We start from the raw sequence: 49433 nt of genomic DNA on the forward strand, positions 1-49433 counted from the left end.
GGGACATTGTTCATCGTCACCTACGGTCGGTCCGGATCGACGCTGCTGCAGAGCCTTTTGCAAACCATTCCCGGCGCCCACATTCGCGGCGAAAACGGGGGGGCGCTGCAGGGGCTGTTCCAGTCCGCGACGGCCCTGCGCAAGGCCCATGGCGAGCATGGCGTGGAACGCCAGCCGCCCGACCACCCCTGGCACGGCATGGCCGAGGTGAATGTGGACGGCTACGAAAAGGGGCTGGCGCAGGTTTTCGTCAACCAGGTGCTGCGCCCGCCGCAGGAGGCCCGCTGGATCGGCTTCAAGGAGGTGCGGTATCTGCAGATGGGGCCGAACCTGCCGCAGCTGATGACCTTCTGCCGCCGGGTGTTTCACAATCCCTTCTTCGTGTTCAACTCGCGCAATGCCGAGGATGTCAGGCAGTCGAAGTGGTGGGCCGAGCATCCCGCCGATGTGGTGACGGCACAGCTGCGCCGGGCCGATGAGGCGTTCCAGCGCTATTCCGGCAACCATCCGCGTATTTCACACCATGTGCAGTACGAGGACCTGGTCGCGGATCCGTCGGTCCTGATCCCGCTGTTCGACAAGCTGGGCGAGCCCTTCGACGCCGCGCGCGTGGCGCAGGTCATGAGCAAGCGGCTGACCCACTGATCGGGGTCAGCGCAGCCGCTCCCGGACAAAGGCGCAGTCGGTCCAGGGCACCGACAGGTCCGGATGATGGATCACGCTGCGCCCTTCGGAGGCGAGGGCGAGATATTTGCGGTATTCCTCCGCATCGTTGAAGTGCTGGCGGCGGGTGACCTCGGTTTGGGCCTTCTCGCGGAAGGCGGCGTTGTATTTGAAATGGGCGAACAGCAGCTCGCGCCGGGCCAGCCGGGCGTCGCCGACGAAATGCAGCCCGTCCGACAGCCGCATGAACGGGTGATACTTCAGCAGCGCCAGTTTCTGCGCCACGAAGAGCGTCGCGCGCGATCCGGGGATCAGCCGGTGCCGCAGGGCGGAGGTCCATGTCGGCTGGTCCGAATAGGGGCCGCGCGCCGGGGTGTTGGTCAGGAAGGGCCGCGCATCGCAAAACCCCGCCTCGGCAAAGGGATCGCCGCTGGTGAAATCCACCGCTTCGAGCGGCCCTTCGGGATACATGTCGAGCATGAAGATCCGGGCGGCCTCGGCCTCTTTGAAATCATCGGTTTTGAGAAGATCCGGCAAGGTTTGGCTCTGTTTTTCCTGCCAGACGAGCAGCTCGTCCGCATCCGCGACGAGCGACCATTTGCCGGTGCGGAAGGCCGAGATCATCGCCTGCTGCCAGGCCACGCCGTAATGGGAGAGCTTGTAATCGGTATCGACGGAGAAGAGCGCCACGTCGTCCTGTTCGAGCAGGTATTCGCGGGTGCCGTCGTCCGAGGCATTGTCGGCGATCAGGAAGCTGGTGACGCCGAGCGCGCGGTAATGGGCGAGGAAATGCGGCAGCATGAACATCTCGTTGCGCATCACCGCGACCACGGCGACCTCTGCCTCCTTGGCGCGGTTGATGCTCTGCGGCGATGACAGCAATTCCAGCGCGTTGCTTTGGTAGCCCAGTTTCACCGGCTGATAGCTGGGCCAGATCTTTGGTGGGTAAAGGCCGGGGGTGTGCAGCCGTTCCAGGGCGAATTGCTGGTCCTTTTCGGTGTCGAGGTGGATCAGCTGCAGCGGCGCGGAAGGCCCCGGGAAGAAGGAATTGACCCAGGAGGCGACGGGGGTCGCGTTGCCGAAAGTGCGACGGCGGACGGAGACGCGATAGTCCTCGTCAATGACATGGATACCGCGCAGCGCCAGAAGATCGCCGAGCATCTTGTCTTCCATGAAGGACAGGCCGATGAGGCGCTGCCCCTCGGGGCTTTGGGCGGCGTCCAGCGCCTCGGCCATGGCGCGGCGGCTGAGTGCATAACCCGACCCGCCATCGGCGTAGAAAGACGGCTCCGGCGAGCGGTCCAGTTCGTGCCTGCCCCGCTCCGAGGCGGACTTGCCCTGATGCCAGACGCGGTCCATCTGTCCGACGCCACGGGTCAGTTTTCGGCCGTAATAGTCATGCTTTTTGTAGGTCAGCCCCTCGAAGAACAGCGGTGCGTTGAGAAAGCAATCGTCGTCGATCTTCAGCATATGGCCGAAGGCCGTGTTGTCATGCACCCAGCGGATCGCGGCGAGGGTCTTTTGCGGCAGCCCTTCGTAATCGTCGGGGGCATCGAGATGGACGATCGGGCCGTCGCGCCGCCCGTCGCCATTCCCGACCACGACGATATAGGGGATGTTCAGCGCCTCCAGCAGCGACAGCCAGCCGGATTGCAGCGCCGGGATGCGGGTATCGAGGTAGGGCTTGCAGGAGAAGACCACGACAAGCGTGTCAAAGAGCGGGCTGCCGCCGGTCAGATCGGGGCGGTCGGGCAGCGCCGGTTTGCCGCCAAGATGCCGCGCCAGCGGATCGTCCGCATCGAGACGCGCCAGCGCGGCCCGGACGGCGGGGGCGCGGGTCAGCGCGCGGCGCGCGTCTTCGCAATGGGCGGCGAGGCGTGCCAGGAGCCAGGAGTCGACCGCCTGTTTCACCCCAAGGGGGGCGATCCCGCGCAGCAGCATGGCAAGGCCAAACCCGAGGAACTGTGTGTCCGGACCGCAGAGCCGGGCGCAGCCGTGCAAAACAGTCTCTATTGTGGCGGAATCCGGCGGTTCCGATGCGCCGGACAGCAGGCCGCCGAGCCGCTGCGCGAGCGCACGCTGCAAGGCCGCGTAAGGCGCCTGGGCGGTCGGGGCATAGAGCGCGGGGAAGGCGCGCACCGCCATATCGGAGACCGCGTCCTCGACCGGCGCGCTGCCGGGGCAGGCCATGTGGCGCAGCGCGGCCTCTTCCGGGGCTTTGGCGGATTGCAGCAGGGCGGACGCGGCGGGGGCCTGTCCGGGTGTCAAAGGCAGGCCCGCCGGGCCGAGACGCTCGATCCGCAGGCGCGGCGCGTCCGGGCAGCCGAGGCGTTCGAAAAAGCGCAGGGCCTCCTCCACGGCCCCGGCGTCGGTTCCGTCTTCGATGACCGAAAACAGGCTCTGTGCCGTGGCAATTTGCGGTGGCAAGGCGTGCTCCGCGGGCCAGCGTTCGGCCAGAAGCCGCCAGAACTGGCGCGAGAGGCCATAGGTTTCGAGGCAGGTTTGCGCGATATCGCGGCTCAGGATATCGTCCCGGCCGAGGTCGCGCAGGAGCGTGACGGCGGCGGCGGTCAGTTCCCGGCACTGCGTCCGCTCCCAGTATTGGCGGCCGCGTTCGGTGAGGAACAGCAGGAAGGCGCGGATCAGCGCCTCGCGCGCGGCTTCGGGCATGACGGGATCCCGGGCCGCCTGGCGCAGGGTCCAGGCGATCGGCGGTGTCAGCACCCATCCCGGGGAGGGGTAGGCAATGGCGGTCAGGCAGGCGGCGGCCTCGTCATGGCGGCCCGCCTTGACCAGATAGGGCAGACGCGCGGACAGGCTCCAGACATCCTCCGGAGGGGGCAGATCGCCGAGGCCCGCCCCTTCGGCCAGCGCATGCAGCCCCTCGAAATCGCCGCCCTCACGGCAGAAGACATCGGTCAGCGCCATGTAGAGGCCGCGCTGCGGGGCGGGGGGCAGCGTAAGTTCGCGCACCACGTCAAGCGGGTCCGGGGCAGGGGTCGTCTGCTGGCTGAGGGTGAAGCGGGCCAGGGCGACATCAATGCGGCCCTCGTCGGTGCCTTGCATGGCGAGGGCGGTGGGCGGTGGCGCGTCGCCGCTGGCAGGGGCGATGTAATCGCTCAGGCCGTAGGGCTCGGCAAGGGTCTGCAGCGCGGCGCGCGTCTCGGGCTTCAGCAGCGGATGCAGGGCGGCATGACGGACATGGTCAAAGAGGTTCAGGACAAGCGTGCTGTCGGCGGGGCCGGGCGGCGCGGTCATCAGCCTGTCGATGCGTGTCGCAAGATCGGCGCGGGTGAGGGAAAAGCGCGTCTGTCCGGCACCATCAATCAAGCTGAGGGCGGCATCGGAGGCAAGGCCGTGCCAGTGGCGTCCGGGCAGATCGACGAGGACGCCCGCGCCATTCGGGCCGTTTTGGGCCGTAACAGAGACGGTTTCGCCGGAATGCGCGACGGTCAGGCTGCCGGGCAGGGCCGCCGTGCCGCGCAGTTGCAGGCGCGGGTCGAGGCTCAGCGCCTCGGTGGCGGGCGCGGGCAGAATGTCGAGAGCGGTGACGCCACCCTGCACCGCGAGCCAGGCGATACGCTCCAGCCCCGCCAGCCCGGCGCGGTTGCGGATGGAGCGCGGGCCGAGGGTCAGGATGGTCTCTTTGTCCACGGTGACGCGGACCTGTGGCGGTGTGATCTCGACACGCACATCCGCGCCGTTCGGGGGCAGGGCACAGGCGTACTGCCGTTCCGCCCGCCATGCGCCATCGGCCCGGCTGTCGTTGGCAACGATCAGGCCGTCCTTCTGGCGCAGGGAGAGGTGGAAGGGCACTTCGACGCCGTCTTCCGCGACAAAGGAGAGGTTGGCGAAGGGATCGCTGTGGAAATCGGCCCGAAAGCGGAAGAGGCCGCTGCCCTGCAGAGGGAAGGCATAGAGCAGATGATCGCCCCGGATCGCTTCGGCGTCTTGCGGCGCGTCGTTTGTGGTGGCGGCGGCGGACAGGCCCGAGACATGCGGCAGGAGCGGAGCGCCGCGCAGGAAGCCGGCGGGGTTCATCAGCCGCGCCAGTCCGGGACCAAAGGAGGGATCGAACCCGGCGGGATCGCGGTGCGCGCCGGTCAGGCCCCGGGTTGCGGCCCCGGCCATGACCCCGCCGAGCAGCAGCGCCCTGGCCGGTTTCGAGGCGGGCAGGGCGGCGCTCACCTGATCGCGCATCGCGCGGGCGTAGAGACGGCGCTCCCAGCCCTTGGGCAGGCGGTCTTTGATCGGGCCGGGCAGGGCGCGGATGAGCGCGTCATGGCCCCGGGCCAGCGCGCGGCTGCTTTTGGGGGTTTGCCGGGCCCGCGCGCCGGTCGGCGAGAGGTCCAGCGCCAATCCCGGCCAGGCGATATAGGCGCAGGGACCGCTCAAAGGCGCGGTGAGGCACAGGGCCCAATGCGGGCGCGGCCCCTTGGTAAAGCCGGGAAGCGTGGCGAGCGCGGCCCGGCGGAAGATCCGCGCCGAGAGGTCCGGCGTCATGCCCAGCACGGCGGCAGGCGTCAGGGCGAGCAGACCCGTGAGCGGCGTGCCGGCGGGCAGGGGACGCATGTCGTCAAAGCCGTTGTGCGGCAACGCATCGGCCTCGGTGCCTTGCCAGAACTGGCTCAGGCCGCTGTCCGCCCCGGTGCGCAGCATGATCTCGACCCAGTCGTGCAATGCCGCGGGCTTGAGACGATCGCCGGGACGCAGGAAGACGATGAAGGTGCCTTTTGCCGCCTCCGCCCCGGTCCGCAGCGCCGTGCCCAGATCCTTGCCCGACGCGGGCAGGAGGCGCACAGAGGGATGCGGCTTTGCAAGCGCTTTCGCTTGCGGCGCGGCACTGATCAGCAGCACTTCGTGGCCCGGTCCGGTTTGATCGGCCAGACTGGAGAGCGTCGCGTCAAGCGCGCCCGGATCTTCGCCATCCCAGGGCAGCACCACGCTCAGCGGCAGGTCCCCGGCCATTTCCAAAGCCCAGGCCCGCGCGATGCCGTCGTCCCAGTCGGGCGTGTAGATTAGACCCTGTTCTTGCAGAAACTGCCCGGCGGCCTGGGCAAACCGGGCGCGGCGACCGGGGTCTTTCAGCGCGCCGGAGCGCTCGAACAGCAGGCGCGAGGCGATCCGGGAAAAGGCCTGCGCGGCCCCGGTCTTGCGCGCATCCATGATCGTGCGCATGGCGCGCAGCACGTCGAGCTGTTCAAAAACCCGGTCATCGTCGCGCGTGGTGATCTGCCCGGCGCGGCCCCGGGTTTGCAGGTACAGAGGTTGCGGCAGGTGCAGGATGTGATCGGTGCGGGCGGCGGCGCGATAGAAGAAGGTGTGATCCTCGAACCAGGTGCCTTCGTCGAAGCGCAGCCCCTCGATCAGACTGCGGCGGTAAAGCTTGTTCCAGGCGGACGGGAAATGGCGGATGACGTCGGACCAATCCGTCAGGCCGTAGCGCCGGGTCACGGGATGGGCGGCGATGTCCGGGGCGTCGTGGATGGCGGAATGCACATGGCTTGGTTCATCGGTGAAGCACGAGCGCACGGCACAGGCGACCCAGTCGGCGCGGCTTGCGTCCAGCGTCTGCCACAGCTGCATCAGGTAATCGGGCGTGACGCGGTCGTCGCTGTCGACAAAGGCGATGAAGGTTCCGCGCGCCAGGTCCAGCCCGGTGTTCCGGGCCCCGGACAGACCGCGGTTCTCCTGTTGAATGAGGTGAAAGCGCGGATCGCCGGCCATGGCCGCGCGCGCCCGCGCCGCGCTGGCGTCGGTGGCGCCATCGTCGATCACCAGAACCTCGAAGTCCTCCAGCGTCTGGCGGCGCAGGCTGTCGAGGCAGGCGGCAACATGGTCTTCGACGTTGTAGACGGGCACGATGACCGAGATCAGGGGGCCGGGTGCCGGGGGCGCAGTCGTGGAGGGCGGGGCTTGGGTCATGCGGCCTGTTGTTCCGCATTGGCCAGACAAGGTAAAGACCTGCTGGCTGCAGCGCTTTGCGGGGGGATCGCGGGGGCCATCATCCGCCGCATCGGGCAGCGTGTTTTCGCGGTCTCATTACATAATCAACCTTATACCGGATCCGAGCCGTCCGACCTCCACCGGGCTGCAGGGGCAACGGGTGCAGAGCGCACGCGCGGCGTTTCCCATGGCAGGTCTGCATCGTGGAAAAAGCGCTATGCCCCGGTACTTTGTTGTATTACGTTGCGTCAATCGGCGCCCGGGGACACAATCTGGGTAAAGTTTATTGTGATACGTTCCACGCGCAGCATTCCGAAATGCATGATGACCGCTTTTTCATCTTGAGTGATCGCGTCCGATCGCGCCAGAACGGATCACAAGGGATAGCCGATCCAAGGGGAGGAGCCCCATTGATACAACAGGAGATTTATCATGGCCATTCGTAATTCCCGCCTGCGGACAGTGGCATTCGGGGCGACGGCCCTGGTTGCGCTGGCCGGAGCGGCATCCGCAGATCAGGTCATTACCGACGATCTTATCGTTGATGGGTCGATTTGTGTCGGTATGGACTGCGTCAACGGCGAGAGCTTCGGATTCGACACGCTGCGCCTGAAAGAGAACAACCTGCGGATCAGGGCGGTGGACACCTCGAACTCCGGCGCTTTCCCGACCCGCGACTGGCAGATCACCTTCAACGACAGCTCGAACGGCGGGCAGGATAAGTTCTCCATCGACGATATCGACGCGGGCCGCACGCCGTTCACCATCGAGGCCAACGCGCCGACCGCCTCGATTTATGTCGATGATGGCGGCCGGGTCGGTCTCGGGACCGGCTCGCCGGTGGTCGAACTGCACGTCGTGAATGGCGACAGCCCGACGATGCGTCTGGAACAAAGCGGCTCTTCGGGCTTTACTCCGCAAACCTGGGATGTGGCGGGCAACGAGACGAACTTCTTTGTGCGCGATGCCACCAATGGTTCGAACTTGCCGTTCCGAATTCGCCCCAGCGCGCCGCAGAACGCGCTCTACATCGATACAGATGGGGATATCGGCCTCGGGACGGCGTCTCCGAGCGCGCGGCTGGATGTCGTGGGGTCGGGTGAAATGCAGTCTCTCCTCCTCGCAGATACAACCGGCACGCCGGGCGTCCGCGGCCTGCTGACCATGACGAACGAAGGCGGCTCCTTCATCACCATGGAGAACACCGCGACCAGCAAAAGCTGGTTCTTTACCCATGAGAATGCCGCGGCCGGCCGGTTCATCATTTCCCGCAGTGACAGCGATGGCGATGATGCGATGTTTGTCGGCCACGATGGCACCTTCCGCGTGGGAGGCGACGGCTCTGCCGCGCAGGGCGGCATGTCGCTCGACGCGGTGGGCAACCTGACCATCGGCGGCACGCTCTCGCAAAGCTCCGACAAGAACGCCAAGATGGCCATCGTGCCGATTGATGGCTCCGAGGTTCTGGAAAAGGTCGCCGCGCTGCCGCTGAGCAGCTGGACCTACAAGCATGATGCGCAGGCCGGTGTGCGTCACATCGGTCCGATGGCGCAGGATTTCCATGCCGCCTTCGGGACGGGCCACAACGACACCACCATCTCGACGCTGGACACCTCCGGCGTGGCGCTGGCCGCTATTCAGGAGCTGAACGCACGCAACGCCGCGCAGCAGGCGCTGATTGCCGAGCTGTCCGCCCGTATCACCCAGCTTGAAGAGACGATCGCCGACTGATCCCGCCCCTGCGGGGGGACGAAAAGGGAAACGCCGCTCCATGGGGGGCGGCGTTTTCGTTTCGGGAGGGGCTCAGACGAACCAGAAATCCCCGGCGCTCATCTCGGACAGTTGCGTGTCGATCAGGGTGACGTCCCCGCCCGGCAGATGCAGCACCACATCCGCCCCGACCTGCTCCATGTCCAGCTGTGCGAAGCGGTTGAGCCCCGGGCTGCCGATCTTGATCAGGTCGACGCCATCCTCGAAATCCACGATCCTGTCATTGCCGTGTGTGCCGTAGAAGGCAAAGGTGTCCGCCCCGGCGCCGCCATAAAGCGTATCGTTGCCGCCATCGCCGCCCAGCGTATCGTTGCCGGCCCCGCCATAGAGCTTGTCATTGCCGGTACTGCCCCAGAGCGCATCGCGGCCATTGCCGCCATAGAGGGTGTCATGGCCCGTCCCCCCGGCGAGCGTGTCATTGTCGTCCTCGCCGTAGAGTTCGTCATTGCCGGCATCGCCCCAGAGCTTGTCATTGCCGGCACTGCCCCAGAGGGTGTCGTTGCCGCCGCCGCCGCCGAGCGTGTCGTTGCCCCAGCCGCCGCCGCCGAGGTCGTTGCCGTCGTCGCCCCAGAGCTTGTCGTCGCCGCCGCCGCCCCAGAGCGTGTCATCGCCCGCTCCGCCGCCCAGCGTGTCATACCCGGCGCCGCCGGAGAGCAGATCGTTCTGCGCGCCGGCCCAGATCACATCGGCCCCGATACCGCCATCGAGCGTGTCATTGTCGTCCCCACCAAGCAGCGTGTCGTTGCCATTGCCACCATCGAGGGAATCGTTGCCATGGCCGCCGTCGAGGGAATCGTTGCCATCGCCGCCGCCGAGGATGTCGTCGCCCGTCCCGCCCCAGCCGGAATCATTGCCGCCGTTGCCCCAGAGCCTGTCGTTGCCGTTCTCGCCGAACATGCGGTCATGGCCGGGGCCGCCGGCCATCGTGTCATCGCCGTCATGGCCGATCATCTGGTCCTGGCCTGCGCCGCCCCAGAGCTTGTCGTTGCCGTCCTCGCCGTAGAGGCTGTCGTCGCCCGTCCCGCCGCCGACCGTGTCGTCGCCCGTTCCGCCCCAGGCGACATCATCGCCGTCGTCGCCCCAGACCTTGTCCATGCCATCGTCGCCGTAGAGGGTGTCATTGTCCGCGCCGCCGCCCAGCACATCGTTGCCGAAGCCGCCCCAGATGCGATCGCGCCCAGCGTCGCCCCAAAGCTCATCATTGCCGCCCTCGCCCCAGATCATGTCATTCCCGGTGCCCGCGCCGACGGTGTCATCGTCGTCACCGCCACGCACCGTGTCATTGCCGTTGCCGGACCAGATCTGGTCCGCCCCGCCCTCCCCGCACAGGCTGTCGTCGCCGGCGTCGCCGATGATCGTATCGCCAAGGAAGGTGCCGTTCAGGACATCGTTGGCGCCGCTCCCGGAGAGCATCATGCCCTGTGGCGCGGGCGAGGGCATGATGTGATCGGCCCAGGTGAAGCCATCGGGGAACACCTGCTGTTCGGTGAGCGGGCCGCCATTGGCAGAGCGCAGTTCGATGGTGGTGTCCCGGATCGTGATCAGGGCCCCCCAGCCGGTTGTGGTGAAGGTCAGCTGCGCGGTCGAGCGCAGCATGCCGATGCCGGACAGATCGAGACTGTCCACGCCCGGGGTGAAATCCATGACCCGCACACGCTGCGGGGCGTCGTCCTCGGAGATCACGAAGATATCCGCGCCGCCGCCGCCGTGGAGGGTCGCGCCCCCGGCCCCGGCCACGAGGATATCCTTGCCGCCATAGCCATAGAGCGTGTCGTGCCCGGTCTCTCCGGCGACCAGAAGATCATCGCCGCCGGTGCCGTTGAGCCGTGTGCTGCCGGCGCCGGTGTCGCGGACCACCGCGCCCAGGTTCGACAGCGGAACCGACAGTTGGGTGATGCCGTCATCGGTGCCGCTGGTGACAAAGATCTGAAGTTCGTTGCCGACGACCTCCGCAGCGATGGCCGTGACGTTCATCAGGCCAAGGCCAAGATCATGTTCGATTGTTTCGAGGTGCAGCAGGCGTCCGTCCGGCAGCAACGTGAAGAGGCTCAGCCCGTCATCGGCGCCGCCCGCGATCACGAAGACCTGCCCGTCCGCCTCGGCCACGGCCAGGGCCTGCACCCCGCCAAAGCGGGTGTTCAGCCCGTCGATCACGTGATCGGTGGGGACAAGCCCGCCGCCCGGAGTGACGCGCAGCACGCTCAGCGAAGCGCTGTCGGCGGCCGCGAGAATGGCCCAGGTCGCCCCGAAGGCCTGCACGGTTTCCAGCGCCGTGGGGGTGGCGATGCCCATGCCCTTTTCCGCGCCCTCGTAATCGACCGGGGTCAGCCGCCCGGTGATGCTGTCGATGGCATAGCTGAGCAGGCCGCCGCGCGAGAGATCTGTGGCCAGCAGGATTTCCTGCCCCCCGACCGTTGCGATCTCAAGGGTGACCCCGACCCCGAGGTCATGGGCCGCGCCATTCGGGGTCAGCGTGCCGCTGGCGTTCGGCACGTAGCTGCGCAGCTGACCGGTGGCCGCATCCACCACGTAGAGCGCGCCCCAGGCGCTGCTCGACAGCGCCACATCCGAGATGTTCCAGGTGCCGGAGGTGAGCCCGGCGATCTGGTCGAGCCCGTTGATCTGACCATTGGAGCCGAGCTGATAGCCGCGCAGGTATCCAATGCCGCTGGGCGCGCCGCCGCCAATCAGCAGCTGCACCTGGCCATCGACAACGCCGTATTCGAGAATATCGCCCGCCGTACCGCCCAGCCACGAGGGGAAATAGAGCCGGTCATGCTCTGTTGCGAGACTGCCGGAGGGGCTGAGCGTGTAGCCGGTGATGCCGCCGCCCTGCCCGGTTCCGGCATAAAGGTAGGTGCCCGAAGGCCCGCTCACGATTTCCAGAGAGTTCAGATTGTTGTCGAGGAACGGATCCCCGGCACCGATACGGCCATCCCAATGCAAATACATCCCAAGCCCCCCACGGCTGTTATGACGGGGCAGAAATGCCGGGAGAAAGCGGATGCAGGGCGCCGGAAATCTGGCGAAACAGGGCAGTTTGCTTAGGGTTTGTTTCAACTCCGCCGGGGTTTGCCCGCGAGATCACGGTTCAGACCCGTGCGGGGCTTTCGGTCATCCACCCGGTGCCACGCCGTGCAGGATCGTCCGCGACGCGCGGCAACCTGTGCTTTCGCTGCAAAGGCGAAAGGTCCGATCCCTGGAGCGCCTCAACGATACCAAGGCCCGGTCGCGACCTTTCGCTACGATTTACGCCGAGGGTCGCTATTGGTGCGCGGGGCCAAGGGGCGCTCTTTCTCCCGTCGGGAGAGGGGCGGCGCGCCTTTGGCCGGCTGGCCTGCTTTCGCCGATTGATCCCTTATCCATACAAGAAGATCCATCACCGCACTCTGCACCGCAAGGGCTTGGCCGCCTTGACACAGAACCTGTCCCGGCTCTTTTCGGGATAAGCGAAAGCGATCCGGCGGACAGGGTCCAAGACATCGGCATCATGATTGAGCGAGCCTTGAGCCATCAGCCGCAAAGCATTCACCGGAAGCTGGCGAAAACGCAGCGGAGTTTGGTGACGTTTCGCAGGTCCGATGGAAAGGGGGGCGACGGTCCGCACGGGCACACGCTCCAGCGCGTCAGACAGACATTGGCAAGACAGGGGCGGTCTGAAAATGACAGCGCCCTAACCTACATCAGTCGGAAGTGGATGATCGGCGACTAACAGCAGAGGGACGGTGTGTTTTGCACCTCTCCTTTGTAAGGACATATCATGCACAAAATTGCATTATTCACGCTCGCAGCGATCATCGCACCGCTCGGCGTCTCTGCTGCAACAATTGCAGCCGAAGGCGGTGGCCCCTACGATGTGACGAGCGATACCCTGTTTACCGGGATTGTCACGTCCAGCGGTGACGGCGCCGGAAGTTATATTCTGGATTTCTTCACCTCCGGTGCCACGCAGGAAGCCGTCGCCAACGCAGCCGTGACGGAAGCGACCATAAACAGCAGTTTCACCGATCTCAGCATGAGTTGGATCGATGGTCTGGCACTCAACACGATTGTTTCTGCAGCAGGCGTAGATCAGTTGACCACCGTCTTCAATGGCATGTACCCGGTGCAGCAACTGCGGTTTGACTGGACGGACTCCGTGAATGGCGCAGGGTTCCGGTTTGACGTTACAACGACCATCGCCGCCGTGCCGCTACCCGCATCGGCGCTGCTTTTGCTGACCGCGTTCGCCGGAGCAGGGTTCGCAGGCCGCAAGCGCAAAACCCAGACCGCGTGATCGGAGCAGGGCAGGCTTTTCTGCAGTCGGTAAAGCGGCACTGAGCCGACCTTCCCTTGCGCCGCCTGCGCGCGGATGACGGCCCCCCTGTCTTTCGCGCCAGGTTTCGTCCGCCGCCTTGCGCGCCCTGCGGGAGCGCAAGACGAAAACCGGTTTCCCCTTGTCGTCTCCCGCTCTAGGGTGCCCCGAACTTTGGACAGCCGGGCAGGACCACATGCAGATCACCATCGTCGGAGCGGGGCTTTCGGGGGCTGTCGCAGGCCGGACACTGGCCGAGGCGGGGCATCATGTGACGATCCACGACAGCCGGGCCCATGTCGCCGGGAACTGCCACACCGAGCGCTGCCCCGAGACCGGTGTCATGGTGCATGTCTACGGGCCGCACATCTTTCACACCGGCGATGCGGAGGTTTGGGAGTACGTCAATCGCTTCACCCGCTTCCGCCCCTACCGCCACCAGGTCAAGACCACGGTGCAGGGCGCGGTCTATGCCATGCCCATCGGGCTGCACACCATCAACCAGTTCTTCGGCAAGACCTTCCGCCCCGAGGAGGCGCGGAAGTTCATCGAGGAACACGAGGCGGATCGGAGCATCACGGACCCGCAGAGTTTCGAGGAGCAGGCGCTGCGCTTTGTCGGGCCGCGGCTCTACGAGGCCTTCTTCAAGGGCTATACGGAAAAGCAGTGGGGCCTGAGCCCAAGTGCCCTGCCCGCCGCCATCCTCAAACGCCTGCCGCTGCGCTTCGATTACAACGACAACTATTTCGCACACCCGTTTCAGGGCATGCCGGAGGACGGCTATACGCCGCTGGTGGAGGGCATTCTCGACCATCCGAACATCGATGTGCACCTTGGCTCGGCGATGGATGCGGACACGGCGGGGCGCGGCGATCACCTGATCTGGACCGGGCCACTGGATGCCTATTACGGCGGCCGGTTCGGCGCGCTTGGCTATCGCACGCTGGATTTCGAGCGCTTCACCGGCACGGGCGACTGGCAGGGCTGCGCGGTGATGAACTATGGCGATCCGGACGTGCCCTTCACCCGCATCACCGAACACAAGCATTTCGCCCCGTGGGAGACACACGACGGCACGGTTTTGTACCGCGAATTCTCCCGCGCCTGCGAGGCGGGCGACATCCCCTACTACCCCATCCGCCTGACCGGCGAGATGGCCATGCTGGAGCGCTACGAGCGTCTGGCCCAGGCGGAGGAGAGCGTCACCTTCCTCGGCCGGCTCGGGCGCTATGCCTACATGGACATGGACGTGACGATCCGGGCCGCTTTGGATGCGTCACGGGGGTTGGTGGAACGGTTTGGGTGAGGGATGGGGCAAAAACGCCTGAGGTTTGGCATATCCTGCGGTGCGGAGAAGGTCTGTAGAGAGCCCAAAGTAACTAGTGCCGCAACGCCAAAGAATGGCTGCTTTGTTCGAGAGCCGGATTTACTTTGGGCGCCTCTTTCTAAGTCTTTTTGCTGGCTTCCAAATGCGTGGCAACAGCAACCATGCCACGCCCCCACGCCACATGTGACCAGGCTATTTCGTGCACAAAATATGCGACGAACCCTGTGAAGGTTCCGGCCAAAGCAATGCCACCACTTGCTGTTACTGAACCTGTAAAAAGGAACCCAATCAGCATCATTGAGAAGAACCCTGCGACTTGCCATGTGACAGCCTTGGCGAAAAGTCTGATTTTGCTGTCCATTGGGTCTATCTCCACGCGAGGCAAGGTTCCCATTGGCCTATCTGGTAAATGCTTGCGTGGACATTATGTAAATTTGCTGCTTGAATGCTGCTTTGGTGATTTTAATCTACAGAGTGGACCTTAATGGACAAACGTGTTCGGGCTGACTTGTTTCGAAATCGTCTACAAGAAGCAATGTCGCACGCTGGCATGACCAGAAGTGCGCTATCCAGAGTAACAAATGTGGACCGGTCAACCATTGGTCAGCTTCTTAAGGACGACCATCCCCGACTGCCAAATGCGCAATTGGCCGCCGATGTCGCAGTGGCCTTGGGGGTCAGCACTGACTGGCTCCTTGGCTTGACGAATAGACCAGAAACACCCGGCGATATTGTGGCAGCGGCACTCTCACTTAGTCCTGCGGAGCGCACCTCGGCGGACGCGCAACTGCTTGCATGGCACCATGAGGCGGCAGGTTACAAGGTGCGCCATGTGCCAGCGACATTACCGGATATTCTCAAGACAAGCCGCATGTTGGAATGGGAATATGCGCCTGTGCCTGAGCGCCGCTTGCCAGAAGCATTTAACGCGATGCGGGATCAGCTTGCGTGGTTGTCGTCGGGTGTTTCCGACTATGAAATTGCCATACCCATTCACGAAATGGAAGCATGTGCAGCAGGAACGTCCTACTACAAGGGTGTGAGTGAAGGTATCCGATACGAACAACTGGAATTTATCGCCGATCAATGCGATCAGATGTTTCCGAGATTGCGCATATTCCTATTTGACGCGCATCAGGTATTTAGCGCGCCCATCACTATTTTTGGCCCAAATCTGGCAGTGATTTATGTCGGGCAATGCTATCTTGCCTTTCGTGAGATCGAGCGCGTCAAGTCTCTCTCGGGCCACTTTGACTGGCTTGTTCGTGAGGCCGTCGTGGATGCCCGAAATGTCGCGTCATGCATACGCTCAATGATAGCATAGTAACGAAACCGGTCATTCAAAGCGACTTGGCTGACGGCAGCTCCGTCCCGCACTCCGGACATAAACCGCCTGCCAGACCTCTGCGCCGAAACGGTCGCATTTGTCCCTTCGTGCCTTTCCGCTGTCTCATCAGGACAAGTCAGGGACAAATGCCCCCGGCAAAACGTCCTCTCCGCCCTTTACGGGATCTTGGCGCCCCCGGGGGCTATGCAGATGAGCTGTATCACAACGGCGCGTAGCGCACGGCAATGTCGTAGTAGCCATGCGGGGCGATGGCGAGGCCGAGGACGGGGTAGCCTTCGTTCACCAAGGCGTTGACCACCGGCATCACCCCGTAGGGCATGACCTCGGCCACCGACCACGGGGTATAATCGTTGAAGATCAGCACGCCGCCGGGTTTGATCTTCTGGCGGGCGACATCGGTGTCCTTTTGCACCCCGGTCATGCGGTGATCGCCATCGACATAGATCCAGTCGAGGCTCTGGTCGGGCAGGGTCGCGAGGTTGCTGGAGCTGTCGCCGATCAGCGCCTTGGTGCGTGGATCGTCCATCACGTCGGGGCGGAAATCCTTGGCGGTCATGTCGAGCAGGTACAGCGTTTCGGGCCCGATCTCGTCGAGCAGAAACCGCGAGAAGATCGCCTGTTGCACGCCGACCTCGGCGCCGACACCGCCCGAGACCAGCGCCTTGATCATGGCAAAGCGGTCCGGATAGAGCGCCGCGCCAGTGAGCGCATCGGCCCGCAGGCGCTCCGGAATGCCGTCCTTCAGGAAGGTGGGCGGGCTTTTGGCCAGTTGCCTGTAGGCTTTCACCTCCTGTCGCACCGCATCAAGCGCCGTCATAACGCGTTGTTTCTGTTCTTCGATCGTGGTGTTCGTTCGTGCGTTCATTGCCCGGCTCCCGGATACTGTCTCATGCGGTCGCCGCCCGCTTCAAAAGGCGCCCCTGCCACTGCAAAGAGCCAGCGATCCTACCCGGTGTCAATGCAGGCCGACCGGGACATCGGAGGCGGCGCGGCGCCCGGCCACCGCGAAGACCGGACGCTTTGCGGTTGTGGCGGCCTGCCAAGGGGGGCACCGCACGGTGGGTTTGGACCCTGTCAAGAAATCACGACAATTCTGTGCGCGACCCTGATCAGGAGCTGTATATCATGGACATTTCCGCACGACTTTCCCTGCCCTACCTGCTGCCCGCACAGGCGCAGAAGCATGTCACCCACAATGCCGCGCTGGAGCGGCTCGATATTGTGGTGCAACTGGCAATTGAAGAATTCGATGCCAGCACCCCGCCGGTCACACCGATTTCCGGCGGCGTCTGGGCGCTTGGCCCGGCCCCGTCCGGCGCATGGGACGGCCATGCGGGCGCGCTGGCGGCCTGGGTGGATGACACCTGGAGTTTCGTCACCCCGGCCGATGGCTGGCTCGCCACGGACAAGGCCGCAGGCGGATTGCGGCTCTATTCCGCCGGAACATGGTCCGCGCTGAGCACCGGCACAGGCGGTGGCGGTGGCACCCCGTCGTTCGACAATCTCGACGGCATCGGGATCGGCACGACCCATGATAGCAGCAACCGCCTTGCCGTGGCCTCCGACGCCAGCCTGCTGAGCCATGCGGGCATGGGCCATCAGCTCAAGGTCAACAAGGCCACAGACGCCGACACTGCCAGCCTGCTGTTCCAGACCGGCTGGTCGGGGCGGGCCGAGATGGGCACCGCCGGATCGGACGATTTCTCGGTGAAGGTTTCCGCCGATGGCACCGCCTGGACCGAGGCCATGGTGATCGACGGGACCACCGGCTTTCTCGGCTTCGGCACGAACGCCCCCAATTATCCGCTGCACATCCACCGTCCCGGCAGCACGGGCGCAGCGCTCCAGATGACCAATGACACCAGCGGCGCCGGCGCCACTGACGGCTTCTGGTTCGGCTTTTCGAACATGGCCTATTTCTGGAATTACGAGGCGTCGGACATCCAATTCGCCACGGGCAACGCGGCCCGGGTGACGATAAAGGCCGACGGCAAGGTCGGCATCGGCACCACGAACCCCGGCTCCATGCTGGATGTGGCCGGGCCCGTGCGCTGTGGCGCCTATGACACCGCGTCGCGGCCCAGTGCCGCCGCTGCCGGTGCCGGGGCCATGATCTATGACAGCACATTGCAAAAACCGCTGTGGAGCGACGGGACGGATTGGCGCCTCTCCGGTGGCGGCATCGGTTGAGCCACACGGTCCTTGCCTGCACACAGACCGGCGTCATCCTTGTGGATGGCGCCGGTTCTTTTGTAGCGGTGGGCTTGATCGGGTTTTCCGCCGCACATCGGGGGATGCTGCGTATTGTGACCCGGGGGTGTTTGCGGTAGAGACACAACTGTCGGGCGACAGGCCCCGGCACCCGATCCTCCGAAGACCAAGAGCCGAGTATGCCCTCAGCGATCCATGCGGTTATCATAAGCTGGGAAGGCCAATACGAGCAGGCTCTCGACATTGCCCGGCAGCTTGAGGGCGCCGTGGACAGGATGACGGTCATCTACTCCAATATCGCGGGCACCCCCGAGACCGGCCCCGGCACCTGGGTGCCCGTCCCGCAAAGCTGGTTCTTCGGGCGCAAGTTCCGGGCCGCGCTGAACATCGTGGCGCCCGGCGAGATCCAGCTGCAGATCCAGGCGGATGTGTCCTATGACGATTGGCCGGGGCTGGTGCGCGATTGTGCCGCCGCCTTCGAGGCCCACCCCGGTGTCGGCGTCTGGGCGCCGGACCTGACCTGGACCCCCTACCCCACGAAGGACGTCGCCGAAGGCCCGCTTTCCGGCAGCGATCTGATGCGCGTGGCGCAGACCGACGGCGTGGTCTGGGCCTTTGGACCGCGGATCGCCGAACGCATGCGCGCGCTCGACTACGAGCGCAACAACCTCGGCTGGGGCATCGACTGGGTCGCGATCGCCTATGCCCGGCAGGGCGGACAGCATGCGGTGCGTGACACGAAACACTGTGTGACGCATCCCGAAAGCCGGGGCTATCATGGCGGCGTGGCCGCGCAGCACATGAAATCCTTTCTTGCGCAGCTTCCGGAGGCGATGCAGGCGGATATCCTGACTTTGCATGCCCGGCTGCAGGATCGTAAGAAGACCTCCTTTGTATCGGCAGAGCCCGCCGACAGCACCAAACCATCAACTAAGTTTCTCATGGATACCCCCCAGATGTTTAAAACGAAGTCTGCCAAGACCAACCTGTGCGAAATCTCCTTTGCAGGGGGTACGGTTTTCGCCAAGGCGGGTCCGGATTTCCTGTCTTCCGGGCCCCATCTTGTCAGTGGCCGCACCGAGGTGTCCTTTGCTCCGGCCGATCCGGTGCCGACGCTCGAAGACATGAGCCGCAGCTTTCCGCTCGCCGCCGCGCCGGAGGCGGCAGGCGATCAGAAATTCAACGATCTCGACGAATGGCAGGTGACCGGCTGGAACACCCTGCGCGTGGTGCTCGACCCGCAACTGGGATCACAGGCGGTGGCGCTCGGGGGCGAGATGTCGCTGAGCCCGGCGGATGGCGACGTGGTTTTCATGGCCGAGCTGGCCTGTCATCGGGCGCGCGGCGCGCTGGTGCTGTGGCTCGAGGACGCGGATGGCAACAGCGTCTGGTCGGGCCGGGTCAATTTCGACCGCAGCGCGCATGGCGGGGCCATTGCCGCAGGTTACCAGTCGGTGCAGATGCGCCTGCCCGCCCGCCGCACCGAACAGACCCTGAAACTGGAAATCGACTATACCGGCGGCGACAGCACCGTCAGTGGCGACCCGCACGTTTTCTTCGTGGCGCGTCCCTGCCTGACCCGCGCCGGAGCCTCCGGCCTCAAGGCCCCGATCAGCCTGCATCTGGACAATGACACCACCGGCACGGCCCAATGGTATCGCGCCGATCTCGATATCGCCAAACTGGACCCCGGCGACGATATCGTGCTGCGGGTGGACGGCGCGCAGATCGTGCTGTTGCCCGGCCACGTGGTGGGGGTGCACATCCACAAGGATTGGGGCCATGTCCTGGAGTTCCATTCCAACGGCCCGGTCAAGGCCGTGGCCTGGGTCAATGGCACGCCCGCCTTCCCGATCCGGCTCGAGGATGGCAACAACATGGTGCGCATCCCGCAAACCTGGCTCACCGGTCAGCACAGCTGGCTGGAGCTGCGCGACCCGTCGGGCAACCGCATCTACTGGGCCAACTGGTTCCTGCCGCCGCGGCAGCTGACCCCGGTGGCGGTGCTGCAGCACGAGGGTGCCAAGGCCATCGGCAGCGATCTCTTCCCGCAGTCGCCGCTGCGCTTCAAGGCGCTGCGCGCCCATATGAAGGCGGGCACACCGAACGATCAGATGGCCCAGCTGTCCATGGCGCTCGAAGCGCTCGAAGCGGGGCACGAAAAGCTCAAGCTCAAGCCCCTGAGCTTCCCCGAGGTGAAAAACCCGGACGTCAGCATCGTCATCCCCGCGCACAACAAGGTAAAGGTCACCTATGCCGGGCTCTGCGCGCTGCTGCTGGCCTGGAACAAGGCCAGCTTCGAGGTGATCCTCGTCGATGACGCCTCCACCGACGAGACCGCCACCCTCGAAGAGCTGGTCAGCGGCATCACCGTGATCCACAACGAAGAGCCGATGCGCTTCATCCGCGCCTGCAACGCCGGGGTGGCGCAGGCCAGGGGCAAATATGTCGTGCTGCTCAACAACGACACCGAGCCGACCACCGGCTGGCTCGATGCGTTGATCGACGGGTTTGACCGCTTCCCGAACGTCGGCCTCGTCGGCTCCAAGCTGCTCTACCCGGACGGCACCCTGCAGGACGCGGGCGGCATCATCTGGGGGTCAGGCGATCCGTGGAACTACGGCAACCGCCAGAACCCGAACGAGCCGCGTTTCAGCTATGCGCGCCAGGCCGATTACCTCTCGGGCGCCGCTGTCATGACCACCCGCGAGATCTGGGAGGAGGTCGGCGGGCTGTCCTCCTACCTCGAGCCGATGTATTTCGAGGACACGGACCTGTCGTTCAAGGTGCGCGATGCGGGTTACACCACCTGGTTCATCCCCTCGTCGATCGTCTATCACTACGAAGGCATGACCAGCGGCACCAGCACCGCCTCCGGCTTCAAACGCTTCCAGGAGGTCAACCGGCCGAAGTTCAAGCGCCGCTGGGCCGCGGCCTATGCCAATTTCTCCAAGGTCGGCACCGCGCCGGATCTGGAGAAGGACCGCGGCATCGCGGGCCGTGTCCTCTTTGTCGATTACACCACGCCGACCCCCGACCAGAGCGCCGGCAGCTATGCCGCGCTGCAGGAAATCCGGCTGGTGCAATCGCTGGGCTACAAGGTGACTTTCCTGCCCGAGAACCTCGCGCACCTGGGCAACTACACCGAAGCGCTGCAGAACATGGGCGTCGAGGTCATCCTCTCGCCCTTCTACCGCTCGATCGACGAGTTCCTCGCCGAGCGCGGCGCGGAGTTCGACGCCTTCTACATCACCCGCTATCACGTGGTGAACTCGGTGGTGCCGCAGATCCGCGCCGCCAATCCGCAGGCGCCGGTTCTGATGAACAACGCCGATCTGCATTACCTGCGCCTGCTGCGCAAGGCCGTGGCCGAGGGCGACGAAAACCAGAAGGAGGCGGCGCGGGCCGTGCAATCCGAGGAATTCGCCGCCATGCGCAGCGTCGATGCGGTGCTCTCCTACAACGAGATGGAGCATTCGGTGATCGAGGCGCAGTCCGAAGGCGCGATCAAGGTTCTCCCCTGCCCCTGGGTTCTGGACCTGCCGGAGACGACCCCGCCGCGCAAGGGCCGCGTCGGGCTGTCCTTCCTTGGCGGCTTTCAGCACCACCCGAACGTCGAGGGCGTCGAGTGGTTCACCAAATCGGTGATGTCGCGGCTGGCCAATTCGCGCCCGGAAATCGAGCTTGCGATCTACGGCTCGCGGATGAACGACAAGGTCAAGGCGCTGGCCGCGCCGAACGTCGATCCCATCGGCTTCGTCGAAGAGATCGAGGACGCCTACAACCGGCATATGGTCTTTGTCGCGCCGCTGCTCTCGGGCGCCGGGATCAAGGGCAAGGTGCTGAGCGCGCTGGCCCATGGCATTCCCTGCGTGCTCAGCCCGCTGGCCGCCGAGGGCATCGGCCTGCTGCATGGCCGTGACTGCCTGATCGCCAAGACCCCCGACGAGTGGGAAGAGGCGATCGTGCAGCTCTATGACGACGCCGCGCTGTGGGACAAGCTGGTGAGCAATGCCCGCGATCTCGCGGCGCTGCGCTTCTCCTTCGAGGTGGGTCAGGAGCAGATGCGCGACGCTCTTGAGACCATCGGCCTTTTCTCCAGTGTCGGCCCCTGGGCCAAATAACGAGGCAGGCGCGTCATGCCCATTGTTCGCATCGCTGACAAGCTGGTCTATTTCGCCCATGTCCCCCGCGCCGGGGGGACATCGGTCGAGCGCTATCTGAGCGCCCGCTTCGGTCCGCTGGCTTTTGCCGATTCAGAGTTCCTCTCGGTGCCGGACTCCCTGCGCTGGACGCGCTCCTCGCCGCAGCACCTGGACCGGGCCGCGCTGTCCCGGCTGTTTCCGCGCGGGTTCTTCGATGCCAGCTTTGCCATGGTCCGGCACCCGCACGAGCGCCTGCGCAGTGTCTTTCTGCGCAATCGCGACATCGCGAAGACGATCCCGGAGAACACCGAGTTCCACGACTGGCTGAACACCCTGCCCTTGCCCAGCTACGAGCTCGACAACCACGCGCGTCCGATGCTCGATTTCCTCCCGCCCGGAACGCGGATCTTCCGCCTCGAAGAGGGGATGGATCAGGTGGTGGACTGGCTGGACGATCTGGCCGGCGACCGCGACGGGCCGCGACAGATCGGCGTCTTCAACAGCCAGAAGGATCGCCTGGCCCTGCTCGGGCAGGACCCGAGGGCGCGGATGGTGCGGCTCGACGAGCGGCTGCGCCACCAGATCTCACGGCTCTATGCGGCCGATATGTACTGGTGCGGCTACAGCCCGACCCCGTCCGGCGGCCTGCTCACCTGAGCCAGCCGCCGCCCCCCGCGCGCGGGCTCAGGAATCCAGCGCCTCGCCTTCGCAGACCAAGTTGTCGAGCGCGGTCAACTCGCTGGTGAACTGCTCGGCAAGCTGCGCGTCCATCTCTTTGCTGGATGCGATGACATTCGTCATCTCCTGCATGAAATTCTGCATGACGTGGCGCACGCCGCGCATGGCGACATTGCGCATGTCCTCTTCGAAATAGAGCCCGCCGTTATAGTGCCCGGTGATGATCTCGTAGGAGGGGAAATAGGTGACCCAATCGTGCGCGCGGGCGGTCTCTTCGACCACGGCGCGCAGCACCGACTTCGAATAGGTCGTGGCGGTCAGCACATGGCGGTCCTCATAGGTCGCCACCAGCGGCACCGGCGAGACCGTGAGCAGGACGCGGATGGTCGGATTATGCTTGCGGAAGATCGCCAGCGACGCCTCAAGCGCCTCCTGCACCTCGCGGAAAGTCATGTTGAAGAATTCGTGTTTGTCCGGATCGAACGCCCCGGCGATGGAGCCCGGCACCACCGGATAGGCCCAGCCATCCGCCGTGTTGCGCCAGCCTTCGGTCAGGCCCAGCGTGAAGACGAAGATATCGCTGTCCTCGACGATGCGCCGCACCGCCGCCAGCATGGTCTCGCGCGCTTCCAGCACCGCCGCTTCGCTCTCGAAACCGCCGGGCTGGATCGCCGGACGATAGGGATCGTAGAACCGCCCGTCCTTGCCCTGCCAGACCCGATCCTGCGGCACGGCCTCGCCGTAGGCCTCAAGCAGGGTCTGATGCAGTTGCAGCGTGGTGTAGATGTTGCCGTAGCGGGCGGAGAACACGCCGTAGTTCTCCTTGGCCCGCTGCTCCGGGGTCAGCTCCGCGCCATCCTCGGGCACGAAATACCGAAAGCCGGCCTGTTCGAGCCCCTTGGCAAGGTGCTGGGCAAAGCAACTCCCGGCCGTGGCGACCTTGTCCTCCGGCGCAATCTTGAAGCTGCTGTTGACCGGCAGCATGACATCGTGGCGCGGTACGTCGGCAATGGCCTTGCGCCAGAAATGCTTGGCCGGCAGATCCTTGTACGGATGCGACATCGGATGTGATCCTTCTCTTTGTCTGCATGTCTTAGTGTCTTGGGGCGGACGCCGTGCCGTCTGTCGTCAGGCGGCGACCTTTTCGAACTTTTCCAGTTCAAGCCGGACAAAGGCCTCCAAGGTCAAAACCTTGTTTTCCCGAGGAAAGCGGAACAGCGTGCTGCCCTCGAAACCGACCTCTTCGGCCAGCTCCGGATAGACCGGCCAGACCATATCGTTGATCAGGAAATCCTCGGCCAGCGGACGCCAGAAGCGGATGAGGTCCTCATCCACCTTCCAGCCTTCCCGGCGGCAGAGCGCCACCGCCAGATCGAAGATGACATAGGATTTGGGATGGTTCGTCGTGTGCATGAAAGGGCCGCGCAACATCCAGTCCCGAAAGGCCGGCGTCAGATCGAGGCCATTGGCCTTGAACCTTTCGAGAAAACGCGTCTGCTCGGTGTGAAAGAAATCGTAATAGCCCAGTTCGCGATAAGTTATTTCACTGAAATCACCGATGATGTCTTCGGCAGAGCGTCCCTGTTTGAACCCGCGGTGCGCAATCCGCGAGTGCATACCTTCAAGCACGCGGGTGCCAGACTCGTCCTTGCGAATGGGGACCGCATCCGGGTGAAAGCCACGAAAGACGATCGGATCGATGTTCACGGGCCGCACATCGGGGAGCAGGGCCTTGGCCGGATGGTCCCCGATGATATCCAACCCATTCGTCAGAAAGATGAAGCTGTCCGCTTCGACAGCCTCACCGATACGTTTCCGATCCACCTCGCGGCAAAACACCGACGTGCTCATCCCCTCGACGACCGTGTCCGGAAGTAGACGGTCCAATGCCTGAATCAGCGTCTGGTTCTGGCAGTTGAAGAGGACAAAGATTTTCTTTGGGGCTGCGGAAATGATGGGGGCCGATGCTTGTTTCATAACCTTACTCTTGGACGTGCTTGCCCATGTGAGGATTCGATCTACTCCAAAGAGAAACCCACGAACACAGTATCTGTTCCCTGCGCGAACGCGGCGATTTCAATCAGCAGCCGCTTCACGCCCTCGTATTGGGACAAATCCGGGAAATCGCCAGTCTCGGCGGCAATTTCGAAACGCTCGGTGCCACAGTCGACGTGCCATTTTATCCGCACCCGGGTGCCCTCGTCGTGGTTGATCTTCAGCCCCTTATGGGTGCCATCCGCAAAGGCCGTCAGATCAAGGAAGATGCCGCGCCCGTTGAAGACCTCGACCCGCTGGCCAAACAGCGCCTCGGCGCGGGCCTTCTGATCGGCGAGCATGTCGGCATAGGCCTCTTCGACGACCGCCTTGTGCTCGGGGTTTTCGATGTCGATGGTCACCAGGTCCTGGTTGTCCTTCTTCTGCGGAAAGCCCGCCGCAAGCCGGTGGAAGTTGAACATGTTGTCCAGCGCCACGCGGTTCGACTGTTTCACCAGCTCGGTGAACTCCGCATCGGAGGAGAAATCCTGATTGATGTCGAGCCCGATGCGCTTGCCCACCCGCATCGACAGCAGGTTGTAGAAACGCGACCGGCGGTAGGGATTGTTCTGCGTCCGGAACATGCTCAGGTGATAGAAGATGCCCAGCGGTTTGCGTTCGATCAGGCTGCGATCGACGATCTTGCCCTTCTCGCTGTCGGGCAGCAGCAGCCAGAGCGAGGCGACGACGGTTTCCACATCCTGCCCGGCCATGTTGAGGAACACCGGCTTGAGCGGATAGGCCTGCGCCGCCTTGTGCCAGGTCACCACGTTGTCATGCAAAAACAGCGGCGCCTCAAGCGAGCCCATGACCTTGCCCGACTCCCAGAACGCCTGCAGCGTGGCATCCTCGACATTATAGATCTCGTCGCTGTCGATCAGCATGACCCGGTCGGTCTCGACGAACTCCAGCGAGGCCTGCCGCTTGTGCGTCTCGTTCTGCCAGACCCCGGTGTGATAGGTATAGGGCATGCCGAAATCGTCGAGGATCTTCAAAAGATCGTCCGAGGAGCGGTCCTCCTCCTCGCCGTTCATCTTGCAGAAGGGCGCGACCCACTCATAGGCGCCGTCGACAACAACGAGGCGGTCAACGAGCTTGCGGGCGCTGCTGAGAGTCTTGGCAAGAAGCGAGCTGTCATTGTGAATGATCAGGACGCCGGTCGTTTCCGTCTTTTGTGTCATCTAGAAGAAATCTCCTGAAATCCCCTCGAATACCTCGATATCCAAGGGCTGTGCGCCTCGTTCGATACGGGAACGAAGCTGTGTAATGCAATCGGCAATGTCGGGAAAGTTGAGCCCCTGCAGCTCGGAGGGATGCAGGGTCCACCACTTGATCTCCAGCAGCGCCGCGATGGTGTCCTCGTCAAAGCGCATCCGCAGCACGCGGGCCGGATTGCCGCCGACGATGGCATAGGGCGGCACGTCCTTCGTCACCACGCTGCCCGCCCCGACGATGCAGCCGTCCCCCAGCGTGATACCGTTCAGCAGCGTCACGTTGGACCCGATCCAGACGTCATTGCCGATCGTCACCATATTGTCGGTGGCGGGCGGACGCGGACAGGGGGTGAACTCATTGAAATAGTCGCTCTGCGCCCCGAGGAAGCTCTGCGGCTGATACTGGAACGGGCTTGTCGAGAGCCAGTCGACCGGATGGTTCGGCTGCAGCGCAACAAGCTGCCGGCCGATCGAACAATAGCGCCCGATGCGCAGGCCAAAGGCCTGGCCATCGTGCATGTAGGAAAACGCCCCGATCTCGAAGCGCCGGGCGACGTGGAACATCCCGATGCGCACCGGCCCTTCAAGCCTGATGCGAGACTTTGGCGCGGCCACCTTGGGAAAGAACGGCCAATGGATCTGCTTGTCGGAGAACGCGGTGCTCCAACTCATTCAGCGACCCTTTTTACCAACCTCTGGTACGCTGCAAAGTCCGCCATCGTGCAGATCTCCTTGACCTCGAGCGCCGTCAGCGCGCGCGGGCGCGAGCTTTCGAGCTGATCGGAGCGGGCCCGGATATGGCGGAAGACCGTGGCGATCTCCTCGGTCACTTCAAGATCGAGGTATGCGTAGATCCGCTCAAGCCCCTGCCCTTCCATGAACAGCCGCTCGTAATCCACCAGAAGCATGTCGCCGTCATACGCCTCCGCGCGCTTGAGGGAGGTGTTCCATTCGTCGATCGCCTCGGTGACGCCCGAGTTCCAGTTGTCGTTCTCATCGAGCTGGCGCACCTTGTAGGAGGCCGCCACGTCAAAGATGTTGCGGAAGATGAAGATGGTCTTCGCGCCGTCGAAGTTCTCCTGCACCCGGTCGAGGTAGTCATAGAGCTTCGGGATCTTGTCCCCGAAATAGGTCGCCTCGTCGTAGCCTTCCTGGGAGTCCTCGTAATAGCGGTTGAAGGCCTTGAGGTCGGAATAGAACGTGTCGCCCGGCTGGTTGTCGTAGAAGCGTTCCTTGTCGAACAGATCCGGGGTCAGAAAGTCGCGCGAGAAGAACCGGTTGCCGTATCTCTCCACACCGAGGCGGATATTCTGGTCACTGGACAGCAGCCGCCAGAGGGCCGTCGTGCCCGAGCGCGGGCAACCACAAACGAACAGGAAATTCTTCGTCATATCTGCACCTCAAGGAGGCCAAAGGCCGGTTTCCCAAAAGCGGCGATGTACATGGTGTGGAACTCCAGACTTTCTATGCCCCTCGGGCGACGGTAGGTGCGCCGGTCGGCAGACGCGTTCGGCCCCCGGCGTTTGGTTCGGGAGCCTTTCTAGCTGGTATACCCTAGGTAGTGAAGTGGTCGTTTCCCCTCGGGAGCCGGATGCCGCGCGGCGGCAATCCGCCCGCCCTGCCAGGCCCCTGCGGGGCGCGCCCGCCGCCCGCCGCCGCACAGATGAAACGGCCTTGCGCAGCGGGTCTGCGCAAGGCCGTCAGATCACGGAACGCACGGACAGGCCACGGGGCGCGACACTGCCGCCCCCCCTCTGCCGGGATCAGAAAAGTTCGAGTCCCGCTTCAAGACCCGTCGAAGAGGTCACCCCGGTCAGGGTGATCGCATTGCCGCCGCCGAAATCCAGCACCAGGTTGCCGCTGGCATCGTAGCTGCCGAATTCGGCGATCATCTCCGCCTCGCTCAGCGTGCCATGGGTGCCGGTCCACAGCGCGTCGTCGATGCGTATCACGTCCCCTTCGCCGAGGCTGAAGTCGGACAGCACGTCGGTGCCGAACCCGTCGGCAAAGACAAACACATCCGCCCCGTCGCCGCCGGAGATCGCATCGTCGCCCGCCCCGCCATAGATCGTGTCGTCGCCATCCAGGCCAAGCAGCCGGTCATTGCCGTCGCCGCCATAGAGCGCATCGTTGCCCGCCCCGCCAAAGAGCGTGTCATTGCCCGCCGCACCGCCGAGGGCATCCGCCCCGGCGCCGCCATAGAGCGCATCATCGCCGGTGCCGCCAAAGACACTGTCGTTGCCATTCACCCCGCCCAGGGTGTCATTGCCCGAGCCGCCAAAGAGCGAGTCATTGCCATCGGCCCCGAACAGGCTGTCATTGCCGTTCACACCACCAAGCATGTCGTTGCCGCTGCCGGCATAGATTGAATCGTTGCCATCGGCGCCGAACAGGCTGTCGTTGCCCGCCGCGCCGCCCATCAGATCGTTGCCCGCGCCGCCGTAAAGCGTATCGTTGCCCGCCCCCCCGAAGAGACGGTCGTCACCGGCCCCGCTCCAGATCTCGTCATTGCCGTCACCGCCGATGATGTCATCGGCGCCGCCGTTGCTGCGGATCACGTTGTCGGCGCTGTTGCCGGTGATCGTATCGTTGCCCTCGCCGGTGATCAGGTTTTCGATCACCGTGTCCCGCGCGATGATCAGGTTGCCGATGAGGCCGCCGACATTGGAGATCCCGGCGCCATTCATGTTGATCCGGCCCGCCGCGTCGGTATAGCTCAGATCCAGCAGATCAAGGCCATCGCGATCATAGATGGTGAAGGTCACCGGCCCGCCGTTGTAGACCGTGGTATTGCCGCCCCCGGGCAGGGAGTTGAAGAAGCTGCCCATGTAACCGCCAAGGGTGCTGTTCACGCCCCAGACCGTATTGCCCGCGCTCGGGCTGGTGGCGTCGGGGGCGCCGTAGAGCGACTGGATCGCGATGACGTCGACGATCATCGGTGTCAGCACATCGGCATAGGAGGCCTGGATCTGCGTGTTGTCGCGCTGATCGAAGTAGGACATCAACGACATCTGCCAGCTGTCATTGGCAAAGACGTTGTCCTGGCCATAGACCGCGTTGCCGTCGTAATCGCCCTGATGCCCCAGCCCGAGCGCATGGCCGATTTCGTGCATGTAGGTCGAGAAGGCGTAGGAATCGATCTCCGCCCCGTTGGTGATCCAGCTGGAATGCACGTTGACCGTGGCGCTGGTGATATAGCCGTTGGTGCTGCTCCAGTAGGAGAACGCCCCGTATTCATGATCGGTGAAGGTGATCTCGCCGCCGCCCTGCACCTCGACGAATTGCAGGTCGGCCACCGCCTCCCAGGCCTCCAGCGCCCAGCGGGCCAGCTGTTTGCCCGCCGCCGTCAGCCCCGTGAGGTCGACCGTGATGATATTGCTCGTGGCGGTGTTCCACGCCGCCCCGTCATAGCCCTGATCGTTCCAGTAGCCATCGGTCAGATAGGCCGCCAACTGATCGAGCGAGCCGGCATTGGTCGCGGCATTGGCGCCCCCCGTCCCGGCCGGGGCTGTCCCGGTGGCGGGGGCATGGCTTTGCGTGGAAGTCTGAGAGTGTGTTGTCGTCACCATTGCTCATCCGTCTCGTTCAGGTGTCATCTGGCTGGATCAGGTGCGGACCCCGCGGCCCCCTGGCCTCGTCTATGGGGCCCTTGTCTGATCATTTTTTGTGTCTTGAATAGGGCCATGATCCAGCAATTTTATTAGCTTTTCGTGCAGATCCGGACGGAGCCGGCAAAATTTTCCGCCCCCCGCAGAGGTGCGGAAACCGCCGCGCCCGCGCGCCCGCGATCGCCCGTTTGCCCTGAAAAGCCGCGTCCATGAGGTGAAATGCCCATCCGGGCCGGCCTGCTGCGCGCGCAGGTATCGAAAGACAGGCCGCCCTTGCCGCCTTGCTGCCTTGCCGCGCGCGCGGGGCTGCGGCAAAATGGCGCCGCCTCATCCGGCGGTATGCCATCCGATCCGATCTGCACCAGCGCCTGTGATCTCCTGCCCGAAGGGGTCAGTCCGCCGCGCGGCGCTGCTCGACCCATGCCAGAAATGCCCGATCCCCGGTCCGCTCCGCTTTGCCACGCGGTCCGGCCGCGCGCCATTCGGCTTCGAGCGCATAGACATCCGCCCCCGGCCAGAGCGCCCGCGCCGCGTCGAGCGTGTCCGGCGACAGCGCCTGTGCGCTGATCGTCTCGGGGATCGGTCCCCGGCGCGTGAAATGATAAAGATCGCCGTCGCTTTCAACCATCGCGTAATCCGGCAGGTGGTTCTCGGCAGCCATCCGCCGCATCGCCGCCCGGAATACGCGGATCGGCGCCGCGCTGCCCGCCTTCTTGTGCAGGGTCGCAAGGCCGATCTTCCACTCCGGCTGCCGCCCGCAATGCTTGCGCGCCAGCTCGTAGATGCGCCGCTCCAGCGGTTTGCGCAGGCGGAAGTAATCGCGGCTGAGGGTCAGCACGGATTTGCTCTGCACCGCGCGAAACAGCCAGTCGCTCAACGTCACCGAAACCGAGATCATCCGCCCGCCCCGGCTGCGGCGGCGGATCTCCCAGGCCTCGATCAGGCCGAATCCACTGGTGGTCTCGACGCCGCCGGTTTGCAGATTGGTGGTGATGCGCGTGCCCGCCAGCCGCTCGAAGGCTTCCTTGAGCCTTGTATAGGCATCGCCGGAGGTGTCGCGGTTGGTCGCCACCAGAAGATCATGCGCCCGCAGCGTCAGCGTGCGGCTGATCGCGCGCCCCGCGTTCAGCGCCGCCACCAGCTGGCTGATGCAATAGATCAGGATATCCTTGTCGTGGATCGTCGCCCGCCCCCGCACCGAGGGCGTGACCGAGACCTCCACCCCATTGTGCGCATAGCTCAGGATGCGCCGGTCCGGCCGCGTCGAGAGCGAGAAGATCGGATGCTCCATCGTGCCCAGATCATCCTTCGGGCTCGCCCCGAAGACATCACAGACGAAAAAATCGCCCGTCGGGTGACGGTCGGGCAAAAGCCCCCCTTCGCCGCCTGTCGCTGCCATCGTATCACTGCCTGTCCTGGGACGGGAGCCTCCGGCCCCTGCCCTGTTCTTCCGCTCGTATCGCCGTCTGATGCGGCTTTGCCTGACCCCCGATTCCTTTCGGGGTTTCAGTGACACTCACCCTAGAGTTATCCACAGGATGCGTCCAGCCACACATCGGGGGATCGGAGTCGCGCTTTCGGGGGATTGGAGTCATCTTATCGGGGGATCAGAGTCGCCCCCAGATCTCGGCGAACCCCAAAATCATGGGATTTCAAAAGCTTGTCAGATCCCTCTGATCGCTGTAACTCTTAAATAACATAAATTAACTGATCTTCCCGGGCTGCTGTGGCAAACCGGTCTCGAAAACCCGTCGATCTGCCTTGTGTGAACCCCCTGAATTGCTGAGAAAATATGCCCGTGTTCAGCTTTCTCTTCCATGTTTGCGGTTTTTGGCTACACTGAGGAAAACAGCGCACATCAAGAGGCGCGCTTTTCCTGAGGACACGAGATGCGAGCAGAGACCAAGGGCGATCTGCCCCCTTATTTCAACATCAATCCCGATGAGGCCCTGGGCGCCCTGGGACAGCCCGCGACAACCGCCGGGTTCCAGTCCATCGCGCGGGCCTGCGAAGCCGGACGCAGCGATCTGGCCGGACGCGGCCTTGAGGAAAGCGGCGCGCGGCAACTGCGCCGGTTTTCCACCTGGGAGATTTGCCGCTACCTGATCCCCGTCGCCCAGGGGCATTTCCGCCGCGTGCTGAAGCAGAACCCGGACCTGCCGCAGGGCATCTCCGAGACCGCCAGCGGCGCGAAGTGGTTCACCTTCGACGAGGTCCTCCGGCTCAAGGCGCATTTCGGCTCCGAGGGCTCCAAGTCCAAGGAATACCTGCCCTACCGCCCCAAGGGCCAGCCCGCGAAAATGGTCGCGGTCGCCAACTTCAAGGGCGGCGTGGGCAAGACCTCCACCGCCGCGCATCTGGCCATGTCCGCCGCGCTCGATGGCTACCGCGTGCTCGTCGTCGACCTCGACAGCCAGGGCTCCATGACCTCCATATTCGGCGGCAAGGTGGAGGACGAATGGCAAACCGTCTTCCCCCTCTTCGCCCGCCATTACGCCGCGCATCTGCGCGAGGCCAACCAGCGCCGCGCGGATCTTGGCGAAGCGCCGGTGCCCCTCGATGAAACCCTCTCCGAGGCCCTCACGGTCAGCGCCGCCGACCTCGTGCAGAAAACCCACTGGCCCAACATCGACCTGATCGGCGCGCAGCTGAACCTCTACTGGGCCGAATTCCAGGTCCCGGTGTGGCGGATGCAGGCGCGCGGCTGGAAGCTCTGGGAGGCCCTCACCGACAGCTTCGAGCGGGACGGCCTGCTCGACCAATACGACGTCATCTTCATCGACACGCCTCCCGCCCTTGGCTACCTGACGATCAACGGGCTGGCGGCGGCCGATATCCTGCTGGTCCCCCTCGGCGCGTCCTTCCTCGAATTCGACTCGACGGGGCGTTTCTTCGACATGCTGCACGCGACCTTCGGCTCCATCGAGGAGGCCGAAAACCTCGCCGCCCGTGCCTTGGGACGCACCGAACTCAATTTCGAATGGGACGCGGTCCGCGCCGTGATCACCCGCTACGACGGCGCGCAGCAGGCCGAACTCTCCGCCCTGATGCAAAGCTACCTCGGCTCCGTCCTCTCCCCGCACCGGCAGGACTTCACCGCCCTCATCGGTCAGGCCGGAGAGCAGGTGCGCGGCATCTACGAGGCCGATTACCGCGATTTCAACCGCGAGACCTACGTGCGCGGGCGCGAAACCTTCGATGCCACCTATGCTGCCTTCAAACAGCTTCTGGTCGGCAGCTGGCGGCGCGATGAGCTGGCCGATCAGGCCGCAGCGCAGTCGGGGGCCGCGTGATGCGCCTCCCCTGCGAACGCCGGGTTAACCTCGGCCTAACGCTTCAAACGGAGAACCTGCACCATGTGCTCAGAATGCCTCTCCCGCGATTGCGCCTCCCCTCGGACCGGCGCTTCCTGAAGCCCGGTTCAGAAAGGACAGCTCATGGCTCGTAAACGCCTCACCCCCGCCAATCCGATTTTCCTCGATCCCGGCGCAACAGAGCCTAACTCGGCCCAAAACCGCCCGCCCATCGCCAATGTCGCCGCCGACAGCTCCGCCACCGCCGCCATGCAGGCCATGGCCAGCGAACTGGAGGACGCCCGCAGCAGCGGCCGGATGATCCTGCGCCTCTCCCTCGATCAGATCGACATGGGCCACCTCGTGCGCGACCGCACCGCCATGAACGAGGAAGACATGGAGGCGCTCGTCACCTCCATCCAGAAACGCGGCCAGCAGACCCCGATCGAGGTCGCGCCGCTTGGCGAGGGCCGCTATGGCCTCATCTCCGGCTGGCGGCGCTGCAAGGCGCTGGCCCGCCTGCGCGAATGGGAGGTGGGCGACGGCATGGTTCTGGCGCTCGAACGCCGCCCCGAAAGCGCCGCCCACGCCTATCAGGCCATGGTCGAAGAGAACGAGATCCGCGCCGATCTGAGCTATTTCGAACGCGCCCGCATCGTGGCCGTTGCGGTCAATCAAGGCGTGTTCGAGACGAAAAAGGCCGCGCTGCAGGGTCTCTTCGGCACCGCCTCGCGGCCCAAACGCTCGAAGATCGGCAGCTTCATCACCGTGGTCGAGCACCTCGACGGGCATCTGAGCTTTCCCGAAGCCATCGGCGAACGCCTCGGCCTGCGCCTCGCCCGCCAGCTTGAAAGCCATGAGGCCAAGGCCCAGGACCTGCGCGGCGATCTGGCCTTGCAGTCTTTTGAAACGCCCGAGGAGGAAATCGCCCTCCTCACGGCTTGGGTGTCTCAGTGCGAAGCCGAAGAAGCGGCGCAAGAACAGTCTCTGATCAAGCCGAAAAAGCCCAAAGCCCCGGCCCCCGAAGTCACCCAACCCCGCCCCGACATGCGCCTGCGCTACCACCCCGGCGACAACCGGCTGGAGATCAGCGGCGCGGGTCTGACGGACGATCTGCGCGCCGCCCTCGCCGAGTGGCTGGCCGAGCAGCAGAGCTAGGCCAAGACAGACCAAGGGCCGCACGATCGCTCGCACGGCCCCAATTTCCAATTCCTGCAAAGATCTCAGGCGGCGTCTTTGTTGACCCCACCCTTCATGGCGATCTGGGTCATGCGACGGTCGCCGTCATAGGTCTGATCAAGGCACTTCTTCAACACGGCCGCGTCACCGTCGAGGCCAAGCCGGTTGGCAAAGGCTGCCAGCGTGCCATAGCCCGCCAGAGCATAGTGCACCATGCGCTGATACTGCGGAATGATGGCGGCATCGCGCACGTCGGGGTCGGTAATCTCGTCGGACAGCCCATGAGCGCGCGCCTCCTTCACGAGGCCGGCCATGCCCTTGCAATGCTCTTCGTCCGGTTTGATGCCATGATCGTTGCACAGCTTTTCAATCTCGGCGATGCCGTCGGCGATCCCGTTGCCACCGTCGATCAGCGCTTCGGACAGATCCTTGTCCTGAGCCGCCCGGCCCAGTTCGGTCACGACGGCCATGGATTGCGTGTTGGCGCTCCAGATGTCCTGCAGCTGGTCGAGATAGATGTCTTTGAGCGAATTCATAGCCATGTCGGTATCCTTCATTTCTGCTTTGTCTCTCAACGGATGGCAGCAGGGAAGGTTCCCCCGGATCGCCCCGCTCTGGCTGTCCCCCGCCCAAACGTTTCGCGCGCGAAACACTTTCTTAACGGTTGGGGGACAGGCGGAGCAGAGATCAAATCAGACCCTATTTGCGCCAAAAGCGTTCCGACACGACACGCCCGGCACCCCCGCTAAAAGAGCAGCGGCGCGGGTTTGACAGAGGAATTGCACGAGACTCTGGCCGAGTGGCTTGCGGCGCGGGATAGCTAAGAGCAGCCCGCCCTGAATGAGCGCCTTTCCCACCCTCGACCCGCTCATCTCAGCCGCGGAATCAAGGCCGTAGGCCGCCGCGCCTGAAGGAAGCTGTTGCACGGCTGTTCTAGAATTTAGAGACATCTATAAGTTGGTGAAGGTAGCTTCATACTTACACACCGCCGCATCCGGAAACCAAAAAATGACGCTAATTCGTGCAACAATCACTCCAGACAGTACGGTCTTGGTCTCCGATATTATGCTTACTAAGGATCAGCCTTCTCCAGACAGAAAATCGATGTGGCTCATCGCGGAGGGCCGAGTTGACGAAATAAATTACTCGACCAGTGGCCACATGCAGAAAACCATCCTGTTCAATCGACGGTGTCTTTTTCAATGGGCTGGTCAGATGATCGTAGCGCGTTCCATCTACAACTTCCTGAAGCTGCACATCAAAGCTCCGTTTGAAGAGGTGGAAAGACTACTGGCTCTTGAGTTTTCATCGAAAGATCTTGACGCAGTTGCCTTCAGTATCGTCAGAATAAACTCAGGGAAGATAGAGTTCTTTGGTCATCTTGGGGAGCATGTTTCACAAGGCAGTACAATGAATTGGATTGCTGGAAGTGGTGCTTACATTGCCGACCCTCGAAATCATCCCGCTGACAAAACGTCCGATGAGACAACCGAAGGCGAACGCCTGGTTGACGAGGAAACATCCGACTTACTCGTTCGCCTCTACCATGGCGAAGCCGGTGCGTATGTATATGACCCATTTCGGGCCGGTGGCTGGTACGAGGTTATTGTCATCAAAGACCAGTTATTCCATCGCGTGCCTTACGCTGTGTGCTACTACGATTTGGATCAACTGGAGAGAAGCGGTTCAAGGGATCCTACGCTGGCGGTCTTCTCAAGATACATGAATGACCGTCTTCTCATTCATCGCGTCTGGGGGCAGAACTCATCCTCCATTGTCAATGTCGTGAAGAGCTTCAAGGACCGTTTCGATGGCGCGGTAACAGAGCCCGGACGCTATTTCTTGGGAGGCTTAAATAGCTGGGAGTTGGTGATCCAGGTGGCGCTGCGATCAGGAGATCAAACTGTTGTCAGCCGGGTCACTCAAAACAAGGTTCCGGTCGATACTGTTGAGATATTGGATATTAACAATCCCAAGTTCTTGGCGAGCCGAGAGACTGAAGAGTTTCTTCAACAGCAGCTTGAGCGGCCTCCGTCGAGTCTCTCGGACACATAAGCTCCAGACATTGGCGCGGAGCGCAGCATTAGAAGAACTCGGTTCTTTGCCGCCTTCATCGATCCTCCCAAACGTTTCGCGCGCGAAACGTTTTCTTAACCTTTGGGGAGGGAGGCGGATCAGGCTCTAGCGCGTTTCCAGTTGCGATTGGATCACCAATGCTCTGCCGCGCTGCGCGCTCTCAGGCCATTGGTGATCCTCTTTGTCTCTCGGCAAGCTGGAAACGCTGGAGCAGACCCTATTCCGCCCCAAACCCTTACTTCAGCAGGCCCAGAAGGTACTGCCCGTAAGCGGTCTTTTTGAAGGTCTCCCCATGGCCGCGCAGGGTCTCGGCGTCGATGAAGCCCTGGGCATAGGCGATCTCTTCCGGGCAGCCGACCTGTTGCCCCTGCCGGGTGACCAGTGTCCGCACGAAGTTGCCCGCGTCCAGCAGGCTGGCGTGGGTGCCCGTGTCGAGCCAGGCATAGCCCCGGCCAAGCTGCTGCACGCTGAGCAGCCCGTCGTCGAGATAGCTCTCGAGAAGCGAGGTGATCTCCAGCTCGCCGCGCTCCGAGGGCTGCACTCTATGCGCCCGCTCCGGGGCGGTGCCGTCGAGGAAATAGAGACCCGTGACGGCATAGGAGGAGGGCGGCACCTTGGGCTTTTCGACGATCGCCTTCACCGTGCCGTCCTTGTCGAAATCGACAACGCCATAGCGCTCCGGGTCCGTCACGCGATAGCCGAAGACCGACCCGCCCGGCGCCTGATCGGCGGCCTCCAGCAGTTCCGGCAGGCCGTGCCCGAAGAAGATGTTGTCGCCAAGAACCATCGCCGAAGGGGCGCCATCCAGGAAGTCTTCGGCAAGGATATAGGCCTGCGCGAGACCGTCCGGGGAGGGCTGTTCGATATAGGAGAACGTGAGGCCCCATTGAGAGCCATCGCCGAGGGTCCGCTTGAATTGCTCCTGATCCTGCGGCGTGGTGATGATCGCGATCTCGCGGATGCCTGCGAGCATCAGGACGCTGAGCGGGTAGTAGATCATCGGCTTGTCATAGATCGGCATCAGCTGCTTGGAGACGCCGGTGGTGATGGGGTGAAGGCGGGTGCCGGAGCCGCCCGCGAGGACAATGCCTTTGCGCTGTGTCATGATCTCAATTCTGTCACTGTTTCGGCCAAAGCGGCCTTCCAATCGGGGGGTGAAATGCCGAAATCCGCCGTCAGAGACGAACAATCGAGGCGGGAATTCAGGGGGCGCGCAGCCGGGGTTGGGTAATCGCTGGAGGGAATGCCGGTGACGGTGACGTCTTTGCCTGCCAAAGCAAATGTTTCGCGCGCGAAACGCGCCCAGCTTGCCGGGGGGTGTCCGCCGTAGTGGTAAACCCCACCGCCCTGCCCGCTCATCATTTTTTCAGCAATTTCGAGGCAGGCCTCTGCGATTCCCGAGGCCGGGGTTGGCCCGCCGATCTGATCGTCGACCACGTTGAGCGCGTCGCGGCTCTCGGCAAGGCGCAGCATGGTTTTGACGAAGTTGCCGCCATGCGCCGAGAAGACCCAGGAGGTGCGCAGGATCACCGCCCGTGCGCCGCTGGCGCGGACGCCCTCCTCGCCCTTGAGTTTGCTGCGGCCATATGCGCCCAAGGGGGCCACCGGGTCGGAGGGTTTCCAGGGCGTCTCACCGCTGCCGTCAAAGACGTAATCGGTGGAGATATGTATGAGCGGGATGTCCAGCGCGGCGCAGGCTTCCGCCATGGCCGTGGGGGCATCGCCATTCACGACCGTTGCCAAAGCCTCTTCCTCCTCGGCCTTGTCCACCGCCGTGTAGGCGGCGGCGTTGATGACCGCCGAAGGCCGGTGCGCCTGGATCGCGGCGGCGCAGGCGGCGGGGTCGCTCAGGTCGGCCTGATCGCGGCCAAGAAAGACCGCACCCGGCGCTTTACGCGCAAGCTCTGTGGCGACCTGCCCGGTTTTGCCGAAAACGAGGATCATGCCTTCACCCCCAGCCGCTCGCCGACGCCGTGGCGGGCCTGCAGAGCCTTCCACCAGTCTTCATTGTCGAGATACCATTGCACCGTGCGGCGCAGCCCCTCTTCGACGGTGACCGACGGGCTCCAGCCAAGCTCGCGGCGGATGCGCGAGGGGTCGATCGCATAGCGGGCGTCATGGCCGGGGCGGTCGGTGACGAAGGTGATCTGCTCGGCATAGGGCTTGCCATCGGCGCGGGGGCTGAGTTCGTCGAGCAGCTCGCAGAGGGTCTGCACCAGCTCAAGATTGCTGCGCTCGTTCTCGCCGCCGATGTTGTAGCTGCGCCCGAGTTTGCCCCGGGCCACCACGGTCAGAAGCGCGTCGGCGTGATCCTCGACATAGAGCCAGTCGCGCACGTTGGAGCCATCGCCGTAGATCGGCAGCGGCTTGCCCGCCAGCGCGTTGAGGATGACCACCGGGATGAGCTTTTCCGGGAAATGGAACGGGCCGTAGTTGTTCGAGCAATTGGTCAGCACCACCGGCAGGCCATAGGTCTCGTGCCACGCGCGGACAAGATGATCTGAGGAGGCTTTGGAGGCGGAATAGGGACTGCGTGGATCGTAGGGCGTGTCTTCGGTGAACATGACGGACGGGTCGGCAGGCAGGGAGCCGAAGACCTCATCGGTGGAGATGTGATGGAAGCGGAAGCCCTCGGGCTTGCCCTGATCGGCCCAGTATTTCCGCGCGGCCTCCAGCATGTTGTAGGTGCCGGTGATGTTGGTCTCGATGAAATCGCCGGGGCCGTCGATGGAGCGGTCCACGTGGCTTTCGGCGGCAAGGTGCATGACGACATCGGGCTTGTGCGCCGCAAAGGCCGCATCGAGCGCCGCGCGGTCGCGGATGTCGGCCTGAACAAAGGCATAGCCGGGCTTGTCCGCGACGCTGGCCACGTTATCCAGACAGGCGGCATAGGTCAGCGCGTCGAGGTTCACCACCTCATGACCGCGCGCCATGGCCAGACGCACCACGGCAGAGCCAATAAAGCCGGCACCGCCGGTCACCAGAAGTTTCATGTCTTTATCCTTGGTACTCAAAAGGGCTGTTGAAATCGCTCAGGGGCACGGCCTTTTCGTCCTTTTCAGACAGCACCGGCGTGCCCTCCAGCGGCCAGTCGATGCCGCAGCTGTCCCAATGCACGGAGCCGTCCGCCGCCGGGTCGTAGCCGTGCGAGCATTTGTAGATGATCTCCGTCATCGGCTCCAGCGTGACAAAGCCGTGCAGGAAGCCTTCGGGGATCAGCAGCTGCCGTCCGTTTTCAAAGGACAGCTCGCCGCCGACCCATTGGCCGTAGGTCGGGCTGCCGCGGCGGATGTCGACGGCCACATCGAACAGGCGCCCGCGTCCGCAGCGAACCAGCTTGGCCTGGGCCGAGGGCGGGGCCTGAAAATGCAGCCCGCGCAGGGTGCCGGTCTTCTCGGACATGGAATGGTTGTCCTGCACGAAGGCGATGTCGAGACCGGCCTCGCGCATGCGCTCCGCGTTCCAGCTTTCGGAGAAGAAGCCGCGATTGTCGCCGAAGCGTTTCGGGGTCAGGAAGACCAGGCCATCAATCGCCGTGGTTTCGATATCCATGGGGTCCGCAATCCTTTTGCTGTCAATCAAGGGCCCGGGGCAGGCGGCGCCAAACTGAGGGGTCGGGGGCGATTTGACAAGGGCAGGTGTTTGTGACCATTGCCCGCAGAGAGCGAAGGGCGCAGCAAGGGGCAATCGGGCCATGAATTCGGGCAAAGAGCAGGGCGTGGGGCGGCTGGTTGCGGTGGTTGTGACCTATAACCGGCTTGAGCAACTCAAGGTGACGCTGCCGCGTTTGCTGGAAAGCTCCGGGGCGGATCTGCAGGCGGTGATCGTGGTCGATAATGCGTCGAGCGATGGCACCGGGGAATGGCTTGCGGGGCAGGGGGGGGCGGCCCGGCTCGATGTCCTTCGCCTTGAGACAAACCTTGGCGGGGCGGGCGGTTTCGAGACCGGGATGCGCGCCGCCGTGGCGCGTCATGATCCCGATTGGGTGGTTGTCATGGATGACGACGCCCGGCCCGAACCCGGCGCGCTGGCGCGGTTTCAGGGGCAGGATCGCAGCGGGGCACAGGCCTGGGCGGCGGCGGTCTATCATCCGGACGGGCGCATCTGCGACATGAACCGCCCGTCGATCAATCCGTTCTGGCACCGCGATGTGCTCTGGCGGACGCTTTCGGGCAAGGGTAGAGACGGATTTCACATTGGTGCGGCGGAGTATGCGGGCCAGACGCCGGTGGCCATTGATGGCACGTCCTTCGTCGGGTTCTTCATCTCGCGGGAGGGGATGGCGAAGGCGGGTTTCCCGGATGGCAAGCTGTTCATCTATGGCGATGACGTGCTCTATACGCTGGGTCTGACGCGGGCGGGGGGGCGCATCCTGTTCGACCCGAACCTGCGGTTCGAGCATGATTTTTCGACGATGACCGACGGGGATCAGCGCTTTCGCCCCCTGTGGAAGAGCTATTACCACTATCGCAATCTGCTGATGGTGTACCGCATGGCCTCGGGTGTTCTGTTTCCGCTGGTGTTTCTGGCGGCTTCGGCCAAATGGCTGCTCAAGGTGCGCCATCATTCCGGCGAGCGGCGGGCCTTTACCGGGCTGGTGCTTCGGGCGCTGCGGGACGGGCTGTTGCGGCGCACGGATGTCCCGCACCGGCAGGTGATGGACTGGGCAAAGGGCCGCAAGTGAGCGCGCGTTGAGGCCGGACGCCAAACGTGTAGACTGAGCCGACATTCACTGGAGCCGCCATTCATGCCTGATACGGGCCCCCTGCCGTCCACCGACAAGCCGCTGAGCCGCCTCGACGATCTGGCGCTTTTTGGCGCGCCGCCGCTGTTCGGGACGCCGCGCCATGTGAACCGCCCGCAGGCCCCGGAGCGCGCGGTGTTCGATGCGCTGATGGATGATGTCTGGCAGCGGCGCTGGTTCACCAATGACGGGCCTTTGGTGCAGGAGCTGGAGCGTCGGCTGAGCGATTGGCTGGACGTGCCGCACGCGGTTCTGACCTGCAACGCCACCATCGCGCTTGATCTGGTGATGCAGGGGCTTGGGATCGAAGGGGAGGTGCTGCTGCCGTCCTACACCTTCATCTCCACCGCCCATATGCTGACCCTGCGCGGGCTGACGCCGGTGTTCTGCGAGGTGGGGCCGGACATGCTGCTTGATCCGGAAGACTGCGCGGCGCGGATCACGCCCCGGACCGGCGCCGTGGTGGCCACGCATGTCTGGGGCAGCCCGTGTGATATCGACGGTTTGCAGGCGCTTTGTGACGAGGCGGGGATTCCGCTCATTTTCGATGCGGCCCATGCCTTTGGCGGGCGCTACAAGGAGCATCGGATCGGGCGGTTCGGCGCGGCGGAGATTTTCAGCCTGCATGCGACCAAGGCGTTTCATGCCTGCGAAGGCGGGCTGGTCACCACCTGCGATGGCGACCTTGCGGCGCGGCTGCGGCTGACACGGAATTTCGGCTTTTCCGGCTCGGACAGGGTCGAGTGTGCCGGGATCAATGCCAAGATGTCCGAACTGCACGCGGCGATGGGCCTGTGCAATCTCGATGTGTTCGAGCAGACCCGGGCGGCGGCGCGGGCCATCCATGCGGGCTATCGCGACGGGCTGGCGGGGGTGGCGGGGATCACGTTGAAATGCCCGGCCCCGGAAGAGGACAACAACCATCATTACGTGGTCTGCGAGATCGACGAGAGCGCGCTGGGGCTGAGCCGCGATGCGCTCTTGTCGGTGCTGAGCGCGGAAAACGTCTTTGCCCGGCGCTATTTCTTTCCCGGCGGCCACCGCAGCCCGCCGCATCTGGCGCGGACCGAGGCCAGCGGCCTGTCGCTGCCGAGAACCGATGCATTCTGTGGCCGGGTCTTGCTGCTGCCCGGCGGCAGCGCCGCGCAGCCCGACGAGGTGGCGCGGATCTGCACGCTGATCCGCTTTGCCGCGGCACAGGCGGAGGCGATCCGGGATCGGCTTTAGGGGGCAGGGTCTAAGCGGATCCGTTGCGTAGAAGGGCTTATGCGCCTTATTGGCGCTACGCCCACTTAGCCAAGCGGCTTCGTATCTTGAACAGATGCGCACCAGTCTGTGAACTCATTGCTTAGGGGAAACTGGAGGCGAGTTTTGATGCTGCGAAGCCAGTGAGCGTATTCATCTTTTGGTAAACAACTCGCGCCGAAAATGAAGCTCGGCTGCGCCCAAGATTGAATTTCGTGTACTCGGGTTTTCCGCGACCTAAAGAAATTCAGATCGTTTGCTCTCCAGCGAATGAGGTGAAGCTGACGAAGGTCCAAAGTACCGGTGAGCACATCCAGCTTTCGAATTTGGGCTGCGCTGAACGTTACATGCCTGCGAACGCCTAGCTCAAGAAACCAGGCTCGGGCACAGTCTAAAGGTTGCATTCTAGGGGACAGTAGGAGGTTAGTAACCTCGGCGCCCATATCCTCGAACCCGCCAATTCCAGAGGTCACGAACTCTTCAATCAGAAGGCAGATATCTTTCGCGAAAGGGACCAGTTCTGTGAGGTTAGAACGAATGTAGTGCGCGACATCCTGGTTCTTCACCAATCTCATAGCATGGAGAACAATGCGGATTTGACCCATATCCCAATAAGGTTCGTTAAGTAGCTCTTGGAGCTCCCCTCTTAAGTCTTTCAACATCAGGGCGTCCAAAGCGTCTTCGTCAAGCTCTTCTTGGCCGTAGGCAGCCCAGAAAAGCTTTTCTGTGGCGAACACTTCCTTTGCATCGTCATCACCTGCTTCGGGTGCACCCAAGGATTCGACAAAGTCATCCCAAGTAAGAATTTTGGTCTTCTGAATGTTTAGGCTGAGGCCTTCATTCTCCGATAATTGCTTCGCCAGATAACCCAGAGCCGCATAAGGGTCTTGGCCCTTTCTGATGAAAATGACCATGTCATCAACGTATCTTGTATGTTCGTAGCCTTCGGAAATTAAACCCATATCTGTATCGTTGAGGGCCGCTTCGGCTAGCAGTCGTGATGCGTTGCTGCCAACAGGTAGGCCGAAAGACTGGCGGCTTCGCCAGTCTGATATGAAGCCTTCAATTTTTTTGACAACCCGTCGTTCCCCAGACAGGCTTTCTAGGATGTTCTCAAGTCGATGCCGATAAATCCTCGAGTAGTAATCAGAAATATCTGTTCGGATGACATGGCTGTACTCGGTCGAAAAGATCTTTCCTTGGATAATATCGAGCCAATTTCGGTAGCTCCGATCAGGGTGGAAAAGGCTGGGGTCGAGGCCCGGTGTTTTACGGTATGAGAAAGCGCGATTGTTTTCTTTAGGATCGCGTCCTGCTTCGACGGCATCAAAGATGCTGAGCACGAGCGATGTGTATACAACCGTGTCAAGTGGAAACGGTTGATGAGCCGTCCGAAAGCCGAATTTCGATTTTGGTACAAGCGTCTCAACTAAGCTCATCGGATGATACTGAGAAAGATCAAGCCCACCAAGTTGATCCACAATTTTGTCTCGACGATCTGCTAGGAACTTAATTTCAAACGGAAACGGGAAGATGTCTGTGTCGCCGTAACTGGTGACATGATCAATGGCGCAGGCGTAATAGTCTTTGTCGAGTTTCATTAGCTCATCCGCAGGAGATTACTGTTAGGCGATAGTTCCGACTATGCTTCCGAGCTGACAGAGTATCAACCTATGGCCGATGCATATTAAGCCCGCTCAATCTTCAGTAACTCGACGTTTTCAGGGGAGGGGCGGCGCACAACTCATAGAACACGCACCCGTGGTCAAACCTCCGCAAAAACGGATCACAGACCCGGTGCATAAATCGGGTGCCTGTCCTGGCCCCGCTTGAAGGGGTCGTCCGGGTGGCGCTTTAGCCGCCGTTGCTCAGCAGGTCGCGGTGATGGCGGCCGAGCAGCAGCACGCCGAAGAACAGGGTGATGATCCCGAAGAACGCGGGCACGGCGAGAGAGACGTAATCGGCGCGGTAGGTGGGATAAAAGCCGACCCGCATTTCGCCGATGACATGCACCAGCGGGTTCCACCACAGGATATCCTGAATCAGCGGGGGCAGGTCATCGAAGAGGAAGATGACGCCCGAGGCGATGACCAGGGGCCGGTTCAACACCGCCCAGATCTGGCTCCAGACCGGAAACAGGCCGAAGAGCACGCAGTTCAACGTGCCGACCCCGGCCCCGAGGAGAATGGCCAGGGCCATCGCATTGAGCACGGGCGGCAGATCCAGAAGCACCTTGCTGTCGGTTGCGATCAGGATCACCGAGAGCACGATCAGCGTGACCAGCACGCCGGTCAGCGCATTGAGGATGATCCGCGCCATGATCGCATCGACCCATGTCACCGCCGGATACTGCAACAGCGGGCGCGAGAAGTTCAGCGCGTTGCTCGTCATGAACGAAACGCTCTGGTAGAGTTGAAACGGCATGAAGCCGGTGGCGTAGAACAGGATGAAGTTGTTGCCGAGCGGCGGATTGCGGATCAGCAGCGAAAACGCCATGGCCATGACCACGATCGCGCCGATCGGCTCAAGGATCGCCCAGAGGTAGCCACCGGGCGAGTTGCCGTATCGCGTGGCCATTTCGCGCAGGATCAGAGCCGAAATCGCACGGAAACTGCCGAAGGACCGTCTGGCCCGGGCCCGGGGTCTTTGCGGCGCGAGCAGGGGGGGAGGCGTGGACATGGTGTGGTTCCGATATTGGCATTCAGCTCTGCACTATGTAAAAGTCGGCGGGAAATCAAAACAGCTTATTGTTGAACCTCATGAATGATGCATCACAGGGTGGAGGGCCAAACGCGCCCAAGCCCGTGGTTGCCGCGCCCAAGCCGGCTCCGGCCGGTCAGGCTCCCAATCCCGCAAAGCCGAAAGGAGCCTGGACACCGCCGGGCCCCGTGCGCCCCATGGCGCCGCCGGCGCGCATGAAGCGGCGGCACTGGGGGCTGGCCCTGTCCTTTGGGCTGGTCGTGGTGATCCCGCTGCTTCTGGTGCTTCTCTACATGTGGCTCGTGGCCGAGGATCAATATGCCTCGACGGCCGGGTTTACCGTGCGGCAGGAAGAGGATAGCGGCGCCTCGGCGGTGCTTGGCGGGCTGGCGCAGCTGGCGGGATCGAGCACCTCTTCGGACAGCGACATCCTTTATGAATTCATCCTCAGCCAGGCCCTGGTGCAGAGCATCGACGACAAGGTCGGCCTGCGCGCGCATTACAGCAGCTACTGGAGTTCGGACCCGGTCTTTGCGCTCAGCCCCGATGCCACGCTTGAGGAGCTGGAGGAATACTGGCAGCGGATCGTGCGGATTTCCTATGACCAGGGGTCCGGCCTGATGGATGTGCGGGTTCTTGCCTATGATCCGGACACGGCGCAGCAGATCGCCCGGGAGATCATCCTCGAAGGGCAGCAGATGATCAACGCGCTGAACGATCAGGCGCGTGAGGATGCCATGCGCTATGCCGAGGTCGAGCTTGACGAGGCGGTGGCGCGTCTGAAACAGGCGCGCGAGGCGCTGACCAGCTTCCGCACCCGCACCACCATCGTCGATCCCGGCGCCGACCTGCAGGGGCGCATGGGGGTGATGAACGGGCTGCAGCAGCAGCTTGCCTCGGCGTTGATCGAGTTTGATCTGCTCCGCGAGCAGACCAACGAGGACGACCCCCGCATCACCCAGATCCGCCGCCGCATCGAGGCGATCCGCAACCGCATCGCCGAAGAGCGCCGCGCCTTTACCTCCGATACCACCTCCAACGGCGTCGATGGCGAGGATTATCCGACACTGATTGCCGAATACGAAGGGCTGGTGGTGGACCGCGAGTTTGCCGAGGAAAGCTATCGCGCCTCCCTGGCGGCGGTGGATGTGGCGCGCGCCAAGGCCTCGCGCCAGAGCCGCTATCTTGCCACCTATGTGCAGCCGACCCGCGCCCAGAGCAGTGAATATCCTCAGCGGCTGACCATTTCGGCCCTGTCCGGTGTGTTCCTGCTTCTGGTCTGGTCGATCTGTGCGCTGGTCTACTATTCGATCCGGGACCGCCGGTAAGCAGAGGGGCGCGCCGATGATCCGCTTCGACAACCTGAGCAAGAGCTACTGGGTCCGCGGCGAGCGCAAGGTGGTGATCGACCACCTCAACATCACCCTGCCCACCGGCAAATCGCTGGGGCTGCTGGGGCGCAATGGCGCGGGCAAGTCGACGCTCATGTCGATCATCGCCGGCACCCTGCGCCCCGATACCGGGGAGGTGATCTCCGATGGCACGATTTCATGGCCGGTGGGGTTTTCCGGCTCCTTCCATGGTCAGCTGACGGGGGCGGAGAACGTGCGCTTCATCGCGCGGATCTATGGTGTGGATTCCGATGAGCTGGTGGATTTCGTGGCCGATTTCGCCGAGCTGGGGAAGCATTTCCACATGCCGGTGCGCAGCTATTCGTCGGGCATGCGCTCGCGGCTGACCTTCGGGGCGTCCATGGGGATCCGCTTCGACACCTACCTGGTGGATGAGGCGACGGCGGTGGGCGATGCCGCCTTTCGCGCCAAGAGCCAGAAGTATTTCGCCGACCGGGTGAAGAACGCCAGCGCCATCCTCGTCTCGCATGACATGGGGCAGATGCGCGAGTTCTGCGACGCCGGGATTTTGCTGACCGAAGGCAAGCTGTATTACTTCGAGGACATCGAAGAGGCGGTCGAGGCGCATCTGACGGTGATCCGGGATCGCTGAGCGGCGGGGGATTTCGCAGGCGAAACGCCGGAAAATGCGGCGGGAGCGCGGCTTTTCGCCTCCCCAGGAAGCGCGCTTGAAACGCGGCGCGGGCTCCGCCATAAGGCGTGAACCCGGGTCGGCCCGCGCCCGGATGTGATCATGAGACCCGGAGCCGATGCGCCAGCGTAAAACCCTTTTCATCCATGTGGGGCACTACAAGACGGGGACCACTGCGCTTCAGGTCTTTCTGGCTCACAACGCCAGGAAAATGCGCCGCCACGGGGTCGATTACGCCGAGCTGCACCAGCACAATTACAAGCATTCGATGTTCGCCTTCGCGCTGTATCGCGCCGCCGGGGTCCGGACGCTGATGCATGGCTACAATCACCCGATCGACCCCGAAACGCTCTGGGCGCGGCTGTTCGATACGGTCGAGGCGAGCCCGGCGGAGCGGGTGCTGATCAGCTCCGAGGAGTTCATGCGTCTTGGCGCCTATCCGGCGGCGGCCGGGCGGCTCAAGGCGATTGTGGACGAAGCCCGGGGCCGGATCGACATCCGCATCATTGCCTATCTGCGCAGCCCGGATGCGCATCTGCGTTCGTGGTACAACCAGATGGTCAAGATGAGCGCGGCCACCAGCGATTATAACCGCGCGGTGTGCCAGGTGATGGAGCCGGTGCATTACGATTACGCCCTGGCGCTCAGGCCCTGGGCCGAGATCTTTGGCCCCGAGGCGGTGACCGTGCGGCATTACCGCGAGGGCTTTCGCCGCGATGGCGGGCTGTTCCGCGATTTCCTGCCGCTGATCGGTTTCGATTACGACAAGCCGCCGGGGCGGCGGGCCTGGTTCAAGCCCGAGGAGGACGTCAACCCGCGCAAGGACGACCGCCTGCTCGAACTGTCGCGGGCGCTGCACCTTGCGGATGTGCCGAAAAACCTGCGCCCCTGGATCGAGAAGCGCGCCGGGGACATGCTGGAGAAACAGGACGCGGAGATCGCCGACGGGGCGCGCAGCTTTGCGGCGGTGATCAACGAGGTGAAGACGGGGCTTGCCGGGCTGCAGGCGCTGCCGGGCTGCGACGTCGACATCGAGGCCTTCTACAACGACCTGCCGCGCCCCGAAGAGCCGTGGCGCGGTGAGCTGGGCTTTGTCCTGGCCACGCTCCTGCGCGAGCAGAACATGCAGCGCGAGAGCCTGCACAAACGCATGGTCGAACTCAGGGACCGTGTCGACGCGCTGGAGGCACGGCTGGGCGGGCCGGACGGGCAGGGCGGCTGATCGTGCGCATTCTCTATTACAACTGGGTGGATTACCTGGATGAAGAGCGCCGGGGCGGCGGGGTCTCGGTCTATCAGCGCAACCTGATGCGGGCGCTGGCGGGCGAGCCGGGGGTCGAGGCCAGTTTCCTGTGCTCTGGGGTCTCCTATGATTTTCCGCGCGGCGGGCCGCCCCGCTGGGAGCCGCTCCGCCATGGTCCAAACGAGGATCGCGCGCGCCGCTTCGAGATCATCAACTCGGCGGCTCTGGCGCCGGCGCATCATGGCTATGGCAGCGCCGCGCAGGTCAGCGACACACCCACCGAAGAGGTCTTTGCCGATTTCATCGCCAGGACCGGCCCCTATGACGTGATCCATTTCAACACGCTCGAAGGGCTGCCGGCGAAGGTGCTGGAACGCTGCGGGGCGTGGCCGAAGATGCGGGTGATCCTGTCCTTGCACAACTACTATCCGTTTTGCCCGCAGGTGAACCTCTGGCATCAGGAGCGCGAGATCTGCGGGGATTTCGATGCGGGGCGCAAATGCGTGCATTGCCTTCCGCATGTCCATGACCCGCGTCACATGCGCCTGTCCGGAGGGCTGGGCTACCGGCTGCGGCTGGCCGGGCTGACACCGGGCACCTGGGCCTTTGACCAGGCCTATCGCTGGACCATGCGGATCGGCGGGCGCGGGGCGCGGTTGCTGCGCAAGCTCAAGGGGCAGGGCGGAGTCCGCCGCCTGCGCCGGGGGGGCAAGCCGGGGCAGCTGCGTCCCATGGCCCCGCCGGATGGCGCCCCCTTCGCGGCCCGGCGCGCCGAGATCGTGAGGCTGATCAACGACACCTGTGATGCCGTGCTCGGGGTCTCCGACGCCGTTTGCCGTCTGGCGCAGGGTTTCGGCGTAACAGAGACGCTTTTGCACAGCAGCTACATCGGCACGCGCGAAGCCGCCGCCTGGCATGACACCGCGCCGCGGATCTTTCCCATGGCCTCGGACGGGACTTTGCGGCTGGCCTATCTCGGCTATATGCGGCGGGACAAGGGGTTCTATTTCCTGCTGAACGCGCTTGAGACCATGCCGCCTGAGCTGGCCTCGCGGCTGCGTCTGGAAGTGGCGGCAAAGCGCAGCGACCGGGCGACCATGGACCGGCTGTCGCAGCTGTCGGGGCGCCTCGCCGGGCTGACCCATGCGGATGGCTACAGCCACGACGATCTCGACAGGCTGCTGGCCGAGGTCGACGTGGGGCTGATCCCGGTGCTCTGGCATGACAACCTGCCGCAGGTGGCCATCGAGATGCACGCGCGGCATATCCCGCTGCTCTGCGCCGACATCGGCGGGGCCCGCGAATTGGGGAACTGCCCGCAGATGACCTTTGCCGCCGGGGATGTGGCGGCGTTTCACGATCGCATCCGGGCGCTGTTGCAGGGCGAGATCGACATGGAGGCCTACTGGCGCGGCGCCAGTGCCCCGGTGGAGATGCAGGCGCATCTGGCCGATCTCATGGCGCATTACCGCGCTGGGGCGGAGGCGTCCGGCGCCCCTGTCATCGCGGGCGAAACCCGTTAGGATAATGATGTTCACAGGAGAGCACACCGCATGATCAAGCCCGCCGGAGAAGGGGTCGAAAACAGACTGAAGGGGACATTGTTCATCGTCACCTACGGTCGGTCCGGATCGACGCTGCTGCAGAGCCTTTTGCAAACCATTCCCGGCGC

35 protein-coding genes are annotated in these 49433 nt (G+C 63.6%); 17 read left to right on the forward strand and 18 right to left on the reverse strand.

Translation table 11 applies throughout. The annotated features are described in order from the left end of the window. Positions 1 to 645: sulfotransferase (locus tag ACN2XU_RS21615; protein WP_419412429.1), on the forward strand; the 645-nt coding region annotated here is incomplete at its 5' end. Positions 646 to 651: 6 nt separating this feature from the next. Here ACN2XU_RS21615 and ACN2XU_RS21620 read toward each other — a convergent pair. Further along, complete coding sequence (locus ACN2XU_RS21620; protein WP_419412430.1) at positions 652 to 6588, reverse strand: glycosyltransferase; 5937 nt, start codon at positions 6586 to 6588, stop codon at positions 652 to 654. A 453-nt stretch (positions 6589 to 7041) separates the two neighbouring features. On the opposite strand from ACN2XU_RS21620, the gene ACN2XU_RS21625 reads away from it, so the two are divergent. Continuing rightward, the gene (locus tag ACN2XU_RS21625) at positions 7042 to 8340 is read left to right on the forward strand and encodes a tail fiber domain-containing protein (RefSeq protein WP_419412431.1); all 1299 of its coding nucleotides are present in this window, start codon (positions 7042 to 7044) and stop codon (positions 8338 to 8340) included. 72 nt (positions 8341 to 8412) lie between these two features. Here ACN2XU_RS21625 and ACN2XU_RS21630 read toward each other — a convergent pair whose 3' ends face one another. Continuing rightward, positions 8413 to 11331 carry a calcium-binding protein gene (locus tag ACN2XU_RS21630; protein ID WP_419412432.1) on the reverse strand — a complete coding sequence of 973 codons (2919 nt, stop codon included), beginning with the start codon at positions 11329 to 11331 and terminating at the stop codon, positions 8413 to 8415. A gap of 808 nt (positions 11332 to 12139) precedes the next feature. Between ACN2XU_RS21630 and ACN2XU_RS21635 the strand changes: the two genes are divergently transcribed. Together ACN2XU_RS21635 and ACN2XU_RS21640 are read left to right on the forward strand one after the other, a co-directional pair. Beyond that, positions 12140 to 12655, forward strand: coding sequence for a VPLPA-CTERM sorting domain-containing protein (locus ACN2XU_RS21635; protein ID WP_419412433.1), 516 nt, complete (start codon positions 12140 to 12142; stop codon positions 12653 to 12655). Positions 12656 to 12869: 214 nt separating this feature from the next. After that, complete coding sequence (locus tag ACN2XU_RS21640; protein ID WP_419412434.1) at positions 12870 to 13979, forward strand: UDP-galactopyranose/dTDP-fucopyranose mutase family protein; 1110 nt, start codon at positions 12870 to 12872, stop codon at positions 13977 to 13979. Positions 13980 to 14118: 139 nt separating this feature from the next. On the opposite strand, the gene ACN2XU_RS21645 is transcribed toward ACN2XU_RS21640, so the two are convergent. Beyond that, on the reverse strand, positions 14119 to 14361 hold the full coding sequence (locus ACN2XU_RS21645) for a DUF2061 domain-containing protein (RefSeq protein WP_419412435.1): 243 nt from the start codon (positions 14359 to 14361) through the stop codon (positions 14119 to 14121). Between the two features lie 123 nt (positions 14362 to 14484). Between ACN2XU_RS21645 and ACN2XU_RS21650 the strand changes: the two genes are divergently transcribed. Further along, complete coding sequence (locus ACN2XU_RS21650) at positions 14485 to 15324, forward strand: helix-turn-helix domain-containing protein (RefSeq protein ID WP_419412436.1); 840 nt, start codon at positions 14485 to 14487, stop codon at positions 15322 to 15324. A gap of 223 nt (positions 15325 to 15547) precedes the next feature. Here ACN2XU_RS21650 and ACN2XU_RS21655 read toward each other — a convergent pair whose 3' ends face one another. Then, the gene (locus tag ACN2XU_RS21655; protein ID WP_419412437.1) at positions 15548 to 16213 is read right to left on the reverse strand and encodes a class I SAM-dependent methyltransferase; all 666 of its coding nucleotides are present in this window, start codon (positions 16211 to 16213) and stop codon (positions 15548 to 15550) included. A gap of 260 nt (positions 16214 to 16473) precedes the next feature. Here ACN2XU_RS21655 and ACN2XU_RS21660 point away from each other — a divergent pair, with 260 nt between their 5' ends. The 3 genes from ACN2XU_RS21660 to ACN2XU_RS21670 all read left to right on the forward strand — a co-directional run bounded on the left by ACN2XU_RS21660 (position 16474) and on the right by ACN2XU_RS21670 (position 22361). Further along, positions 16474 to 17538: a DUF2793 domain-containing protein gene (locus tag ACN2XU_RS21660; RefSeq protein ID WP_419412438.1), complete on the forward strand. Its 1065-nt coding sequence runs from the start codon at positions 16474 to 16476 to the stop codon at positions 17536 to 17538. Between the two features lie 200 nt (positions 17539 to 17738). Then, on the forward strand, positions 17739 to 21683 hold the full coding sequence (locus ACN2XU_RS21665; RefSeq protein WP_419412439.1) for a glycosyltransferase: 3945 nt from the start codon (positions 17739 to 17741) through the stop codon (positions 21681 to 21683). A gap of 15 nt (positions 21684 to 21698) precedes the next feature. Beyond that, positions 21699 to 22361 carry a sulfotransferase family 2 domain-containing protein gene (locus tag ACN2XU_RS21670; RefSeq protein WP_419412440.1) on the forward strand — a complete coding sequence of 221 codons (663 nt, stop codon included), beginning with the start codon at positions 21699 to 21701 and terminating at the stop codon, positions 22359 to 22361. 27 nt (positions 22362 to 22388) lie between these two features. Here ACN2XU_RS21670 and ACN2XU_RS21675 read toward each other — a convergent pair whose 3' ends face one another. From ACN2XU_RS21675 to ACN2XU_RS21705, 7 genes are all read right to left on the reverse strand, one after another. Next, positions 22389 to 23444, reverse strand: coding sequence for a GSCFA domain-containing protein (locus ACN2XU_RS21675; protein WP_419412441.1), 1056 nt, complete (start codon positions 23442 to 23444; stop codon positions 22389 to 22391). A gap of 66 nt (positions 23445 to 23510) precedes the next feature. Beyond that, a complete protein-coding gene (locus ACN2XU_RS21680) occupies positions 23511 to 24359 on the reverse strand; it encodes a WcbI family polysaccharide biosynthesis putative acetyltransferase (RefSeq protein ID WP_419412442.1) in 849 nt (282 codons plus the stop codon). A gap of 41 nt (positions 24360 to 24400) precedes the next feature. Beyond that, a complete protein-coding gene (locus ACN2XU_RS21685; RefSeq protein ID WP_419412443.1) occupies positions 24401 to 25597 on the reverse strand; it encodes a glycosyltransferase family protein in 1197 nt (398 codons plus the stop codon). After that, entirely contained in the window at positions 25598 to 26302 is a 705-nt protein-coding gene (locus ACN2XU_RS21690) for a CatB-related O-acetyltransferase (RefSeq protein WP_419412444.1), read from the reverse strand. After that, positions 26299 to 27021 carry a sulfotransferase family protein gene (locus ACN2XU_RS21695; protein ID WP_419412445.1) on the reverse strand — a complete coding sequence of 241 codons (723 nt, stop codon included), beginning with the start codon at positions 27019 to 27021 and terminating at the stop codon, positions 26299 to 26301. Before ACN2XU_RS21695 ends, ACN2XU_RS21690 begins: the two co-directional genes overlap by 4 nt. Before the next feature lie 372 nt (positions 27022 to 27393). Beyond that, the gene (locus ACN2XU_RS21700) at positions 27394 to 29199 is read right to left on the reverse strand and encodes a matrixin family metalloprotease (RefSeq protein WP_419412446.1); all 1806 of its coding nucleotides are present in this window, start codon (positions 29197 to 29199) and stop codon (positions 27394 to 27396) included. Positions 29200 to 29629: 430 nt separating this feature from the next. Then, positions 29630 to 30637, reverse strand: coding sequence for a replication initiator protein A (locus ACN2XU_RS21705; protein ID WP_419412447.1), 1008 nt, complete (start codon positions 30635 to 30637; stop codon positions 29630 to 29632). A gap of 490 nt (positions 30638 to 31127) precedes the next feature. Here ACN2XU_RS21705 and ACN2XU_RS21710 point away from each other — a divergent pair, with 490 nt between their 5' ends. Together ACN2XU_RS21710 and ACN2XU_RS21715 are read left to right on the forward strand one after the other, a co-directional pair. Further along, on the forward strand, positions 31128 to 32531 hold the full coding sequence (locus tag ACN2XU_RS21710) for an AAA family ATPase (protein ID WP_419412448.1): 1404 nt from the start codon (positions 31128 to 31130) through the stop codon (positions 32529 to 32531). Positions 32532 to 32675: 144 nt separating this feature from the next. Beyond that, positions 32676 to 33689 carry a ParB/RepB/Spo0J family partition protein gene (locus tag ACN2XU_RS21715; RefSeq protein ID WP_419412449.1) on the forward strand — a complete coding sequence of 338 codons (1014 nt, stop codon included), beginning with the start codon at positions 32676 to 32678 and terminating at the stop codon, positions 33687 to 33689. A gap of 65 nt (positions 33690 to 33754) precedes the next feature. Here ACN2XU_RS21715 and ACN2XU_RS21720 read toward each other — a convergent pair whose 3' ends face one another. After that, the gene (locus ACN2XU_RS21720; protein WP_419412450.1) at positions 33755 to 34252 is read right to left on the reverse strand and encodes a ferritin-like domain-containing protein; all 498 of its coding nucleotides are present in this window, start codon (positions 34250 to 34252) and stop codon (positions 33755 to 33757) included. 466 nt (positions 34253 to 34718) lie between these two features. Between ACN2XU_RS21720 and ACN2XU_RS21725 the strand changes: the two genes are divergently transcribed. After that, entirely contained in the window at positions 34719 to 35765 is a 1047-nt protein-coding gene (locus tag ACN2XU_RS21725; RefSeq protein ID WP_419412451.1) for a hypothetical protein, read from the forward strand. Positions 35766 to 36021: 256 nt separating this feature from the next. Here ACN2XU_RS21725 and rfbA read toward each other — a convergent pair whose 3' ends face one another. The 4 genes from rfbA to rfbC are packed head-to-tail and all read right to left on the reverse strand — an operon-like array spanning position 36022 to position 39338. Beyond that, positions 36022 to 36891, reverse strand: a complete 870-nt coding sequence (gene rfbA, locus ACN2XU_RS21730) for a glucose-1-phosphate thymidylyltransferase RfbA (RefSeq protein WP_419412452.1) — start codon at positions 36889 to 36891, stop codon at positions 36022 to 36024. Continuing rightward, positions 36888 to 37730, reverse strand: a complete 843-nt coding sequence (gene rfbD, locus ACN2XU_RS21735) for a dTDP-4-dehydrorhamnose reductase (protein WP_419412453.1) — start codon at positions 37728 to 37730, stop codon at positions 36888 to 36890. Before rfbD ends, rfbA begins: the two co-directional genes overlap by 4 nt. Continuing rightward, a complete protein-coding gene (gene rfbB, locus ACN2XU_RS21740) occupies positions 37727 to 38779 on the reverse strand; it encodes a dTDP-glucose 4,6-dehydratase (protein ID WP_419412454.1) in 1053 nt (350 codons plus the stop codon). Before rfbB ends, rfbD begins: the two co-directional genes overlap by 4 nt. Before the next feature lie 4 nt (positions 38780 to 38783). Then, positions 38784 to 39338, reverse strand: a complete 555-nt coding sequence (gene rfbC, locus ACN2XU_RS21745) for a dTDP-4-dehydrorhamnose 3,5-epimerase (protein WP_419412455.1) — start codon at positions 39336 to 39338, stop codon at positions 38784 to 38786. A 142-nt stretch (positions 39339 to 39480) separates the two neighbouring features. On the opposite strand from rfbC, the gene ACN2XU_RS21750 reads away from it, so the two are divergent. Then, on the forward strand, positions 39481 to 40470 hold the full coding sequence (locus tag ACN2XU_RS21750) for a glycosyltransferase (protein ID WP_419412456.1): 990 nt from the start codon (positions 39481 to 39483) through the stop codon (positions 40468 to 40470). Positions 40471 to 40533: 63 nt separating this feature from the next. Then, the gene (locus ACN2XU_RS21755) at positions 40534 to 41757 is read left to right on the forward strand and encodes a DegT/DnrJ/EryC1/StrS family aminotransferase (RefSeq protein ID WP_419412457.1); all 1224 of its coding nucleotides are present in this window, start codon (positions 40534 to 40536) and stop codon (positions 41755 to 41757) included. 65 nt (positions 41758 to 41822) lie between these two features. On the opposite strand, the gene ACN2XU_RS21760 is transcribed toward ACN2XU_RS21755, so the two are convergent. Both ACN2XU_RS21760 and ACN2XU_RS21765 read right to left on the reverse strand, forming a co-directional pair. Then, positions 41823 to 43376: an RNA-directed DNA polymerase gene (locus ACN2XU_RS21760; RefSeq protein WP_419412458.1), complete on the reverse strand. Its 1554-nt coding sequence runs from the start codon at positions 43374 to 43376 to the stop codon at positions 41823 to 41825. A 253-nt stretch (positions 43377 to 43629) separates the two neighbouring features. Further along, positions 43630 to 44454: an ABC transporter permease gene (locus ACN2XU_RS21765; RefSeq protein ID WP_419412459.1), complete on the reverse strand. Its 825-nt coding sequence runs from the start codon at positions 44452 to 44454 to the stop codon at positions 43630 to 43632. A 218-nt stretch (positions 44455 to 44672) separates the two neighbouring features. Between ACN2XU_RS21765 and ACN2XU_RS21770 the strand changes: the two genes are divergently transcribed. The 4 genes from ACN2XU_RS21770 (at position 44673) to ACN2XU_RS21785 (ending at position 49284) form a co-directional block, all read left to right on the forward strand. Continuing rightward, positions 44673 to 45803, forward strand: a complete 1131-nt coding sequence (locus ACN2XU_RS21770; RefSeq protein ID WP_419412460.1) for a KpsE/RkpR family capsule polysaccharide export protein — start codon at positions 44673 to 44675, stop codon at positions 45801 to 45803. A 16-nt stretch (positions 45804 to 45819) separates the two neighbouring features. Then, positions 45820 to 46479, forward strand: coding sequence for an ABC transporter ATP-binding protein (locus tag ACN2XU_RS21775; RefSeq protein ID WP_419412461.1), 660 nt, complete (start codon positions 45820 to 45822; stop codon positions 46477 to 46479). A 157-nt stretch (positions 46480 to 46636) separates the two neighbouring features. After that, positions 46637 to 47740 (forward strand): hypothetical protein, encoded by a 1104-nt coding sequence (locus ACN2XU_RS21780; protein WP_419412462.1) that lies wholly within the window; start codon positions 46637 to 46639, stop codon positions 47738 to 47740. Positions 47741 to 47742: 2 nt separating this feature from the next. Next, positions 47743 to 49284, forward strand: a complete 1542-nt coding sequence (locus ACN2XU_RS21785) for a glycosyltransferase (protein WP_419412463.1) — start codon at positions 47743 to 47745, stop codon at positions 49282 to 49284. Positions 49285 to 49433: the final 149 nt, after the last annotated feature.

The organism is Pacificoceanicola niger (assembly GCF_048553275.1).
Lineage (GTDB): Bacteria > Pseudomonadota > Alphaproteobacteria > Rhodobacterales > Rhodobacteraceae > Pacificoceanicola.

Bases quoted from the DNA above. Each gene is read 5' to 3' on its own strand.
- ACN2XU_RS21690 (WP_419412444.1), bottom strand. From the start codon at position 26,302: ATGAGTTGGAGCACCGCGTTCTCCGACAAGCAGATCCATTGGCCGTTC.
- ACN2XU_RS21725 (WP_419412451.1), top strand. From the start codon at position 34,719: ATGACGCTAATTCGTGCAACAATCACTCCAGACAGTACGGTCTTGGTC.
- ACN2XU_RS21660 (WP_419412438.1), top strand. From the start codon at position 16,474: ATGGACATTTCCGCACGACTTTCCCTGCCCTACCTGCTGCCCGCACAG.
- rfbA (WP_419412452.1), bottom strand. From the start codon at position 36,891: ATGACACAGCGCAAAGGCATTGTCCTCGCGGGCGGCTCCGGCACCCGC.
- rfbB (WP_419412454.1), bottom strand. From the start codon at position 38,779: ATGAAACTTCTGGTGACCGGCGGTGCCGGCTTTATTGGCTCTGCCGTG.
- rfbD (WP_419412453.1), bottom strand. From the start codon at position 37,730: ATGATCCTCGTTTTCGGCAAAACCGGGCAGGTCGCCACAGAGCTTGCG.
- ACN2XU_RS21685 (WP_419412443.1), bottom strand. From the start codon at position 25,597: ATGACACAAAAGACGGAAACGACCGGCGTCCTGATCATTCACAATGAC.
- ACN2XU_RS21650 (WP_419412436.1), top strand. From the start codon at position 14,485: ATGGACAAACGTGTTCGGGCTGACTTGTTTCGAAATCGTCTACAAGAA.
- ACN2XU_RS21755 (WP_419412457.1), top strand. From the start codon at position 40,534: ATGCCTGATACGGGCCCCCTGCCGTCCACCGACAAGCCGCTGAGCCGC.
- ACN2XU_RS21770 (WP_419412460.1), top strand. From the start codon at position 44,673: ATGGCGCCGCCGGCGCGCATGAAGCGGCGGCACTGGGGGCTGGCCCTG.
- ACN2XU_RS21655 (WP_419412437.1), bottom strand. From the start codon at position 16,213: ATGAACGCACGAACGAACACCACGATCGAAGAACAGAAACAACGCGTT.
- ACN2XU_RS21680 (WP_419412442.1), bottom strand. From the start codon at position 24,359: ATGAAACAAGCATCGGCCCCCATCATTTCCGCAGCCCCAAAGAAAATC.
- ACN2XU_RS21670 (WP_419412440.1), top strand. From the start codon at position 21,699: ATGCCCATTGTTCGCATCGCTGACAAGCTGGTCTATTTCGCCCATGTC.
- ACN2XU_RS21775 (WP_419412461.1), top strand. From the start codon at position 45,820: ATGATCCGCTTCGACAACCTGAGCAAGAGCTACTGGGTCCGCGGCGAG.
- ACN2XU_RS21710 (WP_419412448.1), top strand. From the start codon at position 31,128: ATGCGAGCAGAGACCAAGGGCGATCTGCCCCCTTATTTCAACATCAAT.
- ACN2XU_RS21695 (WP_419412445.1), bottom strand. From the start codon at position 27,021: ATGACGAAGAATTTCCTGTTCGTTTGTGGTTGCCCGCGCTCGGGCACG.
- ACN2XU_RS21765 (WP_419412459.1), bottom strand. From the start codon at position 44,454: ATGTCCACGCCTCCCCCCCTGCTCGCGCCGCAAAGACCCCGGGCCCGG.
- ACN2XU_RS21700 (WP_419412446.1), bottom strand. From the start codon at position 29,199: ATGGTGACGACAACACACTCTCAGACTTCCACGCAAAGCCATGCCCCC.
- ACN2XU_RS21705 (WP_419412447.1), bottom strand. From the start codon at position 30,637: ATGGCAGCGACAGGCGGCGAAGGGGGGCTTTTGCCCGACCGTCACCCG.
- rfbC (WP_419412455.1), bottom strand. From the start codon at position 39,338: ATGGATATCGAAACCACGGCGATTGATGGCCTGGTCTTCCTGACCCCG.
- ACN2XU_RS21780 (WP_419412462.1), top strand. From the start codon at position 46,637: ATGCGCCAGCGTAAAACCCTTTTCATCCATGTGGGGCACTACAAGACG.
- ACN2XU_RS21640 (WP_419412434.1), top strand. From the start codon at position 12,870: ATGCAGATCACCATCGTCGGAGCGGGGCTTTCGGGGGCTGTCGCAGGC.
- ACN2XU_RS21645 (WP_419412435.1), bottom strand. From the start codon at position 14,361: ATGGACAGCAAAATCAGACTTTTCGCCAAGGCTGTCACATGGCAAGTC.
- ACN2XU_RS21665 (WP_419412439.1), top strand. From the start codon at position 17,739: ATGCCCTCAGCGATCCATGCGGTTATCATAAGCTGGGAAGGCCAATAC.
- ACN2XU_RS21635 (WP_419412433.1), top strand. From the start codon at position 12,140: ATGCACAAAATTGCATTATTCACGCTCGCAGCGATCATCGCACCGCTC.
- ACN2XU_RS21675 (WP_419412441.1), bottom strand. From the start codon at position 23,444: ATGTCGCATCCGTACAAGGATCTGCCGGCCAAGCATTTCTGGCGCAAG.
- ACN2XU_RS21715 (WP_419412449.1), top strand. From the start codon at position 32,676: ATGGCTCGTAAACGCCTCACCCCCGCCAATCCGATTTTCCTCGATCCC.
- ACN2XU_RS21750 (WP_419412456.1), top strand. From the start codon at position 39,481: ATGAATTCGGGCAAAGAGCAGGGCGTGGGGCGGCTGGTTGCGGTGGTT.
- ACN2XU_RS21630 (WP_419412432.1), bottom strand. From the start codon at position 11,331: ATGTATTTGCATTGGGATGGCCGTATCGGTGCCGGGGATCCGTTCCTC.
- ACN2XU_RS21625 (WP_419412431.1), top strand. From the start codon at position 7,042: ATGGCCATTCGTAATTCCCGCCTGCGGACAGTGGCATTCGGGGCGACG.
- ACN2XU_RS21720 (WP_419412450.1), bottom strand. From the start codon at position 34,252: ATGGCTATGAATTCGCTCAAAGACATCTATCTCGACCAGCTGCAGGAC.
- ACN2XU_RS21620 (WP_419412430.1), bottom strand. From the start codon at position 6,588: ATGACCCAAGCCCCGCCCTCCACGACTGCGCCCCCGGCACCCGGCCCC.
- ACN2XU_RS21760 (WP_419412458.1), bottom strand. From the start codon at position 43,376: ATGAAACTCGACAAAGACTATTACGCCTGCGCCATTGATCATGTCACC.